General features: G+C 58.6%; 49 protein-coding genes and 2 pseudogenes (1 of these 51 running past the window's edge). 30 read left to right on the top strand and 21 right to left on the bottom strand.

Annotation, left to right across the window (positions count from 1 at the left end; all coding sequences use genetic code 11):
• Window positions 1-795: the 5' portion of a hypothetical protein gene (locus HNQ81_RS11945; protein ID WP_183351532.1), read on the bottom strand. 144 nt of this gene lie to the left of the window's left edge; 795 of the gene's 939 nt are visible here — the first part of the coding sequence; it begins with the start codon at window positions 793-795; its stop codon lies beyond the left edge, outside the window.
• A 712-nt stretch (window positions 796-1507) separates the two neighbouring features.
• On the opposite strand from HNQ81_RS11945, the gene HNQ81_RS11940 reads away from it, so the two are divergent.
• The 3 genes from HNQ81_RS11940 (at window position 1508) to lptG (ending at window position 4486) form a co-directional block, all read left to right on the top strand.
• Complete coding sequence (locus HNQ81_RS11940) at window positions 1508-2269, top strand: phosphocholine cytidylyltransferase family protein (RefSeq protein ID WP_183351531.1); 762 nt, start codon at window positions 1508-1510, stop codon at window positions 2267-2269.
• Between the two features lie 73 nt (window positions 2270-2342).
• On the top strand, window positions 2343-3419 hold the full coding sequence (lptF, locus tag HNQ81_RS11935; protein WP_183351530.1) for an LPS export ABC transporter permease LptF: 1077 nt from the start codon (window positions 2343-2345) through the stop codon (window positions 3417-3419).
• A complete protein-coding gene (gene lptG / locus HNQ81_RS11930) occupies window positions 3416-4486 on the top strand; it encodes an LPS export ABC transporter permease LptG (protein WP_183351529.1) in 1071 nt (356 codons plus the stop codon). Before lptF ends, lptG begins: the two co-directional genes overlap by 4 nt.
• Before the next feature lie 14 nt (window positions 4487-4500).
• Here the strand turns inward: lptG and HNQ81_RS11925 are convergent, their stop codons facing one another.
• Complete coding sequence (locus HNQ81_RS11925; protein WP_183351528.1) at window positions 4501-5421, bottom strand: metallophosphoesterase; 921 nt, start codon at window positions 5419-5421, stop codon at window positions 4501-4503.
• 230 nt (window positions 5422-5651) lie between these two features.
• On the opposite strand from HNQ81_RS11925, the gene HNQ81_RS11920 reads away from it, so the two are divergent.
• From HNQ81_RS11920 to lptB, 7 genes are all read left to right on the top strand, one after another.
• Window positions 5652-6863, top strand: a complete 1212-nt coding sequence (locus HNQ81_RS11920) for a CDP-alcohol phosphatidyltransferase family protein (RefSeq protein WP_183351527.1) — start codon at window positions 5652-5654, stop codon at window positions 6861-6863.
• A 9-nt stretch (window positions 6864-6872) separates the two neighbouring features.
• Complete coding sequence (locus HNQ81_RS11915; RefSeq protein ID WP_183351526.1) at window positions 6873-7883, top strand: diacylglycerol/lipid kinase family protein; 1011 nt, start codon at window positions 6873-6875, stop codon at window positions 7881-7883.
• Window positions 7883-8836 carry a hypothetical protein gene (locus HNQ81_RS11910; protein ID WP_183351525.1) on the top strand — a complete coding sequence of 318 codons (954 nt, stop codon included), beginning with the start codon at window positions 7883-7885 and terminating at the stop codon, window positions 8834-8836. The genes HNQ81_RS11915 and HNQ81_RS11910 overlap by 1 nt, the downstream gene beginning before the upstream one ends.
• 446 nt (window positions 8837-9282) lie before the next feature.
• On the top strand, window positions 9283-11022 hold the full coding sequence (locus HNQ81_RS11905) for a fatty acyl-AMP ligase (protein WP_183351524.1): 1740 nt from the start codon (window positions 9283-9285) through the stop codon (window positions 11020-11022).
• 49 nt (window positions 11023-11071) lie between these two features.
• Window positions 11072-12034, top strand: coding sequence for an NAD-dependent epimerase/dehydratase family protein (locus HNQ81_RS11900; RefSeq protein WP_205240206.1), 963 nt, complete (start codon window positions 11072-11074; stop codon window positions 12032-12034).
• Window positions 12035-12053: 19 nt separating this feature from the next.
• On the top strand, window positions 12054-12302 hold the full coding sequence (locus tag HNQ81_RS11895) for an acyl carrier protein (RefSeq protein WP_183351523.1): 249 nt from the start codon (window positions 12054-12056) through the stop codon (window positions 12300-12302).
• A gap of 158 nt (window positions 12303-12460) precedes the next feature.
• Window positions 12461-13186, top strand: a complete 726-nt coding sequence (gene lptB, locus HNQ81_RS11890) for an LPS export ABC transporter ATP-binding protein (protein WP_183351522.1) — start codon at window positions 12461-12463, stop codon at window positions 13184-13186.
• A gap of 72 nt (window positions 13187-13258) precedes the next feature.
• Here lptB and HNQ81_RS11885 read toward each other — a convergent pair whose 3' ends face one another.
• Window positions 13259-15016, bottom strand: coding sequence for an ABC transporter ATP-binding protein (locus tag HNQ81_RS11885; RefSeq protein ID WP_183351521.1), 1758 nt, complete (start codon window positions 15014-15016; stop codon window positions 13259-13261).
• A 108-nt stretch (window positions 15017-15124) separates the two neighbouring features.
• The gene (gene spt / locus HNQ81_RS11880; protein ID WP_183351560.1) at window positions 15125-16309 is read right to left on the bottom strand and encodes a serine palmitoyltransferase; all 1185 of its coding nucleotides are present in this window, start codon (window positions 16307-16309) and stop codon (window positions 15125-15127) included.
• 185 nt (window positions 16310-16494) lie between these two features.
• Here spt and HNQ81_RS11875 point away from each other — a divergent pair, with 185 nt between their 5' ends.
• A complete protein-coding gene (locus HNQ81_RS11875) occupies window positions 16495-16671 on the top strand; it encodes a hypothetical protein (RefSeq protein WP_183351520.1) in 177 nt (58 codons plus the stop codon).
• Window positions 16672-16710: 39 nt separating this feature from the next.
• Here HNQ81_RS11875 and HNQ81_RS11870 read toward each other — a convergent pair whose 3' ends face one another.
• A complete protein-coding gene (locus HNQ81_RS11870) occupies window positions 16711-18567 on the bottom strand; it encodes a GNAT family N-acetyltransferase (RefSeq protein ID WP_183351519.1) in 1857 nt (618 codons plus the stop codon).
• Between the two features lie 395 nt (window positions 18568-18962).
• Between HNQ81_RS11870 and HNQ81_RS11865 the strand changes: the two genes are divergently transcribed.
• Window positions 18963-19196 (top strand): hypothetical protein, encoded by a 234-nt coding sequence (locus HNQ81_RS11865; RefSeq protein ID WP_183351518.1) that lies wholly within the window; start codon window positions 18963-18965, stop codon window positions 19194-19196.
• Between the two features lie 153 nt (window positions 19197-19349).
• Here the strand turns inward: HNQ81_RS11865 and HNQ81_RS11860 are convergent, their stop codons facing one another.
• The 5 genes from HNQ81_RS11860 to HNQ81_RS11840 form a co-directional block, all read right to left on the bottom strand.
• Entirely contained in the window at window positions 19350-19970 is a 621-nt protein-coding gene (locus tag HNQ81_RS11860; protein ID WP_183351517.1) for an HD domain-containing protein, read from the bottom strand.
• Window positions 19967-20995, bottom strand: coding sequence for an XdhC family protein (locus tag HNQ81_RS11855; RefSeq protein WP_183351516.1), 1029 nt, complete (start codon window positions 20993-20995; stop codon window positions 19967-19969). Before HNQ81_RS11855 ends, HNQ81_RS11860 begins: the two co-directional genes overlap by 4 nt.
• Window positions 20996-21137: 142 nt before the next feature.
• Window positions 21138-22151, bottom strand: a complete 1014-nt coding sequence (locus HNQ81_RS11850) for an Lcl C-terminal domain-containing protein (RefSeq protein WP_183351515.1) — start codon at window positions 22149-22151, stop codon at window positions 21138-21140.
• A gap of 74 nt (window positions 22152-22225) precedes the next feature.
• Window positions 22226-22744 carry a universal stress protein gene (locus HNQ81_RS11845; protein ID WP_183351514.1) on the bottom strand — a complete coding sequence of 173 codons (519 nt, stop codon included), beginning with the start codon at window positions 22742-22744 and terminating at the stop codon, window positions 22226-22228.
• A gap of 434 nt (window positions 22745-23178) precedes the next feature.
• Window positions 23179-24252 carry a mechanosensitive ion channel family protein gene (locus HNQ81_RS11840; RefSeq protein ID WP_183351513.1) on the bottom strand — a complete coding sequence of 358 codons (1074 nt, stop codon included), beginning with the start codon at window positions 24250-24252 and terminating at the stop codon, window positions 23179-23181.
• A 417-nt stretch (window positions 24253-24669) separates the two neighbouring features.
• On the opposite strand from HNQ81_RS11840, the gene HNQ81_RS11835 reads away from it, so the two are divergent.
• Window positions 24670-25341: a flavodoxin family protein gene (locus HNQ81_RS11835; RefSeq protein WP_183351512.1), complete on the top strand. Its 672-nt coding sequence runs from the start codon at window positions 24670-24672 to the stop codon at window positions 25339-25341.
• A 129-nt stretch (window positions 25342-25470) separates the two neighbouring features.
• Here the strand turns inward: HNQ81_RS11835 and HNQ81_RS11830 are convergent, their stop codons facing one another.
• Together HNQ81_RS11830 and HNQ81_RS11825 are read right to left on the bottom strand one after the other, a co-directional pair.
• The gene (locus tag HNQ81_RS11830) at window positions 25471-27327 is read right to left on the bottom strand and encodes a monovalent cation:proton antiporter-2 (CPA2) family protein (RefSeq protein ID WP_183351511.1); all 1857 of its coding nucleotides are present in this window, start codon (window positions 27325-27327) and stop codon (window positions 25471-25473) included.
• A 2-nt stretch (window positions 27328-27329) separates the two neighbouring features.
• Window positions 27330-27938 (bottom strand): NAD(P)H-dependent oxidoreductase, encoded by a 609-nt coding sequence (locus HNQ81_RS11825; protein ID WP_183351510.1) that lies wholly within the window; start codon window positions 27936-27938, stop codon window positions 27330-27332.
• A gap of 345 nt (window positions 27939-28283) precedes the next feature.
• On the opposite strand from HNQ81_RS11825, the gene HNQ81_RS17860 reads away from it, so the two are divergent.
• Window positions 28284-28862 carry a ferredoxin-thioredoxin reductase catalytic domain-containing protein gene (locus HNQ81_RS17860; RefSeq protein WP_183351509.1) on the top strand — a complete coding sequence of 193 codons (579 nt, stop codon included), beginning with the start codon at window positions 28284-28286 and terminating at the stop codon, window positions 28860-28862.
• A 68-nt stretch (window positions 28863-28930) separates the two neighbouring features.
• Here the strand turns inward: HNQ81_RS17860 and HNQ81_RS11815 are convergent, their stop codons facing one another.
• Window positions 28931-29113, bottom strand: coding sequence for a hypothetical protein (locus tag HNQ81_RS11815; RefSeq protein WP_183351508.1), 183 nt, complete (start codon window positions 29111-29113; stop codon window positions 28931-28933).
• Window positions 29114-29321: 208 nt separating this feature from the next.
• Between HNQ81_RS11815 and HNQ81_RS11810 the strand changes: the two genes are divergently transcribed.
• The 8 genes from HNQ81_RS11810 (at window position 29322) to HNQ81_RS11775 (ending at window position 37663) form a co-directional block, all read left to right on the top strand.
• Complete coding sequence (locus tag HNQ81_RS11810) at window positions 29322-29783, top strand: pyridoxamine 5'-phosphate oxidase family protein (protein WP_183351507.1); 462 nt, start codon at window positions 29322-29324, stop codon at window positions 29781-29783.
• Window positions 29784-29975: 192 nt separating this feature from the next.
• A complete protein-coding gene (locus tag HNQ81_RS11805) occupies window positions 29976-30383 on the top strand; it encodes a DUF2177 family protein (protein WP_183351506.1) in 408 nt (135 codons plus the stop codon).
• A 12-nt stretch (window positions 30384-30395) separates the two neighbouring features.
• Window positions 30396-31208: a DUF1295 domain-containing protein gene (locus HNQ81_RS11800; protein ID WP_183351505.1), complete on the top strand. Its 813-nt coding sequence runs from the start codon at window positions 30396-30398 to the stop codon at window positions 31206-31208.
• Window positions 31209-31213: 5 nt separating this feature from the next.
• Entirely contained in the window at window positions 31214-32488 is a 1275-nt protein-coding gene (locus tag HNQ81_RS11795; RefSeq protein WP_183351504.1) for an NAD(P)/FAD-dependent oxidoreductase, read from the top strand.
• Complete coding sequence (locus HNQ81_RS11790; RefSeq protein ID WP_183351503.1) at window positions 32485-34470, top strand: DUF1365 family protein; 1986 nt, start codon at window positions 32485-32487, stop codon at window positions 34468-34470. Before HNQ81_RS11795 ends, HNQ81_RS11790 begins: the two co-directional genes overlap by 4 nt.
• A 166-nt stretch (window positions 34471-34636) precedes the next feature.
• Window positions 34637-35674: a TRAP transporter substrate-binding protein gene (locus HNQ81_RS11785; RefSeq protein WP_183351502.1), complete on the top strand. Its 1038-nt coding sequence runs from the start codon at window positions 34637-34639 to the stop codon at window positions 35672-35674.
• Between the two features lie 153 nt (window positions 35675-35827).
• Entirely contained in the window at window positions 35828-36373 is a 546-nt protein-coding gene (locus tag HNQ81_RS11780) for a TRAP transporter small permease (protein WP_183351501.1), read from the top strand.
• A gap of 3 nt (window positions 36374-36376) precedes the next feature.
• Entirely contained in the window at window positions 36377-37663 is a 1287-nt protein-coding gene (locus HNQ81_RS11775) for a TRAP transporter large permease (RefSeq protein ID WP_183351500.1), read from the top strand.
• A 3-nt stretch (window positions 37664-37666) separates the two neighbouring features.
• On the opposite strand, the gene HNQ81_RS11770 is transcribed toward HNQ81_RS11775, so the two are convergent.
• Window positions 37667-37843, bottom strand: coding sequence for a hypothetical protein (locus tag HNQ81_RS11770; protein WP_183351499.1), 177 nt, complete (start codon window positions 37841-37843; stop codon window positions 37667-37669).
• Between the two features lie 178 nt (window positions 37844-38021).
• Here HNQ81_RS11770 and HNQ81_RS11765 point away from each other — a divergent pair, with 178 nt between their 5' ends.
• Together HNQ81_RS11765 and HNQ81_RS11760 are read left to right on the top strand one after the other, a co-directional pair.
• Window positions 38022-39983, top strand: a complete 1962-nt coding sequence (locus tag HNQ81_RS11765) for an autotransporter assembly complex protein TamA (RefSeq protein WP_183351498.1) — start codon at window positions 38022-38024, stop codon at window positions 39981-39983.
• Entirely contained in the window at window positions 39983-44002 is a 4020-nt protein-coding gene (locus tag HNQ81_RS11760) for a translocation/assembly module TamB domain-containing protein (protein WP_183351497.1), read from the top strand. The genes HNQ81_RS11765 and HNQ81_RS11760 overlap by 1 nt, the downstream gene beginning before the upstream one ends.
• A 62-nt stretch (window positions 44003-44064) precedes the next feature.
• Here the strand turns inward: HNQ81_RS11760 and HNQ81_RS11755 are convergent, their stop codons facing one another.
• Complete coding sequence (locus tag HNQ81_RS11755; protein ID WP_183351496.1) at window positions 44065-45339, bottom strand: B12-binding domain-containing radical SAM protein; 1275 nt, start codon at window positions 45337-45339, stop codon at window positions 44065-44067.
• Between the two features lie 168 nt (window positions 45340-45507).
• On the opposite strand from HNQ81_RS11755, the gene HNQ81_RS11750 reads away from it, so the two are divergent.
• Entirely contained in the window at window positions 45508-45771 is a 264-nt protein-coding gene (locus HNQ81_RS11750) for a hypothetical protein (protein ID WP_183351495.1), read from the top strand.
• 171 nt (window positions 45772-45942) lie between these two features.
• On the top strand, window positions 45943-46314 hold the full coding sequence (locus HNQ81_RS11745; protein WP_183351494.1) for a pyridoxamine 5'-phosphate oxidase family protein: 372 nt from the start codon (window positions 45943-45945) through the stop codon (window positions 46312-46314).
• Window positions 46315-46342: 28 nt separating this feature from the next.
• On the opposite strand, the gene HNQ81_RS11740 is transcribed toward HNQ81_RS11745, so the two are convergent.
• On the bottom strand, window positions 46343-46630 hold the full coding sequence (locus HNQ81_RS11740; protein WP_183351493.1) for a hypothetical protein: 288 nt from the start codon (window positions 46628-46630) through the stop codon (window positions 46343-46345).
• 345 nt (window positions 46631-46975) lie between these two features.
• Here HNQ81_RS11740 and HNQ81_RS11735 point away from each other — a divergent pair, with 345 nt between their 5' ends.
• Window positions 46976-47731 carry a glycosyltransferase gene (locus tag HNQ81_RS11735; RefSeq protein WP_183351492.1) on the top strand — a complete coding sequence of 252 codons (756 nt, stop codon included), beginning with the start codon at window positions 46976-46978 and terminating at the stop codon, window positions 47729-47731.
• Here the strand turns inward: HNQ81_RS11735 and HNQ81_RS18160 are convergent.
• Window positions 47712-47837 (bottom strand): annotated as a pseudogene (locus HNQ81_RS18160) (VOC family protein); the annotation flags it as partial. The gene HNQ81_RS11735 and the pseudogene HNQ81_RS18160 overlap by 20 nt on opposite strands.
• 74 nt (window positions 47838-47911) lie before the next feature.
• Window positions 47912-48739: an SDR family NAD(P)-dependent oxidoreductase gene (locus tag HNQ81_RS11725; RefSeq protein WP_183351491.1), complete on the bottom strand. Its 828-nt coding sequence runs from the start codon at window positions 48737-48739 to the stop codon at window positions 47912-47914.
• Window positions 48740-49948: 1209 nt separating this feature from the next.
• Here HNQ81_RS11725 and HNQ81_RS11720 point away from each other — a divergent pair.
• Window positions 49949-51355 carry an SLC13 family permease gene (locus tag HNQ81_RS11720; RefSeq protein ID WP_183351490.1) on the top strand — a complete coding sequence of 469 codons (1407 nt, stop codon included), beginning with the start codon at window positions 49949-49951 and terminating at the stop codon, window positions 51353-51355.
• 688 nt (window positions 51356-52043) lie between these two features.
• Here HNQ81_RS11720 and HNQ81_RS11715 read toward each other — a convergent pair.
• Window positions 52044-52247, bottom strand: coding sequence for a hypothetical protein (locus HNQ81_RS11715; RefSeq protein WP_183351489.1), 204 nt, complete (start codon window positions 52245-52247; stop codon window positions 52044-52046).
• A 317-nt stretch (window positions 52248-52564) separates the two neighbouring features.
• Window positions 52565-52669: an ACP phosphodiesterase gene (locus tag HNQ81_RS18275; RefSeq protein WP_420842290.1), complete on the bottom strand. Its 105-nt coding sequence runs from the start codon at window positions 52667-52669 to the stop codon at window positions 52565-52567.
• 228 nt (window positions 52670-52897) lie between these two features.
• On the opposite strand from HNQ81_RS18275, the gene HNQ81_RS11710 reads away from it, so the two are divergent.
• Window positions 52898-54118, top strand: a complete 1221-nt coding sequence (locus HNQ81_RS11710) for an MFS transporter (RefSeq protein WP_183351488.1) — start codon at window positions 52898-52900, stop codon at window positions 54116-54118.
• A 452-nt stretch (window positions 54119-54570) separates the two neighbouring features.
• Window positions 54571-56943 carry an SLC13 family permease gene (locus HNQ81_RS11705; RefSeq protein ID WP_275888870.1) on the top strand — a complete coding sequence of 791 codons (2373 nt, stop codon included), beginning with the start codon at window positions 54571-54573 and terminating at the stop codon, window positions 56941-56943.
• 289 nt (window positions 56944-57232) lie between these two features.
• On the opposite strand, the pseudogene HNQ81_RS17640 reads toward HNQ81_RS11705, so the two are convergent.
• A pseudogene (locus tag HNQ81_RS17640) lies at window positions 57233-57531 on the bottom strand (IS1595 family transposase); the annotation flags it as partial.
• Window positions 57532-57671: the final 140 nt, after the last annotated feature.

Below are 57671 nucleotides of genomic sequence, written 5' to 3'. Positions count from 1 at the left end.
GGCCTGGTCGGCGGCGGCGATGTTTTCCGAGGTGACTGTATACACCAGGGGAACAATCCGGTCTTTCACGACGGTCTCCTCCCGGGTGGCGGAACGGACCGTGTACGCGACCTCTAACGACGAAGCTTCCTCTTGCTTGATAAAGAGACGATGCAGCTGTTTTTTGCCGAAGACACAGAGTTCGAGAGGCTTCTGACCGATGACGGGCGCCAGGCTCGATACCTTGTAGACGATGAGAGCCGGATCGGTTATCGCGCTGCAGCCATTGTCGTTGACGGGATACCGGTACAGGGACTCCGTGCGCTGCGACCAGAGGGTTTGGGATCGTTGTCCCTCTGCCGGGTCTCCCGGCTCGAACTTCCGCCGCCGAACACCCTGATCCTCCCAGCAGTAGCTTTTGATCCATAGTTCGTTGCCCCGGCTCAGGCGGTGACGCTCATAGGGCAGCCCATCCTGTGCGGTGAACCAGATCCGCTCTTCGTACCTGTCCTCTGCACCCAGGACCTGCGACGTGGCCTTAATGGTCAGCATCATGGTGCCGTCGCGGATGACATCCGGACATGTCCCCCAGCCCTCCTCCTCTGGAGAAACGAGGCTTGCCGAGGAACCATCCATCGACTCGAGCTGCATCCGGACGGTGATGGCGGCTGGAAACTTGGAACTGGTGAAGATCAAATCAGACCAGGCAACCTTATTGGCCGCGATGACGGTACCGCGAGAGTCTTCTCCGGCAGGACAGTATTGCGGCAGAACAATCAGCGCCGCCAGCAGGAACACAATCCCCCGAGGTTTCAAGATCGAAGGCCTCGTCCTCATCCCGCCATACAGTCCCAACCGTACTGCTAGATATCGCAAAATTGGCATAAATTATTTTCACCCGGAACGATGTGCCGAAGTCAGATGTTTGTTGCGAAATGCACGCCCCGTATCTCCGTTCACATCAAGAAAAGGTCGAGATATACAGTAAGGAATTTTTCCCGCGTGGCAAAGATTTCTTTATTCCTTTGCCAAATTGAGCTACAAGTGCGCTTGTCGCTTTCTGTTCATCCTGCTCGATCCTGCTCGGCTTGGTGGACCGGGAAATGTCGGTGCGGTTCAGCCGGCACACCGCAAGCTGTGGCAAGGCCACATTCACCTCGCCCGACGACTCGAAAAACAGGAGAGCGCGACTGACCGTCTTCCCGCTGGAACGGCCCGGAACCGTTGTTTCGTGTTTCGGGCGGCGGCAGGAGTTCCGCCCAACTACCGACCCCTGCCGACGGCAGACCGATCCGGAACCTGGACAACTTCTCGCACTACATCCTGCAGGTGATTCACAGGTCCGGCCGGCGGAAGCGACAGCGTTCTGTACGGGTAGCGGCAGACATCCCGGCTGATATTGCCCCCGACACACTGTGCCCTCCGCATCGGCCGCATCCGGCCGCAGTCGAGTTCAGTCCAGTGTTCGTATTATTTTTCCCGGCAGGTTTTCATACCCCTGCTTATACACCAGAAAGGAGCTCCTTGCATGAAAGTCATCATCCTCAGCGCCGGCCAGGGCAAACGGTTATTGCCCATGACAGCTGCCCTGCCCAAATGTCTTTTGACGGTACAGGGGAAAACAATTATCGAGTGGCAGATCGACGAACTGCATAAATGCGGCATTGAGGAAATCACCGTGGTAGTAGGCTACAATGCCGATAAAGTTAAAAGTCTTCTGCAACAACGGTACGGATCAAAAACGATCAGGACCTGCTGCAATCCGGATTACGCGACAACCGACAACCTGATCAGCTGTTGGATGGCACGTGAGGAAATGACGGAGGATTTTATCCTCCTCAATGGCGACACCCTGTTCGAGGCGCCGATAGTGGAGAGTCTGCTGAACGCGCCGGCCGCCCCGATAACGGTCACCATCAATCTCAAAGACTCCTATGACACCGACGACATGAAGGTCAGCCTGGATGGCAGCCGTCTTCTCCACGTCGGCAAGGATATCCCGCTGGATAGCGTTGACGGCGAATCCATCGGCATGATCCTGTTCCGCGGCTCCGGACCGCTGCTCTTCAGAAACGGCCTGGAAAAAGCCCGGGCCGACCAATCATGCTCCCGGAGATGGTTTCTGTCGGTCATCGACGAGATTGCCGGACAGGACACCGTATCGACCTGCTCCATCAAAGGACTGGCCTGGTGCGAAGTCGATTTTCCGGCAGACCTGGAACAGGCGCAACACATTGTCGCGGCGCATTTTCACCGGCAGGAGGAAATGGAAGCGCTTCCGGTTTCATGACAGCCAAGGGGTTTCCGCTCCGGCCGGCGTCCGCCGTCGGCCGTCCACACCGTGTTTCAGCGACGGACACAGCGTGATTATCGATCGTTATATCATGCGGGAAATAATCAAACCCACAATGATCATCTGCATTGTGCTGGTGTTGATATTCGGCTGTTACATCGCAACCCGCTTCTGGGAAGACGCTGTCCATGGGCTGTTGACCGGCGCCGCCGTTTTCCAGCTGATCCTGCTCAGGATCATCATCGCCCTCGAGGTGCTGCTGCCGACCACGTTCTACCTGTCCGTGGTGATCGCACTCGGCCGCCTCTACCACAACGGCGAGATCACCGCCATGTTTGCCGGCGGCATCAGCATGGCCAGAATCACCCTCGCCGTTTTCTCCCTGTCCCTGCTGGTTGCCGCGATCGTTGCCGTCCTCTCGCTGTACGTCCGGCCCTGGGCCTGGACCCAGTTCTTCCTGCTGAAGGCCCGGGCGGAGGCGCAGTTTGATCTGACCAGGATGCAAAGCGGCAATTTTTACGAGGTCAGCGACGGTGACCGGGTCATCTTCGCCGACAAGGTCACCCCTCGAGGGAGACAGGCGGAGGGCGTCTTCATTCTCAACAAAAAACGCACGTCGCTGCAGGTCATCCATGCCGACCGGGCGATCCAGCACAACGACGAGAAAGGCGACTTCCCTGTAATTTCATTCAAAAACGGGCGGCTGTACGAATTTTCCAACTCGGATCGCAAAGGCTTCATCATCGAGTTCGAAAACGCGGTCATGCCGCTGCGGCCCGACGACCCGATCCTTCCCGAACACAAGGTCAAAGCCGCAACGACCAGCGCTCTTGTCCCTCCTCGGAACCTGGAGGAGACGGCCGAATTGGAGTGGCGGATCATCACCCCGATGTCGAGCATCCTGCTGGCGTTGCTCGCCATCCCGCTCAGCTCCTCCTCGCCGCGTCAGGGACGACGCACCGGCACGCTGCTGGCCATCGTCATTTTCGCCGTCTATTACAATTTCAGCGCCATCACCAAGAAACTGGTGGCCCAGGGGGGGATCGCCGTACTGCCCGGAATCTTCTGGGGCCAGCTGCTGCTGCTCGCCTGTCTCGTCCTCCTTGTCTGGCGGCCCCCTTTTTTACGGCATTGGCGTCGGCGATGAGGATCCTGGACCTGTATATCGGCAGAACGTTTCTGACCTACTGCCTGCTGATCATGCTTGTCCTGGCAGTGCTGCTCAGTCTGTTTGAACTGATCGCCCAGTTCGACGATGTCGGCCAAGGCAGCTACCGAATGGCCGACGCCTTCCTCTTCGTCTTTCTGACCCTCCCCAAACGCATCCTTGACCTGCTGCCGATCACGACGCTGCTCGGCGGCATCGTCGCCATCGGGACCATGGCCGACCATGGGGAAATAGTCGGCATGGAGGCGGCGGGCATCTCCGTCCCGAGAATCTGCACGACGGTGTTCGTTACCAGCATGCTCCTGATGCTGGCCGCCGGGATACTGGCGGAAATGGTGGTGCCGGCAATGGAGCAGCAGGCCCGCAAATCTCACGCCCGGGCCATCTCCAGCGATGAGAACATCGACCTGAGCCGGCAAGGGTTCTGGGTGCGCCGCGGCAATTCGTATATCCATGTTGAAAAAATGCTCAGGGAAGGGGTGGCCGCCGGTCTCGACATTTTCCGGTTTGATGATCAGGGCCAGTTGCAGACCTATACCCATGCCCACAGTGCCGTGCTCCAGGACAACCGGCAGTGGGTGCTGCACAATGTCACCCAGAGGGTGATAGACGACGGAGAGATCAGCACCAGGCAATTGTCGACCCTGGCACTGGACGCCTTTCTCAGCTCGGACCAGGTCAGCGTCCTGGGCCTGCCGCCCTACAGTTTATCGACCCCCGACCTGATCCGGTATATTGAAGCCCTGGAGGAGAGCGGCCAGGATGCCGATCAGTACGCCATCGCCCTGTGGCGCAAAATCAGCGTCCCTCTGACGACCGGGATCATGGCGCTGCTTGCCCTCAGCTTCGTCTTCGGTTCAACACGGGGTATCAGCGCCGGCTATCGCATCACCATCGGCTCCCTGGTCGGGATTGCACTCTATTCTGTCGATCAGATGTCGATCCAGTGGGGATTGCTGCTCAATATGAGCCCCGTCGCCGTCGCGATGGTACCCGTCCTGCTGATTTCGGGAATAACGTTCGTGCGGCTGCGCCAGGTTTTCTGACCAGGGACAACCCGTCAGCGGGAAACAACAAGCTCCCGTCGCGGCCCGGCAATGAAGCGCCGGCAATCGGCGTCAAGGATCCGTTCTTCCATGCGGACGAGCCAGCGATCGGCGGAACGCACGATATGGAACAAGCAATAGCGGGCACGCCGTTCGGCGGAGCGCTCGAGGGATGATACCGACGGCATCCCGATGACCGGAATCGGTCCCGCCGGTCCGGGGAGGAACTCCCGGGCCGTCTTGTGGGCATGGCCGAAGAGGATCAGCTCAACCCCGTAGCGGGCAATCAACGCCTGCAGGAACGGGGCGTCGGTTAAACTGCGCCGCCGGCTGACGACGCCCGGTACCGGCGGGTGATGGATCAGAAGGATACGGAACAGCGGTTGGCCGTGCAATTGCCGCAGCATCGTTTCCAGCTTCGCCAGCTGTTCCTCCCCGATTGCCCCCGTCGCCAGATGCAGAGCGCTCGGCCGGGCCGAGCTGGTACCGATCACGGCAACATGGCGACGGATGCGCAATACCGGGAAGACCTCCCCCAAATCAGGCTCAGCCGCGGTGGGCTGCGGCACCGGCAGATCGCCCTGCATGTACGGCAGCCACCAGGCGAACGATTGCCGCCATGCCGTCCTGACATACTGGTCATGATTGCCGGGAACGACGGTGACCTGGTCGGGGGGGCCCATGGTCTGCAGCCGATCCCGGGCGGCTGCGAACTCCGCCGGCAGGCTGAGATGGGTCAGGTCGCCGGTTATGACAATGTGGTCCGGTCGTGTCCGTTGCAGATCTTCACAAAGAGTGGTAAGAAGCCCATCGTGCTGATCGTGCCGCCGCTGCAGCTGCCACCGCAGGCCGCCGAGCAGCCGCTTGTTGAGAAAATCACCGATGCCGCTCTGTCCGACCCGGGTGATGTGCAGGTCGGAGCAGTGGGCAACCACGAACCCTGCCGTGGGGCACCGGTCGTCCGCCGAGCGAACAAACGTCCCGCCGGAGTTGATAAGAGCTGGAGAGGTCGCTGACATAATGGCCAAAGCTATACAGGAAGAAGATTTTTTTTGCAAAGCTTGACTATTTGCTCTGCTTCAACCAGTTGCGATCGGACGGGATCGAAGCTCCCGGGTCGAACATCCGCCGTACTTGTGATCGCTGAACGATAAAGAGCATTGTAATGAGTGTATATATCCATTTTTGCCACCCCAGTCCGATACGGATCTGGGGCATGACCTCGCAGCAGCGGGTAGAGCGCATTCTCGGGGAAACCGTCCGCAGCTGTACCGCCGATGCCCTGCAAGGGCTGGCCGAGCATGACACCGTCCTGATCCTCCGCGGCGACTATCTGTTCGATGACCGGTTGATCGAGAACCTGGCCGGAACCCCCAACATCCTCCTGCAACTGCAGGAGCACCAGCCGCCGACGACCGTTGCCGCCCATGTCCCGGCCGGTCTGGCCGGACAGGCCCTGGATCTCCTCACCGGCAGGACGGCGGGCGAAACCCTGCCCGGCATCGACCTCCTGACGCCGGCGACCGTTCCCCTCTCCTTTCACAAGAAACTGCGCAAGAAAGAACCGCCTTTTATCCTCCCGATCACCGCCGAGCGACGAAGGGATCTGGAGCGGCGTCTCTTCAACTGGTCCTACAAAGGCGTTACCGATCTGGTCACCAAATGGGCGTGGCCGGGTTTGGCCCGACAGGTGGTGAGACTGTGCGTCCCTCTGCATATCAGGCCCAACCATGTCACCCTGACCGGCCTGGTGCTGGTAATCATCGCCGGCATCGCTTTTGCCACCGGCCACTACGGCCCGGGACTGCTGGCGGGATGGCTGATGACCTTTCTCGACACCGTCGATGGGAAACTGGCCCGGGTGACCCTGACCTCCAGCAGATTCGGCCACTACTTCGATCATGTCATCGATCTTGTCCACCCCCCGCTGTGGTATATCGTGTGGGCCCTGGGTTTGCCTGCCGCCCAGATCGACAGTCTGGGGTTACCATTGAGCACCTTTTTCTGGCTGATCCTGGTCGGGTATATCGGCGGCCGTCTGGTCGAAGGCTCGTTCCAGCTGCTGCTGGGCAAGTTCAGTATTTTCTGCTGGCAGCCGGTAGACTCCTATTTCCGACTGATCACGGCCAGGCGGAATCCCAACCTGATCCTGCTGACCCTCAGCTATCTCGCGGGGCGGCCGGACCTGGGACTGGTGGCGGTGACGTTATGGACGCTGATCAGCACCGTCTTCCTGCTGGTCCGGCTGGCGACCGCCGGATACGAGCGTATCAGGCAGGGCCGACCGCTCGATTCATGGTTGTCGGAGGCGGATACGCCCCGGTACGAGCACTCGCTGGCGGCCCGGATTTTTACCGGCCGGCAGGCCCGTCGATGAGGAACACGGTTGCATCCTGATACCACCGCCACGACTGTGGCAATATCGGCAATCGAGGAGACCGTTCGGATCGGAATTCTGTACAACCCGCTGAGCGGCAGAAACCGTCGGGCCCCCGATGCCTTGCCGCGCTTCATCAGCGGCCAGGCCCAAATCCTGATGACAGAGGTTCGAACCCCCCGTGAGGTCCACGACGCCCTGACCGAATTCGCCCGTCAAAACGTAGGCATGGTCGTGATCAGCGGTGGCGACGGAACTGTTCAGGCCACCCTGACGGAGCTGTTCACCCGGTCGCCTTTTGCCACCTGTCCGCAGCTGGTGGTGCTCGCAGCGGGAACGACCAACATGATCGCCGGCGATGTCGGTCTGCGCGGCGATCAGCACCGCGCCCTGCTCCGGCTGTTCGACTGGGCCCGGACCGGCAGGGGCCGGATCGTCCGGGTTGAACGGCCGCTTCTTCGTCTGCAGGTCCCAGGCCACGAGGTGAAATTCGGCATGTTTTTCGGCGCCGCCATCATCAGCCAGGGCATAGACTACTACCAGCAGAACCTCCATAACCAGGGTCTGCACGGTGTTGTGGGGATAGGGCTGACGCTGTGCCGTTATCTGTGGGCCGCTGTCCGGCACAGCAACCGCCGGATGACCACCACTCCCATGACGGTCGGGATCGACGGTCAACCACCGCGGCGTGAAAATTTTCTGCTGTTCCTCGTCACGACACTGGACCGGCTGTTTTTCGGCATGCGGCCATTCTGGGGAGGTGGACAGGGGCCGTTGCGCTATACGGCAGTCAGAACCCAGTCGCCGTATCTGCTGCAGGTCCTGCCGATGCTGGCCAGAGGGCGAAAGTGCCTCCGAGGAACACCGGAAAACGGCTATTTCTCAGGAAATGTCAATGAAATACGGTTGTTTACAGACAGCTCCGTCGCCCTTGACGGGGAATTGTACACACCGGATACCATGCAGGAACCAACCGTCTTGCAATGCGGCGGCAGAGCCACCTTTTTGCGGATAGATTGATGACCGCACCAACCGAACTGGTTCGCGCAATCCAGCGCCATGCTCCCAGGGATATCCCGCCGGCAGTCAATCTCCTCGCGGAGGAGATTTTTTCCCGTTATGGGACGGCGGTGCAGGGAATTCTGTTCTATGGGTCCTGCCTGCACGCGGGCAAGGATCCGGACGGACTGTTCGATCTCTACGTCCTGGTCGACGGGTATCTTTCCGCCAACCGCAACCTCCTGCAGGCCTTGCTCAACAAAATGCTGCCCCCCAATGTCTTCTATCTGGAATCTCTTCTCGAGGGCAAACGGATCCGCGCCAAATATGCCCTCCTGTCCCTCGATGATTTACACAAGGGAACATCGACACGCTGGTTCCACTCCTATCTGTGGGGCCGATTCTGCCAACCGGCAGCGATTGTCTATGCTCGCGACGACAAAGTCGCAACCAGGATCCACACCGCCTTCGCCCAGGCGGTCATGACCTTTATCGCCAGGGTCCTGCCGCTGCTGCCGCAGCAATGGACCATCCGCGATCTGTGGCTCGCCGGGCTCGGAATGACGTACCGGGCCGAGTTTCGACCGGAACGTCCGGACCGGCAGGCACGCCTGTACGAAGCGGCGGCGGAGTACTTTGAGGAGGTGGCCCGAGCAGCCCTTGAGAGTATCTCGTTCCGGCTGACATGCACGAATCGCCAAGGCGTCACGCTGTATTCCGCCGACGTTGATAACTCAGCGCGCTTCCTGGCCCGTATCGCCTGGACCATTCGCATTCTTCAGGGCAAGATCCTGTCGGTGCTGAGACTGGTGAAGGGGGCGCTGACCTTTGAGGGGGGCGTGGAGTACATCGCCTGGAAGATTGAACGGCACTCCGGCGTCAAGATCGAAGTAAGCCCTTTTCTGCAGAGGCATCCCATCCTGGCCCTGTGTGTCCTGTCGTTCAGGTTGTTCCGGCGGGGCGGCGTTCGATAAATCTGCACCCCAGGTCGCATCTCGTCAAACCGTCCATGCGACACAGAACATCTTCGCCGCAGTTTTATGCGCCATCACGAACTGAACGTTTTTTTCACAGAAAATTAAAAGTAGTAAAAAATACCCTCTTGAGGTAAAAAAGCTAGCAACGAAACCGATCTGCACATTCTGCGGCGGAATTGTCCGGTCAGGTATTTGTTCTGGATTTACATCGACTACTGCGGTGCAACCCCTGGTGGCTGCCAGGTATGACTTCCCCGGAACCGGACCTGCGTTCAGGCGTCGGAACAGACGCCGGGCCGAAGTATGAACTACTCATGTTGCGCATGGAGAGGTGAGCAAGACGACCTCGACGACTATTTTTTCAAGATCGACGCACACGCAATTCTCTCATCGGACAGTGCGTTATCTTCACCCAACAGTATCCCCGGAGCAATTTCGCTTTGATGAAAGCAACGCCCACGACACATGATTTACCGTTACTTTTTAAAGGATTTTCAACCCTTGCCGATGCGTTGGACTACGCCGCCCAAGGGGACACCGGTTACAACTTTTATTCCGGTCAGGGAAAACTCTACGCCACCCTTCCCTACGCGAAACTGCGCGGCGATGCCCTGACCCTGGCAAAAAAATTACTTTCTCTCGATCTGCCTCGCGGCACCCGGGTAGCTATCGTTGCCGATACCCATCCAGATTTTGTGCGCTTCTTTTTCGCCTGTCAGTATGCCGGATTCACCCCGGTACCGCTGCCGGCCACGATCCAATTGAGTGGCCAGCAGGAATACACGAACCAGTTGCAACGCCTGCTGTCCATATGCCAGGCGGAAATCGCGATTGCCAATGATGATTTCCTGCCCTTCCTGATCGAGGCCGCCGCGCGACAGAATATCCGCTTCGCAGGAAATTCACAGACCTTCGAAAATCTGCCGGAATCATCAGCCCCATTGCAGCCCCTGCGGGCTGATGAACTGGCGTATCTTCAGTATACCTCAGGCAGTACCCGCTTCCCACGCGGGGTTATGATCTCCCAGGAAGCCGTTCTCAGCAACACACGGTTGATCATACAGCATGGTGTTCAGGTCCGAGACGGGGATCGCGCCATGTCCTGGCTCCCCTTTTATCATGATATGGGGCTTGTCGGGCTGCTCCTCACCCCTCTGGTCTGCCAGATATCCGTCGACTATCTGAATACCCGGCATTTCGCCATGCGCCCGCGTCTGTGGCTGAAGATCATGTCGGAAAATCGAGCGACCATCTCCTTCAGCCCGCCGTTCGGCTACGATCTCGCCGCCCGGCGTCTGCGGGACGACGATCTGGCCGGCTACGACCTGCGGCACTGGCGGGTGGCCGGTGTCGGTGCGGAGATGATCCATACCGAAGCTCTTGCCTTTTTTGCCGACCGCTTGCAGCCCAGCGGCTTTGATGCCCATGCGTTCCTGCCCTGTTACGGCATGGCTGAATGTGCTCTCGCCGTATGCTTCGGCCAGCTTGGAGCGGGAGTACAGGTGGATCGCGTCGATGCCGAACAGCTTGCTTCCCACCAGAAGGCCCTCGCAATCGATCCTGAGGTCGAAAATTGCGCCCCCAGGGCCAAAGTATTTACCAATTGCGGAAGCCTGCTTCCCGGTTATGTCTTGGAAATCAGAGATGAACAGGGCCGAATCCTCCCCGAAAGACAATGCGGGACGCTGTTTGTGCGAGGACCAAGCGTGATGTCGGGGTATTTCGGCAATCCTGAGGCCACCCGGGAAGTTCTGTCTCCGGACGGCTGGCTCAATACCGGCGACATCGCCTACCTGGCCGGTGCCAATGTCGTCATCATAGGCCGCTCCAAAGACGTCATCATCATCAACGGCCGCAACATCCTGCCGCAGGATATCGAGTATCTGGCGGAATCGCAGCCTGAGATACGGACCGGCGACGCCACGGCCTTCCCTGTCCCGAACCCGCAGATGTCCGATCAGGCGGTCCTGCTGGTCGAATGTCGGGAAAATGACGAGCAGAAACGTCAGGATCTGATCAAAAAAATAAACCAGCTCGTCCGCGCCGAATTGGGGATTGACTGCATCATCGAACTGGTAGCCCGCAACACCCTGATTCGAACAACCTCCGGAAAGCCATCCCGTCACTCCACCAGAAACGATTACCTGCAGAATATGCTTCAACTCAATCCTGCAACCTCCTGAACCGCGGTCAAAAATCGGGCATCCCCCCGCTTCCTGCCGCAGAGATGACATGGCGCCGTCAACATACACCGGACCGTCGGAGATATCTGGAACCATCGCGATAACCGGAGCTACCGGGTTTATCGGCCGCCTGGTCGCCCAACGGCTGGCCTCCTCCGGCTGGAAAGTACGGGCGCTGGTGCGTCCCGCTTCGCTCCGCAAACGCCCCGATACCGCTGGGGTCGAATGGATCACCGGCGACATGGCGGATGCAGACAGCCTGGAACGGCTGACCGCCGGGGTCGACGCGATTATCCACTGCGCCGGTGCGGTCCGCGGCGCCACCGCCAAGGATTTTGACGACGTCAATGTCGATGGCGTGGCACGATTGGCCACAATAGCGGCGGCACACAGCCCTCAGCCGCGGTTCCTGCTGGTCTCTTCACTTGCAGCCCGTGAACCCCGTCTTTCATTTTATGCCGCAAGTAAACACAAAGGCGAAAAGGCGCTGGCCTCACTTGCGGGAACCATGTTCTGGGGCGTGTTCCGACCCGCGGCGGTATACGGTCCCGGAGACCGTGAGATGCTGCCCCTGTTTCAATGGATGTTCAGAGGCGTTGCCCCGGTCATCGGGTCCGCCGACAACCGTGTTTCCCTGCTGTACGTCGACGACCTGGTCGAAGCCATGCACACCTGGCTGCAGCACAACAGCACCCAGCCGCGACGGTGTTACGAACTGCACGATGGGCGGACAAACGGCTACTCATGGCAGGATATTATCACCGTTGCCGAGCGCTTGCGGGGAAAAGCCATAATCCGGGCGCATATACCGGTATGGGGCGTACGGATGGTCGCTCAAATCAACCTCATGGCGGCCCGTGTTCTGGGCGCTTCGCCCATGCTGACGCCCGGAAAGGTACGGGAACTGGTCCATGCGGACTGGGTCGCCGACAACAGCCGGTTATACCGTGACACAGCGTGGATTCCCCGGGTATTGCTGGAGGAGGGGATGCGGCAGACAATGTTCAAATAGAGACAAGGATCTTCACTTCATGGCTACAAACGAACAAATTTTGCAACAGATCCAGGGCATGCTGCACGAGATTGTCCCGCAGGACGCCCTGCAAGTGACGATGGATCTGGATCTGATGAACGATCTGAATCTTGATTCACTCAAGGTCATGGAACTTCTGGAGAAGCTGGAAGACGCCCATGACATTTCGATACCGATCAACATCCTGGGCGGGATCAAAACCGTCGGCGATCTCGTTGCGGAACTGCAGAAACTGACAGCACCATAACGGAACGTTCGTCCCTCTCCTCAATGATTCCCTGGAGATTCCCGGTCTGCCGTCGTTTGTTCGGCCCGAAAATGCCTGCTTCACTGCCATCCTCTTGCGAGTTGTGGCGTTGCCTCGTGGAACCGAACCCGGCGACCACCGTTGACATACACTGACTTATGGAGAGAAAGCTTGCAGCACGAGGACTCGAGAAGTCCTACAAAGGCCGGAAGGTCGTGCGCGGGGTCGACCTGGAGGTCACATCAGGTCAGGTCATCGGTCTGCTGGGACCCAACGGTGCCGGAAAAACGACGACCTTTTACATGGTGGTCGGCCTGATTCAACCTGACAAGGGCCAGGTTCTGCTCGACGACCGGGACGTAACCAACCTGCCCATATACACCAGGGCCAAGGCCGGAATCTCCTACCTGCCGCAGGAGATGTCCGTTTTTCGCAAACTCACCGTCGAGGACAATCTCCTGGCCATCCTCGAGACCCTGGGGATCAGCCACAGCGAACAACAGGAACGCAAGGACCGGTTGCTGGAGGATTTCCGTTTGTCGTATCTGGCCAAAAATCCAAGCTATACACTCTCCGGGGGCGAACAGCGACGTCTCGAGATCGCCAGGGCCCTGGTGATCGAACCGTCATTCATCCTGATGGATGAACCCTTTGCCGGGGTCGACCCCATCGCCGTCATCAATATTCAAAACATTATCCGCCAGTTGAAAGCACGAGGGATCGGCGTACTGATCTCGGACCACAACGTCCGGGAAACGCTGTTTGTCTGCGACAAGGCCTATATTCTCGACCATGGGGAAATCCTGGAATACGGCGACCCGGATTTTATCGCCGCCAGTCCCAAGGCGCGAGAGACCTACCTGGGAGAAAAGTTCAGGCTGTAGATGCCGCCCCCTCCCCTGCCCGGCTGCTGTCCGCCTCCGGCATCAAAAACATTGACTCATCGCCCCGAGCTGTTACGCCGGGGCGCCGAAGCCCTCCCCCTCTCCCCTGGCAAAATCGTTTTTTTCAATAAAATGGGCGTATCCGCCTTCGAGCCGGTAGGCCCGATCGGCTGCCTCCAAAATCGCTGTCTGATGCGAAATCGCCAGGATCGTCAGTGTTCCCCGTAGTTGTCTCAGCGTCGCGCAGATGGCCGCCTCGCTGGCCGGATCGAGGGCGCTGGTGGCTTCATCGAGAATCAGCAGTCTGGGCTTGTGGACCAGGGCGCGGGCGATGGTGATGCGCTGGCGCTGGCCGCCCGAAAGCCGGCTGCCCCGTTCCCCGACCACCGTATCGATGCCGTCCGGCATTTCCGAGACAAAACCCCAGGCCCCGGCCGCCCGCAGGGCATCTTCCACCTCCAGGGCGGAATATTTCGCGTCGCCGAGGGTCACATTCATCAGCACGGTATCATGGAGCAGCAAGGTCTCCTGCGGCACATAGCCGATCATGCGACGCCAGGCCCTCAGGTCGACCGCGGCCAGATCGAGATCGTCGATCCACACCTGTCCCGACTGGGGCGAGAGCAGGCCGGTGATCAGGTCGACAATGGTCGTCTTCCCGGCCCCGGAGGGGCCAATGATCGCCGAAAATGTCCCTCTGGGGAATTCAAGCGACATATCCCGCAATATCTGCTTGACGCCATAGGAAAAACTGACCTTGTCCAGACGGATGGCCCGGTCGAAGCACGGGACGACCGTGCCGCCGATGGCCTCGTGGGCCCCTTCGTTCTCCCGGATCTTGGACACCAGGGACCAGTAGGCGCTTTCGGCGATGACCATGGTCTGATGTTCCTTCTGGGCACTCTGCAGGGTCTTGATGATCTTCACCAGCATGAAGGCCATGGTTATGACCGTCGCCAGCGGGATCTGCCACCAGATCATCGCCACGTACAGACCGAAGGCGAAAAAGATCGTTATCAGTGGTTCCTGCAGGGCTTTCAGGGCCTCCTTGCTGAACACCTGCTTCTGCAGGACCCGGTTCAGCTTGTTGGTCTCCTTCTGCAGCACCAGGTCGGCCATGTCTTCGCGGGCCATGGCCTTCAGCGGCTTGATCGACTGCAGGGTGTCGGTTAAGAGGGCGAGCAGCCCATTGAGCAGGTTGGTCTGACGCTGTCCGGCCTTTTTGGCCTTGGTGACCAGACGGCGGAGGATATAGAGGATGAAGAAGCCGGCGCCCAGGGCAATAAGGGTCTCCTTCCATGCCATCAGCAGGGCGACAACGGCGTACACCGTCGTCCGCAGCAGCAGGGCGATGACCCGGATGCCATACAGATAGGCATCTGCCGACCGGTTGGCCTCGGTGGCATAGGCGTTCGTATACATCCCGATCGGCTGATGGACATAGTATTCCCAACGGGTGGCGAAGAGGGCGCGGATCAGGGCCAGACGCAGATCAGTCGCCACCTGGGCGACCATGTAGCCGACCTTCTTGTTCGCCAGCAGCGACAGCAGGGCGGTCAGGACAATGCCGCCCACAAAAAATGTCAGCAGGACGCCAATGGTCGGAGATAATCCGACCGTATCGAAAAAACCGGCGACATAGCGTTCCAGATTCGATTGCGTAGACCCGCCAGGGCCTTCGCCCCCACTCGTGGTGTTGATGACGACGCCAAGGAGCGGCAGCAGCATCGACAGGCCAAAGCCTTCGGCCAGACCGGCAAGCAGCATGGCGCCAAGCGTGATGATGCTCTGGGTCGGGTAGGCCTTGAAAAAGGTGAAGATCAATCGCATGGCAGAAGGTGGTGCTGCAGATAGTGTCCCGCCCGGTACCATTGGGTCGGCGATCCAGTCCGGAGGGGCATGGGCCGGGCGTACCCCATCGTCTTCGGCCGTGACATATCAGCTGTGCACGCCGATCAGGGCGGCAAAGGCCTCGCCAATCCTCTCGATCTGATCCCTGGAGTGGGCGGCACTGAGACTGCAGCGGAGGAGCGCCCCACCGCCGGGAGTCGCCGGCGGCAGGACCATGTTGACATAGATGCCGCGTTGCAGCAGTCCATTCCACATCGCAAAGGCCTCTTCGACGTTGCGATAATGGACGGCAATGATCGGACTCGGAACCGGTCCGACCGCGTAACCAAGCCCTTTGATCCTTGCGTGCAGCACGTTGGCGTTGGCCCACAGCTGCTGCCGCAATTGCGGTTGTGTACGAATGATTCCAAGGGCGGTCCGGGTGGAGGCGACCGTCGATGGCGACAGCGAGGCGGTGAAGATATAGGGCCGGCTGGCATAGCGGATAAGCTCCAGACCCGGGTGATTGCTCGTGCAGAAACCGCCGATGGCCCCCAGGCTTTTACTGAATGTGCCGACGATAAAATCTACCTGATCCTCAACTCCCGCCTCCTCCGTCAGGCCGCGGCCGGTTTCCCCCAGGACGCCGAGGGAATGCGCTTCATCCACGACCAGATAAGCACCATGTTTCCGCTTGACCGCGACTATATCCGCCAGCGGCGCCTTGTCGCCCATCATGCTGTAGATGCCTTCAACGACAACCAACACATTGGTATCCCTTTTGGCAAGCCGTTGCAGGCGTTTCTCCAGATCGAGGACATCGTTATGCCGGAAACGAATGACTTCCGCCCCGCCCAGGCGGCATCCGTCATAGATGCTGGCATGGCAGTCGGCATCGAGGAGAATCACCTCGCCCGGCCCGACGGCGGTCGACAGTATGGCAAGGTTGGCGAGATAGCCGGTGGAAAAGACGATGGTATGGGTGCGGCCGTAAAAATCCGACAGTTCCCGCTCCAGCGCGATATGGCCGGCAAATGTCCCATTGGCCATGCGTGATCCGGTGGTGCCCGTCCCCTCCTTTTCCGCGGCCAGACAGGAGGCCCGGATGCACTCGCTGTTGCAGGTGAGTCCCAGATAATTGTTGGTACCGGCCAGGATCGTCGGGCGGCCGTTCACGACCGCCTCGGTGGGTGACGATATGTCTTCCAGCACGATGTTGAAGAACTCGGGGCAGTTCTTCTCCATCGATCTCCTTGCCTCTGCCAGTTGCCCAAACTTATCAAAGATAGTCATTTTACTCATTTTCGATCGGTCTCATATACACAACTCAATGATCGTCCGGATGTACCTCGGCCCGAAGTACGCAAAAATGTACCGAGCACTCTCCTGACTCTGACCGCAAGGGGGATAACATGGGACGGCGGATTCGACGAGAGGCCCATTTCTCCGGAGGACGACCGGGATGAAGATGGAGAAGGGTGAAAACAGTAGCTTGTAATGGTTATGAATGCAAATGGAATCTGGAAATCATGCGCCGTAAATATAATCAGGTGGTTACGCTGGAGTTCCCTGTCGATACAGGCTGTATTGTGAATACTGGGAATGATCGCCTCCTGAAAAACCAGCGACCGCCACCACTGCCGGTTTGGGAATGACGGTCGGATGGATGGCGCGGTCGGCCGCTGCAACTGCGCCTAGTTGAAATCCATGATGATGGTGTTGTCGAGAGCGCTGCTCGTATCGACCTTGGCGTTGGGATATCTTTTCTTGAAGATCCGCATCATTGCTCTATTTTCCTTCAGCACGGTGGCCACAAAGCCTTGAAAATTGTTTTCCTTGGCGATGACCTCAAGCAACGGCAGCATGTGGGAAGTGACACCCAGGCCCTGGAAATCTTCACGCACCACGAAGGCCACCTCCGCCCGGCCGGTGCCCTCGTCGGCGTAGGTGCCGATGGCGACGATCTCCTGGAAGCCGCGGCTCTGAACCAGGCCGATGATGGACATATTCTTGCGGTAGTCGACGCTGGCCCACTGCTGCTGGGCATGCTCATGGGAGAACAGCTTCCTTTTGTAAAAGAAGCGCATGAAGATGGTTTCCTCTTTCAGCGAGTAGAAGAAATTGCGATAGGCAAACTCATCCGAAGGCAGCAAGGGGCGGAACTCGATGGCCTTGCCGTTGCGCAGCGTGACACTCGTCTTATACCCTTCCAGGAAGATCAGGTCATCCTGGGCCGGCGGCATCTGGTCGGCAAAAATGTAGTGGTGCTTCTTGGCGACATCGATCAGCTCTTCCCTGAACTTCGGATGGGCGATCTGCGCCAGTTCCATCACCCGCTGGTAAATGCTCTTGCCTTTGAGCTCGGCGATGCCGTATTCGGTGACGACGAAATTGACGTCACCGCGGGTGGTGGCCACCCCGGCGCCTTCGCTCAGACTCGGGACGATGCGCGACACCTTCCCCCCCTGGGCCGTGGACGGCAGGGCGATGATGGTAAAGCCACCCTTGGACATGGCGCTGCCGCGCAAGAAATCAACCTGGTCGCCGATGCCGCTGTAGAACAGATAGCCCATGGAGTCGCTGCACACCTGGCCGGTGAGATCGACCTCCAGGGCCGAGGAGATCGAAACCATGTTGTCGTTACGGGCGATGACCACCGGGTCGCTGACGAAATCCGAGGCCCGGAAATAGAACTGGGGGTTGTCGTGAACGTAGTTGTAGAGCTTTTCCGAACCCATGCACAGCGAGGCCACCACCCGGCCGTCCAGCAACGTCTTCTTCTTGTTGGTGATGACGTTTTTTTCCAGCAAGGGCAGGAACGAATCGGTAATGACCTGGGTGTGGATCCCCAGATCCTTTTTATCCATCAAATGCGGCAGAATCGCGTTGGCCAGGTGGCCGAATCCGACCTGAACCGTGGCCCCATCTTCCACCAGTTGACTGACGTAGTACCCGATGCGGGTGATCACTTCCTGGTTTTTGGCCTTCGGTATCGCTTCCACCAGGGGTTCTTCGAAAGGGACGAGGTAATCGATGTCGTCGACGTGAACGATGCAGTCGCCCCAGGTACGGGGCATCCGGGGATTGACCTGGACGATCTTCAGGCGCGCGGCATCCAGGCCGGCCTTGGTGATATCGACCGATACGCCCAGACTGCAGTAGCCGAAGCGGTCGGGGGGACTGACCTGCACCAGGGCCACATCCAGGCCGATGCGACGGCTGGCGAACATGTTGGGAATCTGGGAGAGGTAGGCCGGCAGATAGTCGATTCTACCCTCGAAGGCCGCCTTGCGCATGCTGGCGCTGATAAAGAACAACTTCAGGGCGAAGCGTCGGAAGAAGTTGGGATCGTCGACATACTTGGACAGGGTGATCGAAAGCATCTGGTAAATCACCGCGTCCTGGAGGAACGAGCTGGCGACCAGGCTGTGAATCAAATGCTGGGGTTCGCCGCAAGCGGTGCCGATGAAGATGCGACTGCCGTTTTTTATCTTCGAAAGCGCCTCGTCGGCGGTGACCACTTTTTCCGGGCAATATGCCTGAAGATCCATCCGTACCTCCCTTAAGAACCCGTTGTATTGAACCACTAGACCGCATATTTGCCACAGATATAAAAAAATACCAAGAATACAATTGTCTCGAAAACAGATCAACAGTTTCGGCATCCTGATGGTGACCGGGAATTGATCGCAATCTCAGCCCCATACAGTAACACATGAAGGCTCCATGCACCCCGTCGCCACCATGTTGCAACCGATGAAAAAACCGGCACTCGGCCGCCTCGACACCGGACAGGCGGCATTGGCCCGCCGCCGCCTGAACGCCCGGGCGAAGCTACGGCAACAGCATCCCCCCGATATACCACGAGGTAGATTTTCTCTCGACCGAATCGCCAGGACCGGGTATCCATGTTATATCAAACAACCTTTCAAAATGGAGACAGACTATGAAAATCAGATCTTTTGACATTTTCGATCGGGAACACGTGGAACTGACGTGCAACATCACCAGTGATCATCCGGCATCACAATTTGGACAGCCGGTGCTCTCGGTAAAGGAATGGAATGGCGCCGCCATGGACATGCATCACTGGCTGCTGTCCAGATGCGAGATCATCGAGATCGACGACGCCGAAAAGCCGCTGCTCGAGGGATGGATCAAGCAGTTCTCGAGGATGTGAACGGGCCCGGGACCAGATCATCACAATCCCGCAGCGCCATGAAGGAAAGCGGACCATATAATCGACAGTAGCAGCGGAACTGGCGATTTTCCTTTGAGTTCCTTGCCGCCGAAGATGCGTCCCGCCGGTGGCAACGCCAAACTCAGCAGACGTTCATTTTGCAGGAGGCTCCGGGGGGCATACCTTCGCCGCCGTCAGGATCGTGTCCAGATCGCGGCCAGCCGCCTGCTCGACCATGGCCTTCAAGGCCAGGGCGCGAGCCCTCCAGCCGAATATCACCCGGCGGGCCGCATCATTATCGCCGGCGGCTGCCAGCTTTTCGGCATACCTTGTCTCGATCCGGACCCGACGCGGGCCGCTGAACAGCTTGTCGGCGAGGCAGACAATATCCTTTTCCCCTAACCGGTCGGTGACGGCAAGGGCCGGATCCGCCGCACTCCCAGCATCGTTGTGCACCGCGGCAATCGCGGCAATCTCCTCAAGACCGAGCGCGGACAGCATCTCCGCCCCCCGGCGTTCATGATGGGGCTGCCCCTTGGCCACATCATGGAGAAGCCCCGCGCCATAGACCAGATCGATATTCAGCCCATAACCCCTGGCGTTGAGAGCCAGGGCCAGGGCGACGGCCGCCCGACCGACCAGCCGGCCATGGTCAAGACCCGGCTCCGACAGCATCATTGCCGCCAGGACCTCGGCCTCCGACCTGGTCGGAATGGCGACAGGGACCTGTCGTCGCTCCGGCGCCGCCGCCGGAATCAGGGTTGCAATCTTCATGCCGCCCGACCGTATTTCTTCTGCTGGATCTCGGCCATGATGCCAAGGGCAATCTCTGCCGGACTCTCACCACCGATAGGCAGTCCGATCGGGCAGTGAACCCGGCCCAGGTCCCGCTCGGAAACGCCCTCCCGCCGAAGGGCGGCGTAGATGGCGTCCCGCTTCCTGCGACTGCCGAGCATGCCGATATACCCGGCGGCAGTGCCCAGGGACTGGGCCAGGGCCTCCTTGTCGAACGCATGGCTCCTGGTCGCGATTACCACATGATCACCGGCCTGCACCCCTTCAAGACCCTGGTCATAGGCGGCGACGACCCGCACCTCGCAGGCCTCGGGAAACCGTGCGCGACTGGCAAACTCCGGCCGGTCATCGACAACGATGACTTCCAACCCAAGGAAGTGGGCCAGTCGGGCGGTGGCCAGGGCGACGTGGCCGGCCCCTGCCAGGTACAGCCGTGCCGGGCTGATCAGAGGTTCGGCATGAAGTTTCGTCGCACCATCGGCAACGATGAAGGGCCGATCGGCCGCCTCTGCCCGCCGGGCCAACGTCTCGACAAGCCGGGGAGCGAGATCGATAACCGACCGCTCTCCGGGGACATAGGTCAGGAAACGGGGCGGGCAACCTGGTTGAAACAGGGTCAGCAGGATCGGGTTCTTTCTCCCGGCAAAATCCGCCGCCAGGGATTGAAAAAATTGCACTGTCTCGTGGGTCGGCGCCAAACGCTGGAGCAGCACCTGGACCGTTCCGCCGCAGATCATCCCGGCATCGGCGCCCTGGCCCGCGGTCACAGCAAAGTGCAGGAGGGCATGATCCGGTCCTCCCTCCAGCATATCCCCGGCCTTGGCGAGACAGGTTCCCTCCATCTCACCGCCGCCGATGGTTCCGACCTGGGTTCCATCCCGGTCGAGCAGCATCCTGGCCCCGGAGCAGCGCGGCGCCGACCCGGAGCTTTCGACAAGAGTACCGATCACAACCTGCTGAGCAAGTGCCAGATACCGGCACAGAGAGGGTAAAATCGTTCGCATCGATTATTCCTTGAAAGGTGTCTGGAAAACTCTTCACCGAACCTGTGTATGCCTGCCGGACCAAGGCCGGCGAACCGTGTCTGCGATTGCGGACAGGCCGGCCCCCCAAACGCTGAAGATGTCCTCCGGCCCAATGTCAACCTTACAACCCCGGGCCTCGTTGCCGGCCCACCACCGGCCACAGATAAAATTCTTCGTTCATTTTGAAACCCACCCCCACCGCCCCTTTGTCGAAATAAAGGACATAGGCCCAGTCAGGCTCGAAGTAGCTGGTGGTGGCGGACCAGTACGCTGGCTGCACCGCCGCAAACGGGTGCTGTCGGGGAAGGGCCGGGGCATGGGCCGAGGCATCGACCAGGCTCTCCAACTCGTTGATGGTCGGCAGGCGCCACGGGATCTCGGTTTTTGAAGCAAGAGTTTTAACCGCCGCAAGGACCTGCTCCCAGGCGGCAGGACGGCCGGGCAGATCGCCGCGGTCGTACCAGAGAAGCCCCGTCAACCGGTCCTCGATGCCGTGTTCCCTCCGGACAAAGCGCTCCGACGGCCAGTCGACTCCGAGCTGCAACTCCCCGTCCTGGCCGCTGTGGTCGCAGAACACCTCATTGCCGCGCATGTCGAAACATGTCGCCTGACCGGTTGCCGGCAATACACCGCTGTCCCCGCTTACCGGCCATACCAGATACTGGCTGTCCTTTTTGCCGTAAAACATCCTTCCCCCTTCCAGGTGGACATACCAGGCATATCCGGGCGCAACGGCGGAGGTGGTCGAGGTCCAGTACCAGCCGAGAAAGACATTGCGAAACGGGTGATCGTGGGGCAACGCCGGTTTTTTCGCCTGGTGACTTACAAGGCTACGTAATTCACGCCGGTTCGGCAGTCGCCAGTCGTCACGGCCGAAGGCCCTTTCCCGCCGCATCTGGCGAGCAACATCAAGCCCGTCCTGCCAACTCATCGGAAAGGAAAAGAGATTGGCGTCGGCACTCCACAGCAGTCCGGTCGCCCGGTCTTCGACGATATCGCCGCCGATGAACCTGAAGCGGGGATCGGGCCAGGGCCGGCCCGGCCTGATCTCACCGTCCTGGCCGCTCCCGGGACACGGGATCTCTCGACCGCGACTGTCATAGCAACCGGTCTGGCCGGTCCACAGGATATGCATCACAGGTCTCGCTTCAGAAAGTTGCCACATGATGGCTGTCCCAGCCGCAGCGGTCGGTGAAATCGGCCCGGCTTCTATTCGTGGCTTACCGGCACGACCAATACCGGAATTTTCGAATTCTTCAATACCGATTTGATATTGCCGCCAACCGAAGAACTGGACAGCAACCCCTCACTTGCCCCCATGACAATCAGATCACATTTTTTTTCCGCCGCCTGTTCGAGGATAACCTCGACAACGCCCCCTTCCTTGACCACGATCTGACTTGGAGGAACGACGTAATTTTCTTCACCCGTTTCATTTTCCTTTGAGAATTCGCTCAGGGCGGTCCGCGCCATCTGCTTCGGCGTGACCTTGCCGACCAGGGCGTGCTTGGCTTCTTCCGTATTGTTTTTCAATACCTGCTGCAGCCGTTCCTGGCCGAAGAGGCCGATCATGTAGCTTTCATAATTGCTGGGCGATCGCTCCATGACGTGGAGCAGTATGAGTTTGGCATCAAATTGGTTCGCCAGAAGAAGTGCATGCCTGAAAGCGGTGCGACTGGCCGCGGAAAGATTCGATGTAAACAGGATCGTTTTGTATTCAATCGACATAATACACTGGTTCTCCATGAAATAATGAGTTATGGGGCTTCGTTACAGGGTTTGCCGGCTCCGTCCGTCGGTCGTTCAGTTGAATGGCACAACCGATCAGAAACTATTATAACCGGAAATCCTCATCTCACCAGAGGCTCTTGCAAAATGAGCTTGCCGCATTGCCAATACCTTGTTCTCTTTTTGCCGAGCCGGTTCATGGAACGCATCTTCAGATTTTTCCGAAATTTCTCGTAGAGCATCGTGCGAAGGCATTTCCCTATCCACACAACATGGTGCTCGCATTACCAATTCGTGTGGCATAAACATCGTATGCCGTTGATGAAGCCTCCTCTCTCGTGACGTTCAGCGGGCCACGTCATTGGCATCAAGGCGAACACTCCCACACCTGCGCAGAACCGTCAGGTTCATCGCCAGCCCCCGCAACACGTTCTTCAGCAGGGAAAACTTTGGGTCGCTCCTGATTTCCGCTCAACGATCACGGTCTGGGTCGGATAAGCGAATTCAATTTCCGCCTCGACGAATTGCCTGTAAATATCGAGATTTATGGCCTGGTGGATATCCATGTAGCTGTTGTAGTCGGGATTGGCAATCCAGTAGACAGTTTCAAACTTGAGAGCAGACTCGCCATACTCATTGAAGTGTGCCCGTTCGAAGCGCGCCTGGGGATGCTTTTCGACGGCATTGCGTATTATATCGGGTACTTGACTCAATTTCTCCGGTGGCGTCCGGTAGACCAACCCAAGCGAAAAAACGACCCGTCGTTCATACATCCGCTTGTAGTTGCGAATACGGCTCTTCAACAGATCGGCATTGGAGAAGATCAGCTGCTCACCCGAAAGACTGCGAACACGCGTGGTTTTCAGGCCGATATGCTCTACCGTCCCCATACAATCGTCGATGACGATGAAATCTCCGATGACGAAGGGCTTGTCGAGGACAATCGAGAAGGAGGCGAAAAGGTCGCCGAGGATATTCTGCATCGCCATGGCCACGGCGATACCGGTGATCCCGAGACCGGCGACCAGGGCAGTGATATCCACCCCCAGATTATCGAGAACGATCAGGATCAGGAGGATCCAGATCAACATCCGCAAGGCGAAACCGACCGAAGTGAGCGTGGTAACGGTACCGGCATCGCTCGCGATCTTCTGCCGGCGGATGTGGGCGACCCAGAAGCTCACGGTATGGGTGCTCAGCACCGCCAGCTGAATCAAGACGATGACGGCGACGGCATGACTGAAGATCGTTCCGGTGGGCTCGGGAATAAAGAGCTTCATCGATCCGAGGTAACCGGCTACAGCGAGGAAAAAGAAACCGTACAGTCGACCGACGAGTTCGACCAGCAGGTCGTCCCAGGCGGTGACGGTTTTGTCGGCCAGGATAGCGAGCTTCTGCCGGCTGACCCGTCTGGCCAAAAGAGCGGCAGCAAAAATGATGAGAGCAATACCGACGGCCGACAGCCAGTCAGCCAGCGAATTATGAAGGAAAATGGTTTTGGAAAGCATAGGGTGCAGTTGTTGATCTTTTTATCTTTCTCGACACCCTACACGTCATATATCGAGTTGTCAAATCGGCCTCCTGCTTGAAGAGACGAGGTCGAATCGCTCGACAAAAGCGAATTAAGTATTTGTTTTATTTATTTTATTAATTTTCATACCGGGCAACTGTTAAAGGCTATGATATCAAGTTCATATCAATTACATCAATCCGCATCTATCCTTTTTCGCTAATCAAAAAAACCGGACGTTTGTTCTTCGATAATTGCAGACATATCGTTCTGTATAACTTACAGGTAATCGAATATTTTTATCTTACCAATATTTTCAGGGAATTTTTTCTATAATTTGGTATATTACAAACGATTACAATGCTGTGAGAAAACAAACCGAGCATATCATAAGATACATTACAGGAGGTTGTTCATGAAGATCATGGCATTTAACGGCAGTCCACGGAAAAAGAAATGGAATACAGTCTCGCTGCTGAATAACGCCCTTGAAGGTGCAGGATCAGCAGGGGCCCAGACCGAGCTGATCCAACTGTATGATCTGAATTTTTCCGGCTGTATAAGCTGTTTCTCCTGCAAGAAAATAAGCCGCAAAAAGGACGGTGTTTGCGCCGTACAGGACGATTTGACTGCGGTTCTCGATCGTGTCCGCAAGGCGGACGCCCTGATCATCGGCAGTCCTGTGTATTATGGCTGCGAATCTGCCGCCACCCGGGCATTTCTCGAACGTCTTTGTTTTCCTTACCTGCAATACGCCAAAGACGTGCGCTCGCTTTTTCCAAGGAAGATCAATACAGCTATGATCTACACGATGAATGTTCCCGAACAGACGGTCAAACTGATGGGCTATGATCAGCTTTTTGAGCGAACGAAAAAGATGCTGGAGATGCACTTCGGCCCCTGCGAATTGCTCCTGTCGACAGATACCCTACAGTACAGCGATTACGACAAGTTTGAGGCGGAACTGTTTGACAAGGAGGCAAAATACAAGCGCCATGCCGAGGTCTTTCCGGAGGACTGCAAACGCGCCTTTGAGTTGGGGGTGCGCCTGGCGTCGGGGAAGGTTCCGGAGCGGGTGCAGATGTAGTGGCTTGTTGTTGACAGGGGCCGACCCGCGGACCACAGATCGTCAAATCACGATTGTCGTTCGCGGTGTTTCACATCTATTACCCCTGCCTTACCCGTTACAGCCGCGTCAATTCGTGCAGGCCCGATTTTATCCCTCCAGCTTGCCGACACTCCAGGCCTTATCGAGTTCTTCCTCCATATCGGCATCGAGGTCCATTTTCATCAACTCTTCCAGATCGGCATTGTGCTGCTGGTACATGGATATGTACTTTTCTTCGTCATCGCGATGTATTTTGTATAATTCCGGCATACTGTCTTCGTCTTTTTTCCTGAAAATCCGCATCAGCTTGTACGCCTCGTACGGGTGCATGCCAAGCAACTTCAAAACATCCTGGCCCAGCGACAATGCACTTCCGAAGGTCTCCCGGCGGATGATGGCAACCCCCTCATCCATCAACTCATAGGCGGCAGGGCGGTCCGAGGCATTGGCGGCAATCTTGAGGTGAGGGTAGTGTTTCTGGACCAGGTGGACCAGCTCCCGGGCTTTTTCGACATCACCGATCGTTATGACGATCAGTTCCGCCTCTGCGGCCCCGGCGGCTGCAAGCAGGTCCAGACGGGTGATATCACCATAGTAGACCTCAAATCCGAACCGACGGAGGATATCGACGTTGGCCGCGTCATGGTCGAGAATGACCGGCCTGATCCCGGAGGCGATGAGGAATCTGCCGAGATCGGTGCCCAACCGGCCAAAGCCTGCGAGAATCACCCTGTTTCCCTGATGTCTGATGGTGTCGGCGGCCCTGTCCTGCCTATCGCCGTCATGTCCCGCCGTCAGCCTCGCATGCAGCAGAAAAAGCAGCGGCGTCAGGAACATGGATATCGCCACGGCTGAAATGAGCGGCTCGACGACGTCATTCGGCAATATTCCATTGACCTTTGCATACTGGAAAAGGACAAAGGCAAATTCACCGCCCTGGGCCAGAGCAATGGCGAAAAGCCCCCGCTCACTTCGAGGCATCTTGAAGAGAGTGCCGGTGATCATCAGCACGAGCCACTTGATACCGAGAAGACCCAGGACAACAGCGGCGATCAACGGGGCATGGTCGCCGATCAGGGTGAAATTGAGGCTTGCCCCGATGGAGATGAAAAATATTCCCAGCAGCAGCCCCTTGAACGGCTGGATATCGCTTTCCAGTTCATGCCGGTATTCACTTTCCGCCAGGACCACGCCGGCCAGGAAGGTGCCCAGGGCAGGCGACAGTCCAACCGCCATCATCAGAAGAGATATGCCGACAACCAGGGCCAGGGCGGCGGCCACGAATATTTCATGGACCCGGGTCGAGGCGATGGTGCGAAAAATCGGCCGGCTGGCAAATTTGCCGATGAAAAAGATGAAGCTCACCGCCAGCAACGTCACCAGAATACGCAGGTAACCGGGCAGGGAGGACGTGTCAAAAAGAGCGGAACCGTGAGTGCCGCTGTCAATCACCGCTACTGTCGCCAGAAGCGGCAGGATTGCCAGGATGGGGATTACCGCCAGATCCTGGAACAGGAGGACCGAAAAAATCGACCTGCCCGGAGAGGTGTTCATGATCCCCCTTTCCCGAAGAGTCTGAAGAACAATGGCGGTGGAAGAAAGCGATAAGATGAGACCGACGGCGACAGCCTGCTGCCACGGCAGACCGCTCAGGGATACTGCACCGATGGCTGCACTTGACAGCACCACCTGGGTGCCGCCCATGCCCAATATGGGGATGCGCAGCTGCCAAAGCAGGGAAGGCTTGAGCTCGAGTCCGACGAGAAACAGCATCATCACCACGCCGAATTCGGTAAAATGCATGACCTCTTCGATGTCGCCGATAAGGGACAGGCCGAAGGGACCGATAACAATACCGGCCAGAAGATAACCAAGGATGGACCCGAGACCGCATTTTTTTGCCAGCGGCACGGCAATGGCGGCGGCGGCCAGAAAGATGAAGAGTTGGAGGAGAAAATGTTCCATATCTATACCTTCCTGATGGTGAGATCGAGGTTGCTGTTCAAGTATTCGTTTTGTTTCGCTTTCTGCATATCGAATGTGCCGTCCCGGAGGGCCGTCACCACACGTCGGTACTCTTCGGCGTGTCTATTGATTTCCTCGTCGGACATTCCGCGGTGCATGCCGAGGACGGTGAAGGGCGGAAGCCATTCCATTCGGCAGGTGTTCGCCGTGGCCCGATACGGTGCCGTCAACTCGCCGATGGTAAAGGTGTTGAGGCCATTTTTGCGATAGGAATCGGTATCGCCTCCGGCGGTCAATGCCTGGAAGAAATATTTCCCTTCCAGGGCCCGCCCCTTGACACCATAGGCCCAGCCGTACTGCAGCACCAGATCGAGCCACTCCTTCAATATCGCCGGAGTCGAATACCAGTAGAGCGGATGCTGAAAGATGATGACGTCATGGGCCTGGCACAGCTTCTGCTCATCGGCGACGTCGATCAAAAAATCGGGATAGATGGCATACAGGTCATGGAATGTGACCCCACCAAGGTCTTCGACCGCTCCCCGCATTGCGGCATTGATTTTGGAACGGGCAATTGCCGGGTGAGCAAAAATGATCAATATCTTCTTCATCTTCATCTTGAGTGAAATGATAACCAAGAGATTTCTCGACAGTATACGCCGGGGCTGTTTTCTTCATCGCAACTATACCGGCTATCGGTCATGATCGCCACCGCCGAGAACGGCACATGTGCGCCAAGGGGGAGAGCTCTTACGCCCCTCCCGTCACACCCCCTCTTTCCCCTGACCGACAGCTGGTTCGCAGCCGTCTTGCACCCTGGGCGCAGTACCATGCGCATCAAATGAGCCTACGTATCGTTTCGGTACGCGCTGCTTATTGGTATAATGAACCCCGATTTCTTTATGAGAGTTTATCGCGGTACGCCATCATAAAAAAGAGCGACGATGAGGATCTCTATGCAAACAAAAAGGATAAAGCTGTACAGCATCACGACCTGCGCCTTCTGCCAGGCGATAAAAAAAATGCTGACCGATCTCAATGTGGCCCATGAATCCGTCGACGCCGATCTGCTCTTCGGCGAAGAAAGGGAGGCGCTTGTCAGTGAATTGCGCCGGATCAACCCGAGTTGTTCCTTCCCGACGATCGACATCGACGGAAGGATCATCACCGGGATGAAGGTGCAGGAAATCAAAGAAACCATCGGCATACGCACCAAGGTCGACGATCTCTACGACGGGCTGAAAAAATCCCAGGAAGCGAAGGGCTATTTTTTCAATCAGGACAAGGAAAGGACGTTTGAACTGCTGCGAGGCCTGCTGACCAACAAGGACCGCTATGGCTACATGTCCTGTCCCTGCAGGCTGGCGGCAGGACAGCGGGAGATGGATCGGGACATCATCTGCCCCTGTGTGTATAGAGAACCCGATGTCGACGAATTCGGGTCATGCTACTGCCAGCTCTACGTCTCGCGCGACTGGAACGACAGAAAGATCCCGCACGTGATCGTACCGGAGAGAAGACCGCCGCAGAACTGATCCACAAAAAAAGGGCCTGCTCACCTGAGGGGAGCAGGCCCTTCACAACGTACTGCAACTCTTCGATCTTACCAGTTACCAATAACCGTGCTCACATCAACACATTTCGCCTTCTCTGCTTCGGTCAGTTTTTCTTTGGGTTTCAGGGCTTTTATGTCTTTGAGATAGCAGGCATACTCCTTGCCTTCTCTGTCAGTCACCCATACCATTGAACCATAATCACCTCCAGCTACATTTTTGTCGTCGGCCATGGTGGTCTCCTCGGTAGAATTTTGGTGGTTTGGTACTTTGTAAATGCCTTTTACAGGGGGATGCCTGTTCTGCCAAAACCCCTGTTTACATCTGCCTCCATTCTATGTATTCAGGTTTTAATATGCAAGGCACCGGAGTTGCTTTTTTTGGCGTAAAACCGGCAGAAAAAAACAGAGCCCAATACCGATGAGAAGAGAGGGGTAGCAGATGGCACCGGACAAGATAACGACAGTGCTGAAGGACCTTTTCCAGCACCAGAAACTGGGAGTGCTGGCCACGGTAAGCGACACATCCGAACCGTATGTCAGCCTGGTGGCCTTTGCCGCTGTCGACGATCTTGACCGCGTGCTTTTCCTCACCAGCCGTTCCACCTTGAAGTTCCGCAACATGCTGTCTAGCAGTCGGGTTTCGATGCTCATCGACAATCGGACCAATGAGGCCGCTGATTTTGACAATGCCGTGGCCGCAACCGTCATCGGTCGTGTGGCTGAGCAACAGGGACCGGAAAAAACCGACCTTCTCCGAGTTTTTCTATACAAACATCCCGAACTCACAACCTTTGCCCTTGAGCCATCCTCCGCCCTGATGACAATAGTCGTCGAGCGCTACCTCCTCGTCAGCCGATTCCAGGAAGTCCGGCAACTCGAGATGCCGGCAGGCAGGGAGTGATTCACGAGGTGATACGGTGTCTTGCCTTGATGCCCGACAGGACTCTGCGAACACGCTATCTTGCTTTTCCCTTTTTTCGGATATTAAAATAAGCTTATGAGCAATCGTTAAGGATTTTCTGCCCTGCAAAAGACGGCCGAACCGGCAATAACCGCGCCGCCGTTAATTTTTTTTAGCACTGGAGACACGCTGATGAATACTGCATTCTGGCTGAAGCTCTATCTGCTGACCGTTCCGGTGTTTTTCCTGATCGACATGATCTGGCTTGGTCTCGTGGCCAGAAATTTTTACAGGGAGCAACTGCACTCACTTTTGAGCCCCCAGGTCAACTGGACGGCCGCCTTGCTCTTCTACTTCATCTACATCGCCGGCATCCTGTTCTTTGCCGTGCGGCCGGGGCTCGAGGCGGGCTCACTTGGCCGGGCCTGTCTGTCCGGCGCCCTTTTCGGTTTTTTCACCTACGCCACCTATGACCTCACCAACCTGGCCACCCTTCGGGACTGGCCGGTGCTGGTCAGCGTCGTCGATATCGGCTGGGGCACCCTGCTCTGCACCCTGGTGTCCGGCGCCGCCTACCTGATCGGTGCCCGGCTGGGGTAAAGAGAGTGCTCCATGACTGAAATTTTCGGCGATGCCGCCTTTGTTCTTCTTCTCTACATGGTCTGTATGTACCTGATCGGTCTCAAGGCCAGGGACAACAGTCTCATCGATATCGCCTACGGTCCGGCTTTCATCGCCGCCTGCTGGGGCGCCTGGCTCCTGGGTCCGGAGACCAGCCGCCATCCCCGGGCGCTGCTGCTCCTGGTCCTGGTCGGTCTCTGGGGGCTGCGTCTCGGTCTGCACATCGGCCTGCGCCACCGGGGCCGGGGCGAGGACTTCCGCTATCGCAAATTTCGTGAGGACTGGGGCGCCACCATTGTCTGGCGCAGTTTTCTGCAGATATATATGCTGCAGGGGGCGGTGGTGTGGCTGGTTTCGCTGCCGGTCCTGCTGGTGCTCGACAATCCCGGCGAGATGCTCGGCTGGAGAGATCTGCTCGGATTCCTGCTTTTTTCCGTGGGCTTTTTTTTCGAGGCGGTCAGTGACTGGCAACTGGTACGTTTCAAGCGCGATCCGGGCAACCGCGGCAAGATCATCACCCACGGACTGTGGCGCCTCAGCCGCCATCCCAATTATTTCGGCGAGGCAACCCTCTGGTGGGGCATCTTCCTCATCGGATTGGGCGCGCCTGCCGGGATCTTCGGCCTGATCAGCCCCCTGACCATCAACTTCCTCCTCCTCAAGGTTTCAGGCATCCCGATGCTGGAGGAGAAATACCGGGGCAATCCCGAGTTCGAGGCCTACAGGGCCGGAACCAATGCCTTTTTTCCCTGGTTTCCACGCCGGAGCCAGCACCACACCGATAGAGATTCGGAGAGGAATTGACAGACATGACGGAGGAATACAGGAAGCATGCAGCAGTCATCGGCGGGGGCGTGGCCGGCATAGTCGCCGCCCATCTCCTCCAGAAGACCCGCCGGGTCAGCCTGTTCGAGGCGGGCGAATACCTCGGCGGCCACACCCATACCATCGCCATCCCCGATGGCCCGGACGCCGGCACCCCGGTCGACACCGGCTTCATCGTCTTCAACGAGGCCACCTACCCGCATTTCATCCGTTTTCTAGCCGAGCTGGAGGTGCCATCGCGGCTGTCCGAGATGTCCTTCGGCTTCCACTGCCGGCAGACCGGCTTCGCCTACGCCGGCAACGACCTCAACGGCCTGTTCGCCCAGCGCACCAATCTCTTCAGTCCGCGATTCTACCGTTTCCTCCTCGAGATCGCCCGTTTTTCCAAACAGGGTCTGGCCGACCTGCAACGGGAAGAACAACTCGGCAGTCTGCGGGAATACGTCCGCCGCCACCAGTACATGCCCTTCATGGTGGACAATTATCTCAAACCGATGGCCGCCGCCATCTGGTCGGCTCCCACCGGCCAGATCCTGGACTTCCCGGCCCGTTCCTTTCTGCTGTTTTTCAAAAATCACGGCTTGTTATCCCTTCGCAACAGGCCGGCCTGGAGGACGGTTGCCGGCGGCAGCAGCAGTTACGTCAAGGCCTTTACCAACCGGTTCACCGGCTCACTCCATCTTCGCTCGCCGATCCGCAAGATTACCCGCACCCCGGACGGCGTCCGTCTCGAATTGGCCGACCGCTCCATCGAGCATTTCGACGAGGTGGTCATCGCCGTCCATGCCGATCAGGCTTTCAGTCTGCTCGCAGACCCGACGCCGGATGAAAAACGGCTTCTGGCCCCCTGGAGGTATGAGGCGAACAGCACCGTCCTCCACACCGACATCTCGGTGCTGCCGCCGATGCGGCGGGCCTGGGCCTGCTGGAATTTCAAGCGCGACGGCAACGCCGGACCGGAGCAGCCGGCCTTTGTCACCTATTCGATGAACCTGCTTCAGGGCCTGACAACCCAGCACCAGTATCTCGTGACCCTCAACCGTCCGAGCGCATACGACGAGCGGCAGGTTATCGCCCGGATGATCTATCATCATCCCGTCTACACCGAGCGTTCGATGGCCACCCAGGCTGCCCTGCCATCGTTGAACGGGGTCAACAATACCTGCTTCTGCGGCAGTTATTTCGGCTACGGCTTCCATGAAGACGCCGTTCGCTCGAGTTACCAGGCCGTGGCCCGACTCGGGAGGGGCTGGGAATGAATTCACGGATCTATACCGGGCAGTTGCGTCACGTTCGAACGCACATCGCCAATCACCACTTCGTCTACAGCCTGCACCTCTACCTCCTCGATCTCGATGAACTGCCGATGCTGCAGCGGGATTCGAACTGGTTCGGCCACAACCGGCTGCGGCCTGTGTCCCTGTATGATCGGGATTACCTGTATCCCGGTGAAGGGGGACTCCGGCCCAAGGTTCAGAGGGCGCTGCACGACAACGGCATTGCCCGGCCTGCCGCCCGGATCATGCTGCTCACCGCCTTGCGCCAGTTCGGCTATGTCTTCAATCCCGCAAGCTTCTTTTATTGTCTGGATGATAGCGGCAAGGTTTTCTGCGTGCTGGCCCAAGTCAACAACACCTTCGGCGAGACCCATCTCTACGTGCTCAAAAACGAAGGAGAAGACCAGACCTTCCATACTGAGAAAATGTTCCATGTCTCGCCCTTTTTCCCGCGCACCGGCCGCTATCACTTTGACCTGACCCTGCCGGAAGACAAACTTTCTCTAAAAATCAATTACTTTCTTGAAGACCACGTGGCGCTCGAGGCCTCCTTTACCGGCACCAGCCGGCCCCTTGACAGCCGGACCCTGGCCCGCACCGTCCTTCTCCATCCGCTGCGGGCCGTCATGACCTTCCCCCGCATCCTTCGGCAGGCCGCACGTCTGTATCTGCAGAAGGGCCTCAAGGTCTACACGAAACCGGAGCCCTGCTCGGCGCTGACCATCCGCGAGGCCCCGCCGCCGCTGCTGGAGCGGCTGGGGATGAAGGTCGTGACCGGATTCCTGAGAAAACTCGATCACGGCCAGCTCACCATGACCCTGCCCAAGGGCGAACCGCTGCATTTCGGCAGTCCCGGCAGCCTGCCGCAGGTCGCCATGACGGTGCACAGGCCGCGATTCTTCCAACGGGTCATGCTGGCGGCCGACGTCGGCTTTGGCGAGTCCTTTGTGGAGAACGACTGGAGCACCCCCGATCTGGTGGGACTGCTCTCGCTGCTCTCTCACCGGGAAGAGGTCATAAACGACAGGAAGCTGTTGGCGGCCGTACCGGGGAGGATCGCCAATTTCATCGCCCACCTGCTCCGCACCAATACTCCCGCCGGCAGCCGCCGCAATATCCGGGAGCACTACGATCTCAGCAACGACCTGTATCGCCTCTTCCTCGATCCGACCATGTCGTATTCCAGCGGGATTTTTCTCAGCGACGACGACAGCCTCGAGCAGTCGCAGCACAACAAGTTCCGGAGGATGATCGCACTGGCCGGCATCGGTCCGGAGGATCATGTGCTGGAAATCGGCTGCGGTTGGGGTGGGTTCGCCCTGGAGGCGGTGAGGCAGACCGGCTGCCGGCTGCTCGGCATCACCATTTCCCAGCAACAGTACGACTGGACGACCCGCCGGGTCAAAGAGGAAGGACTGGAAGACAAGATCGAGGTCCAGCTCACCGACTACCGCCACGTCCAGGGCCGGTTTTCAAAGATTGTCTCGATCGAGATGCTCGAGGCCGTGGGCCATCGCCATCTGCCGCTGTACTTCCGGACTCTCGACCGCCTCCTTCTCCCGCACGGCAGAATCGCCCTGCAGGTCATCAGCATGCCTGACCAGAAATACCTGCAGTACCGCCTGGGGGCCGACTGGATACGCAAACACATATTCCCCGGCGGCCATCTCCCCTCCTTCGGGGCAATCGTTGCCGCCATGACCAGAAGTACCGGCCTCAATGTCTGCGAGATGGAAGATATCGGCCGGCACTACGTCCGGACTCTGACGCTCTGGCGCCAGGCCCTGCTGAATCAGAGCGAGCAGGTCATGGCCCTGGGTTTTGACGCCGCCTTTCTCCGCAAATGGGAATACTACTTCAGTTATTGCGAGGCAGGCTTCCGCAATCGCCTGATCCGCAACTACATGCTGGCGCTCGACAGGATGGGCGAGGCGGAACAGGACAGAGGAGGCGAAGAGGCATAGTGGCTATACGAATAATATCTTGTAAGATAGACTTAAAAAAGATACACCTTCAAGCGTAGATAGAGCGGCTTCGATCAGGAGCCGGTTTTTCAGAGCTGTCTTGGAAAGCGATGTCTTATCACCTCACCTCACCACAACAGAGCAAACCACTCAAGGAGGCGTTACCATGAAAAGACTTTTACTCGCCCTGATCCTGCTCGCATTCTGCCTGCCGACGACGGCCATGACAGAAGATACGAAGAATCCGCTTGAGGCATGGCAACCGAAATTTGACCCGAGCGGGGCGGAATACACCTATATCCTTTCCGCCATCTCCCATCCGGCAATGGACGGCATCGGCGTCGGTTACCGAATGCGCGACAAGGTCTGGGAAAAATCCGGCGGTCGCCTGTATATCGATTTCCGGCCGCTGGCGATACTCGGCGGTGAAAAAGACGTCATCAGCAAGCTGAAAATGGGCGCCGTCCAGGGCATGCTCAGCTCCTCTGTGGCCGCCGCCAACGTCGCCGATATTCTCGGCATCGTCAATCTCCCCTATGTCGTCGACACCTTCGACAAACTCGACGCCTTCCGTAACACCCCGGAGCTGTGGGAGCCCTTTGCCAAAAGCACCGAAAGCCAGGGTCTGAAGGTGGTCGATGTCACCGGTTACGGCCCCTACGGCTGGGCGACGACAACCCCGGTGAGGACCATCGCCGATGCCAAGACGATAAATTTCCGTATTGCCGAGGCACCCGTAAACACCGATACCTACAAGGCGTGGGGATTGAAATTCACCGTCATGCCCTGGCCGGATGTGCCGCAGGCCCTGCAGACCGGGGTCATTACCGGCCTCGACCATAGCGCCATTGTCTGCAACATCACCAAAAAATTCACCATCGCCAAATACTTCACCGAACTCAATTATGCCCAGGGGTTGTTTGTCCACATGATCAATAAGCGCTGGCTGGACAAACTGCCGCAAGATCTTCAGGAAATCCTCCTGACGGTAATCGCCGAGGAAAGCGCCAATTCCCGTGACCTTACCCGTAAACAACACGCCGAGCAAATCGCCCAGGCCAAAGAAGCCGGGGTCGAATTCATTCAACTCTCCGACGCCGATATCAAGCAGTTGAAAGAAATGTCCGAACCCCTCCTGAGCGAATGGGGCAAAAAGATAGGCCCGGAATATCAAGCCAAGGTGCGGGCGACGCTCGACAAATAATCTGTCTGCACAGGAACCGGCAAAGGCGCATTCCCCCTTTGCCGGTCATGCCCTTGCTTGATATCGTTGGCCCATGACGCGTTCAGCCTCGTTGCCGACACGACAAGGAACCGGACATTTCCGCATCGCTTCTCCTCACCTTTCCCATTGCCTATGATATCGACCACTTTTTCAAAAATTGACCGCATCTGCAAAGAGATAGAAGAATGGAGCATCGTCGTTACGGTCACCGTTGCCCTGGTCACCGCCATGGCCAACGTCATCCTCCGCAAAACCACCAGCGAGGTCAGTCTGTACTGGTCGGATGAAGTGGTCCGTAAAGGCATCTTTATCCTCACCTATATCGGGGCGGTGGCCGCCGTCCGCACCCGTTCGACCATCCGCATCGATGCCTTGCCGCAGATTTTCCCCTCCCTGAAAAGACCGCTGATGCTTTTCTCCCATCTGGCGGTCCTCGGCTTCTCGGCGATCATGGTCTATCTTGGCACGCAGATGACCATCATGATGTACAAAGACGAATTTGCCCGCACCGCCACCCTGCAGATACCCGAGTACCTTTTCTATGCAGTGCTGCCGCTGATGGGCATCATGATGTTTTTTCGAACGCTTCTCGCCATGGGCAATGACTGGACCGTAAAACAGGGGCCAATGCTCCGGGAGAAAATCGCTGACGACACCGACAGTGCGGGAGGAAACTAGGGCATGGACAACAGCTACCTCCTGATTTTAGCCATCCTCGTCGGCTGTCTGGTGTCGATGGTCCCGGTATATCTGTCTCTCTTCCTGGCCGGCACCGTCGGCCTGGTCTTTATGGTGGGGATCGATCCGCAGATCGTCATCGAGGTGCTGTACCGGAGCATGGATAAATTTGCCCTGGTGGTGGTGATGTTTTTTATCCTCTGCGGCAATATCATGACCACCGGCTCGATTGTCGCAAAACTCATCAAAACCGCCAATGTCCTGGTCGGTTTTCTTCCCGGCGGCCTGTCCATGGCCGGGGTTCTTGCCTGCGGTTTTTTCGGGGCCATTTCCGGCTCAACCGTGGCGACCATGGTCGCCATAGGCGGCTTCATGATCCCGGCCCTCATCAAACACGGCTACGATGAAAAATTCTCAATCGGTATCATGACGACCGCCCCCGTCCTCGGTATCGTCATTCCACCGTCGATTTCGATGATCCTCTATTCCATGGTCACCAACGACCAGCTCGAGGCCCTTTTTCTCACCGGCTTTATTCCCGGCGTTCTCATTATGGTCGCGATGTGCCTTTACGCCTACGTCGTCTGCAGAAAAATGGGCATGGAGCGCCACAATAAACCAACACTGGCAGAGGTCCTCGCAGTCTTCAGGGAAAGTTTCTGGGCGTTGATGCTGCCGGTTCTGATCTTCGGCGGCATTTATTCAGGCCTGTTCACCGCCAACGAAGCCGCCGTAGTTGCCTGTTTCTATGCCTTTTTCGTGGAAATCGTCATCCATAAGGACATGAAACTGAAGGATATCAAAGGAGTAATGCTGTCTTCGGCGATCACCTCGGCGTCGCTTCTCATCATCGTCGCCGGGGCTTCGGTGTTCGGCGAGTACCTGACCTTCGAACAAATACCCGGCAAGATAGCCGCAGTGGTTGTCGAGAACATCGGCTCCCCCTGGGTCTTTCTCCTCGCCGTGAACATCCTGCTGTTAATAATCGGCATGTTCATGGACATCATCTCGGCAACCTTGATCCTGACTCCGATCTTTCTTCCCCTGCTCGGCAAATTCGGAATAGATACCATGCATTTCGGACTCATTATGACAATCAATCTCGGCATCGGCTACTGCACGCCGCCACTGGGGGTGAGTCTTTATATTTCCGGCGCAGTCGTCAACCGGGATATCATCTACGTGACCCGGGCGGTCATGCCGTTCATCATCGTGCAAATCCTTATACTTCTGATTCTCACCTTCTGGGCGGATCTGGTGCTGTTTCTGCCGCGGCTGGTATACGGCTGATTTTTACAGAGCAATCCCACCCCCTTCCCGCGCATCCTCCGGCAGACCACGATTCTTCCACAGGGTCATGCCGGCGGCCGACATCGGATTTGGCGAGTCCGTTGTCGAACAGAACTGGAGTGCCCGCGATCCGGCGGCAATGCTCTCGCTGCTCTCACCCAGGAAAAATCTCATAGGCACGGCCTTCATCCAGCGCTCAAGCCCTGTCAACCGCGGCCTATAGGCACGACATGCCTTTTTCTTGCAAATCGACAGGAAATGGATAGCATAACCAGGAAGAAAGCTGCTGCCAGGAAGAAGATAATCGAATCGGGCCGGGTGACGGCTCGGAAACAATCACGCCGGAGAATACAGGCCGATGACCGGACAACCGGGCCATAACGCGATCGTGCGGAGTAAACGGCTGCCCCTGTTGCTGCTGCTGGTCTGCGCTGCGGCGCTTGCCGGCTGTTCATCGCGTGGAATCGACCTGCGTCTGGGCCTCGGCGACGAGAAGGAGCGAGCGGTTGCCGGCGATTCCGTGCCCACCATTCCCTACCAGGTAAAATTAACGGGCGTCGACCCGCAGGAAAAGGATCTTCTCGCCGCCCTGGAGGAGACCAGCACGTCCTTGCGGCTGCGGGACCGGCCGCCGCCGACCCTGGCCGGGCTGAACCGGCGGGCCGAGGACGATATCGAGCGGTTCGCGGCGGTTCTGCGCTCGTTCGGTTTTTATGACGGCAGGGTAGCCTCGGCGCTCCGCAACACACCCGCCGGCAACGGCGAAACCGGCTGGGCTGAAGCGGCGACGACGCCTTCCGACAAAGGCCGCGACACGATGCCGCAACCGGTGACCCTCGAATTCCTGATCGAAACCGGCCCCCCTTATCGGCTCGCCAGAGCGGATCTACTTCTCACCGGTCCCGACGGGACAACCGCCAGCCATCCGCTCGACAACAAGGAATTGCAGAAGGTCGGACTTTCCAGCGGTATGCGGGCCGAGGCGGACCCGATCATCCAGGCCGGACGACGGCTGGTCGACCGCTTCCATCATGACGACTATCCGCTGGCGAAAGCCGGCAACCGCACAGTTATCGCCGATTCCGCAGCAAAGACCCTGAGCGTCACCTATGGCGTCGTCACCGGCAGAGAAGCCAGATTCGGAGCGGTAACGGTGAGCGGCGCGGAAAAAGTCGATGCCGACTTCATCGCCGGCTATCGCACCTGGCCCGAAGGCGGGCAATTTTCGCCGGCAGAGATCGCCGCCACCCGGCGCGAACTGGCGAAATCGAAACTCTTCGATGCCGCCAGCGTCGATCTCGGCGGACCGGTCAATGACCAGGGCGAAATTCCGATTACCATGCAGGTCAGCGAAAGCGCCCACCGCACCGTTGGCGGCGGGATCGAGTATTCTACCGCCGACGGCATCGGCGGCAACGGTTTCTGGGAGCATCGCAACCTGTTCGGCAGCGCCGAAAGGCTGCGGCTGCGCCTGGCGGCATCACAGCTGCAGCAGGGGGCCGAGGCCGGTTTCAGCAAGCCGAGGTTTTTTCAGCGCCGTCAGTCGCTTGTGGTCGACGGTCAGGGCAAACAGTACAATACCGCCGCCTATGAGGGGCAACTGGCCGACAGTTTCGTCGGGGTCGAACGGCGATTCGCTCAATACTGGACGGCAACCGCCGGGCTGACGGCCGAGTATTCTTCCCTGACCGGCGCCGACTCGCCGAACGAAGACTTCTATCTCGGCGGCATGCGCGCTTCAATCCGCCGCGACAGCACCAGTAATCCCCTCGATCCGACCTCCGGCAGCCGGCTGGAGATGACGGTCTCGCCGCTCACCAGCCTCGGCGGCGCCAGCACCCGCTTCATCTCGGCAGGAGTGAACGGCTCGTCCTATCTGCCGTTCGACCGGGCCGGTCATTACGTGGTGGCCGGGCGAGCCCGGCTCGCCGGAGTCTGGGGCGAGGAACGGTCAGCACTGCCGGCGCACAAACGCTACTATTCCGGGGGCGGCGGTTCGGTCCGCGGCTATGAATACCAGAAGATCGGGCCCCTCGATGAAAATCATGACCCGATAGGCGGCCGTTCGGTGGTCGAGACCGGCCTGGAACTGCGGGCCCGGGTGTCCGAGCATATCGGAGTGGTGCCGTTTGTCGAGGGCGGCAATGTCTTCGACGATTCGCAGCCGTCCTCGCTCGACCTGCGGTGGGCGGCGGGACTCGGCCTGCGCTACTACACGGCGATCGGTCCCCTGCGCCTTGACTTCGCACTGCCGTTGGACAAACGGGAGGGGAGCGATGACGACTTCCAGATCTACCTCAGCATCGGGCAGGCCTTCTGATGGATACTCAGCCAGGCAATGATAGTTTCGACCAGCCCCCGGGCAGTCCGGCCACAAGCGGGACAAAACCGGCCGGCCGGCGGTGGCTGCGGCGCCTGCTGTATGGCCTTGTTGCCCTCTTCGTCCTGGCTGGACTGGTGCTGGTGCTGGCCGGCACCGGGCCGGTTCTCCGTTTCGCCGCGCCGACGATCAATCGCACGGTAGGAGCGGCGATCGACGGCCGATTCGAGACGGAAGGAATTCGCGGCAGCCTGTGGACCGGTCTCAGCCTCGACCACCTGGCCCTGGAGATGGAAGCAACCGGCCTCGAGGTCGAAATACGGCGGTTGGAGCTGTTGTGGTCGCCGCGGGCGCTCCTCGGCGGTACCATCCAGATCGATCGTCTTGCCGCCGCCAGCCTGGCGGTCGTTCTCCCCCATAGCGGCACCGCCGCCCAGGACCAGAAAGAACCCCCAGGCGACAGCGGGCCGCTGGACCTGCCGCTGGCGCTTCGCCTGGGGCAACTCGCCCTGCCGGATATCCGTCTTACCGATCCGGCCAGCGGCAGCGTGTTCACCTATGCTCTCGAAGCCTCGGCGGCGGCGGCACAGGATCTGACGACCGATTTTTCCCTTGCCCTGACCCCGCTTGCCGGCAGTGGCGACCGACTTCGTGCTAGACTAGCCTTCAAGGCCGACAGCAGGGAGCTGGAGGCAGAGGTCGACGGTCGCATCGGGCGAGCCGGAATGGTCATGACCCTGGCCGGGGTACGGCCGGAGGAAGCTGCCGATATCACCGTTTCCCTGCAAGGCGAGGGTCCTGCCGACACGTGGCAGGGCGACCTGGCCTTGGCCGCCGCCGATATGGCCGAACTCTCCGGTCAGATCGGAATAGAACTGGGCGACAAGGAGATAAGCTTTTCCTATGCCGGCGCGGTGACCACCCTGGGAAAACTGGCGGAGCAGGTGCCGGCGCCGCTGCGGGGGGCATTCGGGGTCGATCTGGCCGGCCGGTTCGATACGGCGGCCAAGCGGCTGGCGCTCACCCGGTTCGATCTTGCCAGGCCGGATCTGCTGGCCGTGTCGGTCAAGGCCGACGTCGACCTGGCGGCCAGCCGTATCGGGGCCAGCCTGGAGGCGGAAATCGCCGATCTGTCGGTTGTCACAGCCCTCACCGGTTTGGAGCTGAGCGGCGCTGGCCATGTCGCCGTCACCGATGTCGACTGGAGCGCCGCCGGCGGCGGCCAGGCCGATATCGCCATTACCGGCCGCGGTCTTGCCTTCGGGAATGCGGATCTCGATCGACTGGTCGGGCCCGAACCGGCAATTGCCGCTCGGCTCAAGATGTCGCCGCAGTTGGACATGGGGATAACCATCGATCGCCTCGATCTGGCGACGGTAACAGGTACGGCCACCATCGATGTGATGGAGGACTTCAAGGAGATGAAAGTCGCCGCTGAGGTTGCGGTCCAGCCCGGCGCCCTCCCCCCGGCCGCCGGGGTGACCCTGCCCGCGGATGCCCGGCTGAAGGTTGCGCTTGAAGGTCCGGTGACCGCCCCGGCCGGCACCATCCGGCTGACGGCAGCGGCGCTCGAGACCGCCGGCAGACGGTTCGACAACATCGAGCTGGCCTCGACCCTGACCTGGTCGGAGAAGCAGGTGCTGGCACTGCAGAACCGACTCGAGGTTCTGGTGCTCGACAATCCCTACCGGCTGGATGTCGATGCCGTTCTCCCACCCGAGGGCGTGCAGCTGGCCATGACCCTGAACGGCGAGGGGCTGGATCTCGCCGGCCGCTTCGAGCTGCCCGGCAACGATCTGCCGGTGCGCGGGGCAGTCAAGCTGGCGCGGCTCGACGCTGGACTGCTGGGCGATCTGGGAGTGCCGCTCGCCGCCGGCAGGCTCGAGGCGAACATCGATTTTCTGCCGGTCGAGGGCCGACAGCGGATCGATCTCGACGCGGCGGGCAACGGCCTGCGCCTGGCGGCCGGCGACGGTGGCAACCCGCCAGCCATCGACCGGCTGGCCTTACATGGTCGGGTTGACGACGCCCTCGGTGAGCCGGTGATGACTCTGCAGCTTGACGGTACGGGGATGACGGCCGGACAGACGGTGGTCGAGCGGCTGGAGGCGGCGCTGCAGGGCACGCCCGGGAAGATGCGCCTGAGCGTCGAGACCGCCGGCCGGATCGAGGACCGATTGCCGCTGACGCTTGCTGCCTCCGCCGATCTTGACCTGGAGGGTGATGTCCGCGTGTCGGTCGACCGATTCGACGCCGATATCGCTCACCAGATGGTTTCTGTGCCCCGGCCGCTGCAGGTGACCAGATCGACCACAGGAACGCTCGATGCGACGGCCACGCTCGCGCTCGAGGATGGTCTGATCGACGCCACGCTCCACCTGGTACCGGAAAGGGAGTTCGACCTCCGTGCCGATCTCCGCGATCTTGCCCTTGGCCCCTGGGCGGCCGTCTTCGGCCAGCAGGATCTGGCGGGCACCCTGTCGCTCACCGCCAGGGTGAACGAACGGGCAGGAAAGGCGCCGCAGGCGGAACTCTCCGGGACGATGAAGGATATCCGGATCGCCGGCAACCCGCAGGCGCCGCCGTTCAGCCTCCATCTCGCCGGCACTGTGCGCGAGAGGCAAGCGGAGGCGCAGCTGTCGCTGGGGCATGAGGACCGCCGGGATATCGAGGCCCGGGCGCTGGTGCCGATCAACCTGTCGCTCCTCAAGGGGCAGGGGGGAATCGATGCCGATGCGCCGCTTTCGGTCCACGCCGACCTGGACAGCGAGATTGCCCGGTTCTGGCCCTATGTTCCCCTCCCCGACCACTTGCTGTCCGGCCGGATCAAGCTGGTCGCCGACCTGTCCGGCAGCCTCAGCGATCCCTCCTGGGAAGGGGTGCTGACCCTGGAGGACGGCAGCTACGAGAATCTGCAGTTCGGCACCCTGCTGCGCCATATCCGCCTCGACGGCCGGTTCGACCGGGGCGGCATGCGGATTACCGAACTTTCAGCCGATGACGGCGGCAAAGGCACATTGACCGGCCACGCCGAGGTTGTCCTGGGCGATGCCGCAGCCGTGACCTATCGCGGGGAAATCACCATGCGCGACGCTGCAGTCGTCCGCATGGATGAGCTGCAGCTCTGGACCGACATAAATCTGAGCGTGGCCGGCGATAGCAATGCCGCCACAATCGACAGCGAGATCACGGTATCCCATGGCGAGGTTGACCTGGCGGTTGCCCTGCCCGCGTCGGTGCCGCAGCTCGATGTCGTCTACCTGGACCAACCCGGCCGGGAAGCGACGGCAGAGAAGCAGGACGCGACCGCCCCGTTCACCGCCATCCTCGATGCCACGGTGAAGATTCCGGGGCGGCTGTTCCTGCGCGGCAAGGGACTCGATTCCGAATGGGGCGGACGTCTCGATATCAGCGGGGCGGCGGACTCTCCGAAAATCGTCGGCGAGCTGCGGGCGCGGCGCGGCCGGCTCGACGTCCTCGGCAAGACCTTTTCCATCCGCGAGTCGCAGATCTCCTTTCTCGGCGGGCAGCCGCCCGATCCGCTCCTCGACATCGTCGGGGTCTACACGGTCGAAGACCTGCTGGTGACGGCAGCCCTGACCGGGCCGGCCAGCGACGTCAAACTGGCGCTGACCTCCGTTCCCGATATGCCGCAGGATGAAATCCTGTCGCGGGTCCTGTTCGGCAAGGCCCAGGGCAGTCTGAGCACGTTCGAGGCACTGCAGCTCGCCGCTGCCGCGGCCGAGCTGGCGGGCAAGGGCGGCGGGCTGAACGTGGTGGGATCTCTCCGCAAGTCACTCGGTGCCGATGTGATGCGGGTCGAAGGCGGCGAGGGCGGGCCCAACGTCGAGGTCGGCAAATATCTGACCGAAGGGGTGTATGTCGGCACCAAGCGGGGAACAGCGCCCGGTTCGACCGGGGTCGAGGTGGAAATCGAACTGACGCCGCATATCAAGGCGACCAGCGAAAGTACCGAGATCGATAACAAAGCCGGTCTGCAGTTCAAATGGGATTACTGATCAGCGGAGCATCGGCTGCCGCCTGCCTGCGCCGCCCTGTGGCGCCCCTTGTTTCCTCCGGCTCACATAATGACGGAGGGGCGGGACTTCCCCCATTCCTTCAGCCTTTCAGGAAGCCACTCTTCCAAAGCGGGCGCCAGGTAAAAATGTGGGAACAGCAGATTGCTTGTCGAGGTAATAACCCCCTGGTCCCTGGCAATCCCCTCCAGCTGGGTGCCGGGATAGATGCGTATGCCGACCGTCACCTTCAACGCCTCGAGTTCCAGAGAATCGGCAAAGGCAAGACTTTCCTCCACCGATTCCCGGGTTTCACCAGGGCCACCCAACAGGAGAAAACCCATGCGTTCGATGCCGTGCCTGGCAAACAGCGATGAAGTCGCCCGTATATCTTCCAGGTTGTAGTGCTTGTTCAGATTTTTGAGTATCGGCTCGGAACCGCTCTCGAACCCCAGGCTGATCTGCCGGCAGCCGGCGGCGGACATGAGCCGAACCAGTTCATCGTCGACATTTTTCGGGTAAACGATGCACCGCCAGCGCATAGCCAGGTTCTTCTCTACTATCCGGCAGCAAAGCGATTTGGCATAGGCCGGAGGGAGATTGAAGGTGTTGTCGACGAAGAAAAAATGTGCATATCCAGCCGTCACCCACCGCTCGAGCCAGTCGGCGACAATGCCCGGGGAGCGTTGGCGCAGGATGGAGCCCTCAATGGTGGCAGTTGAACAATAACTGCATTTGAGGGCGCAGCCGCGCCTGGTCTGCACCGGAATCCAGGGATCATGGCTCTGGGAGGCGGAAGCCGAAAGGATGTTCGTTCCCGGCAATGGGAACTGGTCGAGATTGTCGCTGCAGATTCTGCCCTGATGCAATCCATGCTCTCGAGAATACAGCCCCGGTATCCGGGAAAGATCGCCGTGGTTCTCCAATTGGGTCAGCAGCGCCGGGAAGGCTGTTTCCCCTTCCCCCTCGATGCCGAAATCCGCACCGAGATAGGCCAACGCGCTCTCCGGATACATGCTGTACCCGGCGCCGCCCAGGACAATCGGGACAGCGGTCAGCTGCCGGCAGACGGCGACGACTTCCTTCACTTTATCGAGGAGAAAATTCCTGGTCCCGATATTTTGATCATCGATGTTCCGCACGGAAATACCGATACACTCCGGACGGACTTCCATAATGACGGTCTGCAGTGCCGTATGGACATCGATTTGAAACATCAGATCAAGCATGGTAACGTGGTGGCCGGCATTTCGCGTTGCCTCGACGACACACGCAAGACCGAGCGGCATTGCCGGCATGTTGAACTGTTCCGTATTGGCCGAAATAAGCAGAATCTTCATAAGCGCATAACCTGTGCAGAGCACCGCGGGGCGATCGGCGATGTCGACAAAGCCGGTTTCGCCTGCAAATCGGGAGAGAACCGGGACACCGGTTCTGTCATCACCCCTTGATCCACACCCATTATCCCGATGCAATGGGTCGGAAAAAACTCAATATGATGCGATACTATGACAGAAAATGAGTTCCAGCACAACCTGGGCGCGGCACAGACGCTATCAGCGATCAGTGAGTACTACGCATTCGTCTCCGGCTATATTCTCGGACTGTATCGTCATTTCCATGGCAGTTCGTTCGGTGCCGAGGCCGAGCATCAACAGTATCTTGCCCTCGATGGCGACGATGATCAGCGCGAGTTCGCCAGGGGATACCGGGCAGGGTTCGCCGGCGAGAGTGCCGAGGCAATCGCGCAGAAACTGATGATGGGGTCATGAGATATCCATGTATCTGTGCAGTCCCTGATCAGAGAACGTATCCGTCGAAGGCCGCCGATTCGTTGTTATGTTGATATTTTTTGATTTTTTTATGGTATTGTCCAACGCTGAACGCCCATCAATCAATAAGGGACAATAACTGCAACTCTCAACTCCAGACCAGGGAAAATCATGAAAGAATTACAGGAATACTTCGAAAACTCAAAAGGATTCGGCGTGTTGGCCACAGCCGACAGCAACGGCAAGGTCAATGCGGCGATATATTCGCGTCCGCATTTTTTAGAAAAGGAAACCGTGACCTTTATCATGCGCGACCGCCTCACCCATCACAACCTGCAATCCAACCCATCGGCGACCTTCCTGTTTGTGGAAGAGGGAGCAGGGTTTCAAGGGAAAAGGCTGTATTTAAAAAAGACCCGTGAGGAAAATAATCCGGAACTGGTGAAAAAAATCAAACGCCGCAAGTTGAACGACGACAACGAGGAGCCAACGTTTCTCGTATACTTCACCGTTGAAAAGGAGCTTCCGCTTATCGGTGCTTAGACACGCGGCGTGGGGGGTGGGTCAAGAACTATATCTGCTGGCGGAAGACCTGATTGACACAAACAGTAGAGTGCTTTTTTCTCTGAGCAACAGCCTTGCGAGAAGACGGGACCGACACCAAAGCCATACGTGTAAATGGGTACATCGGTGAATACATGCCGAGCCGGCAGATCGATCGGACGGCAGCAGGCGACAGTCGAAGCCGGGGCGTCTGAGGACCGATGCTGAGCAAGGGCCATTCGATGAAGGCATCCATCCAGGAAATAAACAGAGGCCTGGCTGAGATCAGAAAGCTGAGACGGATATTTGTCTCCATCCTTTTTTCCTTTGTTCCAGTTCTGGCGTTGACAATGGCATGTATAGAGCGATACAAAACCTGGGTCCCTCTCATTCTTCCAGCCTTCTTGTTCTTGTTCGGCATGTTTGTTCAGAACAGATTGCAGAGAGTGAAATGTCCTCGATGCAATTCCTGCTTCTTTGTTCAGACGGTTACCAAAGACAACTATACACCCCTCAGCAGTATCAGCTTCCCCCCGCAAAAAAAGTGTCAAAACTGTGGGCTTGTTTTGTACAGATAAGAAACGTATGCAGCCCATCCTGTGGCCGCTCTGCCCATGATCAACGTTCCCGCCGCTTCATCCCTTCACCGCACGGGGGATATATGCCAGTAGCATCGCCCGTCTATGCGATCATTATTCCCGCCTACAACGAGGCGGAGGAACTGCCCGTCACCCTGGCTGCGGTACGCCTGGCCATGGCGGCGCAGGATCTCCCCGGCGAGTGCATCGTGGTGGACAATCATTCCAGCGATGATACCGCCGCGATGGCCAAGGCCGGCGGGGCCGACCGGGTGGTGTTCGAACCGGTCAATCAGATCGCCCGGGCCCGCAATGCCGGGGCCGCTGCCACGGCGGCGGAGTATCTGGTCTTTGTCGATGCCGATACCCGGATCGAGGCGGCGCTGCTGACCAAGGCACTGCACCTGCTTGGCGACGGACGCTGCGTCGGCGGCGGCGCCGTGGTCCGTTTCGAAGGCAAGACCACTGCGGTCGGCCGCCTCGCCCTCGGTCTGTGGAAGCGGATTTCCCTGGTTACCCGCACCGCGGCCGGCAGTTTTTTGTTCTGCCGCCGCGAGGCCTTCCAGGCGGTCGGCGGTTTCGATCTCAGGCTCTATGCCGCCGAAGAAGTGCTGCTGTCACGGCAACTGAGAAAATGGGGCCGCGGCCGAGGGCAGAGGTTTACCATCATCACCGACCCGCCGGTCTTCACGTCGGCCCGGAAATTGCGCTGGTATTCGGATCTGCAGATTATCGGCTGGATCCTCTTCATGGTGTTGATGCCGTTTGCCATCCGTTCGCCCCGGCTCTGCGGCTTCTGGTACAAGCGCCCCGATCAGAAAAAGAAGCAGGGGCGGTAACCGTGGCGACGGACGAACCGGGAAAGGTTTCGGCGTAAAACCGCGCCGCTTCCTCGGCGTCGCCATCGTACCACAGACAAATCGTATTCTTTGCTTGCTTGACCATGTCGCTTCTCCTTCACGAGGACCCTGACGCTGCCAGAAGGTAACACCCTATGGGGGGATCTCGAGATACCACCATTATAACGAGAATCCGCCACCGCAGATCAGCGTCTGGCCACTGACGTAGTTCGACTCGGGACAGCACATCAGATACACAGCTCCTGCGGCCTCATCAACAGTTCCGCCGCGCCCCATCGGGATCATGCGTTTGAAGCCTTCAATGACCCTGGGAGGCAAGCCGACAGCAGCTTCCTTCCCCCCGTCCACCTTGATGCTCACCTTCTCCTCGGTGGCCTGGGTGAGACGGGTCTCGATATAACCGAAGGCAACGCAGTTGACGTTAACCTTGTAACGGCCCCACTCCTTGGCGAGGGCTTTGGTGAGGCCGAGAACACCCGCCTTCATCGACGAATAGTTGGCCTGGCCGACGTTGCCGCCGGTTCCGGCAACCGAAGAGATATTGACCACCTTGCGAAAGACTTCCCTGCCCTCTTCCGCTTCCTGCCTGGCGGCGCTGACGATGAAACCGGATGCGGCCCGCAGGATCTGAAACGGGGCCTTGAGGTGGACGTTGTACATGGCGTCGAAGGCCTCGTCGGTCATCTTGCCGATCAGCGCGTCCATGGTGTAACCGGCATTGTTGACGATCACATCGATACCGCCAAAGCTGTCCAGGGCGGTCTTGACGAAACGATCGGCAAACCCGGCTTCGGTGACATTGCCGATACAGGCAACTGCCTCGCCGCCGGCGGCCTTGATTTCGGCGACGACTTCATCAGCCGGGCCTTCGTCGAGGTCGTTGACGACAATCCTGGCCCCTTCAGAGGCGAGCTTGTGCGCGACAGCGCGACCGATACCACGGCCGGAACCGGTGATCAGGGCGACTTTGTTATCCATCTTCCCCATTTGAGTTTTATCCTTTTTTGCATTCAGCGGTTTGATCATCAGAGAGCCTGTTATCAAAAGAGAAACAGGCTCTCCCTGAAAATCTTTCTCCGGTATAGAACAATAGCCGTCAATATTACAATTCAAATTCAGGTAGATACATAAAGGCACGCGTCAACCCGATGCACCTGTATTGGGTAATGTAACGTGAATGTCTGACAAGTCAAATTGAAGTCAAATTGATATGATTCCTGATCAATTTTGATTTGGTCTGTGGTTTACACAGATCGGGGCAACCAGGTCAACACGGATGAGTTTGTCCGCAGACAAGGCATGCACAGGGATGTGAACGACAAATTATTGCAGGAACGAGCTGAAAGGCTTACGATAACCGGCGTAAACGCAGCGGCTTCGAGTCAAAATCGGTGCGTTTTTTTTATATCATCTCACTTGGCTGTGGCAAAGCACTGTATGCCGCAGACTATTCCCGGTTCTTGGTCTCCAGGTCCTCTTCCAGCACCGGCAGTTGTCCCAACTCCAGCCAACCGATATCTGGCTGGAATACCTGTTGCGCCAAGAAGAGTATGGCCACTGATCGCCCCCTCCCCTTGCAGCTGTGCCGACAGTCTAACTGGTGCAAAGACCCTTCACTACGCTGGACTCCGACAGGCCGGGGCGGAGCGCTCTGTTCCCGGCTTTTTTCCCCGAGCGTCCAGCGGTGACCACCTGCACGCCCCCACAACGCAGGATCGGCACTGACAACCTACACGCGGAATATGCCGAGACAACCCGCAGGATGGCACATATTCAAATGTTTTCCGTCCACATTATTTTAGGGGTAAGCGTATATCGTACGACTTACTGGCCGCCCGCACCCTGCACCACTGCCGCGTCCGCTGTTCCGCGCCGGACCTCCGGACGGCACCATCGGCCTTTTCCCTTGCCAGAGCGCTGTTTCGGACCGGCAGCACGAACCGTTCAGCACGAACCGGGCGCGGCGGCAGCCAAAAAACGGCCGTTTATGCTTGCAACCACCTGACAATTCTCTATATTGTATCCCCGGATGCCAGCTGCAGAGCAAACCTGGGCTGTTCGCCTGTTCCCGCGCCCGCGCTGCCCCCGTCATTCGTCCCGTTGTCCCATATCCTGCCGCCGCTCCCCCGCCCCGTGGGTTCGACCCCGCTTTGGCTTGCGTGCGACGGTCGTTTTTTCTGCAACCAGGAGTCCGCCATGTCCAGTCCTGAAACCGAACTCGTCGCCACCCACGTCAGCCCCCGCAAACCCGAACCCGCCCCCCACTTGCCCTGGCGCGGCCTGGGCATCGCCGCCGTCGCCGGTCTGGTCGCCTGGCTGGCCTACCTGTTTCTGCCCTATGCCGATGAACCGCGCAAGGGCCTGGCCCTGCTCATCTTTGTCGGTATCCTCTGGCTGACCGAGGCCTTTCACGTGAGCATCACCGCGCTCCTGGTGCCGGTGGTGAGCGTGCTGCTCGGTTTCGAGGACTTCGGTACCACCAAGGCCCTGGCCGCCTTTGCCGACCCGGTGATCTTCCTCTTTTTCGGCGGCTTCGCCCTGGCCACGGCCCTGCACGCCCAGGGGCTGGATCACAAGATCGCGCTTGGCCTGCTGGCCGCGGCCGGCGGCCGCATGGGTATCGCCGCCCTCTACCTGTTCCTGGCCACCGCCGGCCTGAGCATGTGGATCAGCAACACCGCCACCGCGGCGATGATGCTGCCGCTGGCCCTGGGGCTGCTGGCCGAGTTGAAGAACGACGACCGCAACACCAAGGTCTTCCTGCTGCTCGGCATCGCCTACTCGGCCAGCCTGGGCGGCCTGGGCACCCTGGTCGGCTCGCCGCCCAACGCCATTGCCGCCCGCGCCCTGAACATGGACTTCGCCGGCTGGATGCGCCTCGGCCTGCCGCTCATGTGTTTCATCCTGCCGGTGATGCTGGTCGTGCTCTACACCATCTTCCGACCCAGGTTCGGTGACCGGATCAGCATCGCCGAGGTCCACATCCCCTGGACGACCCCGCGCATCATGGCGCTGGTGCTGTTCGCCTGCACCGCGCTCGCCTGGATTTTCAGCAGCCGCCTGGCCAAGTGGCTGCACATCGCCAGCGCGGACACGGTCATCGCCCTTATGGCCGCCATTCTCGTGGTCGCCCTAGGGCTGGCCAACTGGCGGCAGATCTCCGAGAACACCGACTGGGGCGTGCTCTACCTGTTCGGCGGCGGCCTGACGCTCAGCGCCGTGCTGCGCGCCTCCGGCGCCTCGGCCGTGCTCGGCCAGCAGGTCGCGGCCCTGATCGGCGGGGTGTCGCCGTTTGTCATGTACCTGACCGTGGCCATCTTCATCGTCTTCCTCACCGAGTTCACCAGCAACACCGCCTCCGCGGCCCTGCTCGTGCCGGTGTTCGCGGCCATCGCCGGGCAGATGGGGTTGCCGCCGAAGATCCTCGTGCTCATGATCGGTCTCGGCGCCTCGCTGGCCTTCATGATGCCGGTGGCCACGCCACCCAACGCCATCGTGTTCGCCACCGGCCAGATCCGCCAGCGCGACATGCTCCGGGCCGGATTTGTGCTCAACCTGATCTGCTCGCTGCTGCTCGCCACCTGGGGCTGGCTGTTCTTCTAGACCGGGCGGCCCGCCGCCCTCCACGCTACCCCGGGCCGGGGTTGCCAACCTGCTCCGGCCCGGGTCCCGCCCTGCCCCGCCACCAGCCCCAGCCCGCATAAAAACGCCGGACGCCGAGCGCGATTCGGCGCAGATCCGCCACCGACATCGTTCCTGCCGCGATCGTTCGCCTGGCGGGCGAACGACCGCGATTACCGGCTGCACTGGTCCGGGGAGGCTGCACCGCATTGCCGGTGCGAGAGAACGGGAGAGTTGTCGCCAAGGAGGGGCGGGAGGTGGTCCTAGACACGCACGGACGGTCGCACAGGACAGCAGGACTGAAGAAGATGGGAGGTTGGCCCGCTTGCGGGCGGAGTCGGGTGCAGGGGGCGGAAGCCGGCCACCGCCCTCAGGCGCTGCGGGTGGCCGGGGTTCTGCTCCGGTCGGTCGGCTTACTCGCCGAACACCAGGTCGTGACGGGTCCAGCCGACCGGGATGCCGGTCTTGTAGCAGCCGAGTTGGACCCGGTCGCCTTTTTGATGTGCCCTTCTTGCTTAACCTCCCCCCATGATCTGGCGAAGCTGCAGGTTATGAAAGTAGAGGAGTGTCTGATTGCCGGCAGCCAAAAATGCTTGCAAACGAAAAAGAGGACCTGATTTTGAGAAACGAGCTGTCGAATCCTCAAAACTCATAAAGTTACACGATCATTTTACGATTCTGTCCTGTTCTGGGCCGCAGTGTTTTTGTCAGTTACACAGCCATCGTGCTCTTTGCCACAGTCACTGCAATGAACGGGCACTTTATCCTTGATGTCGCCATATTTTTCCCGGAATTCATCAGGTGTCATATTTTTTATAAGGCCACATCCGCATTCAGGGCATTCCGATTTGATCTCGTATCTTTCTTTTGCCATGTTGTATCTCCTTCGCATTGTTTTTTCTATTGTTCCTGCCACTGGGCCATTTCTTGAAGGTTTTGAAACGTATTCAGCCGTTCTCCGGCACAACGAAGCGTCCGCACTCCCTGCAAATCATCCCGCATTCATCCGGCGCACGTGATCTCCGCTTCTTTAACTTTGCGCAACATTCCGGGCCGCTGAGTTCAATAGGTGAGCGGATGAGTCGGTGCTTTTTAGAAAGCCCCCAAAAGCTGATTCCTGCTCGCAGCCGCCGCATTTACTGGCATCAGGTTATCCTTTTCAGGCAGATCTCACAAGATTTTCTTCCCTCTCTATAATCCCAAGTCAGCGGCTCCTTTGATGAAGTCGGCTATGCAGTTGCCGAACATGACCGCTTCGGAATCACCGGAAAGATGAAAATGGGCCAAAAAATTCATATGCTGAGGGTGGGACCGGCAGGTGAAATGACCTTGCCCCACAGAAGAACATCGCTATGATTGAATAAAAGTTGCAGCAGGCACGGACGATTCGATGAATACAAGGGACCAGACCATCGCCACGCCTGCCAGGAGATGAAAGGGAGTCATGCGACCGGTGTCCCTGATCATGCCCATTTCCTCATCAAATCCAGCACCAATCCTTTTGCGCGTTTGCGGGAAACCTTCATGAAAGTCGACACCAGACCGTTGCAGGGCAATATCGGCAAGCTCTATGCCTTTTCGGCCCTCAAGATGACACTGTTCCCCATGGCGATCATCACCCTGTTCTGGAAGGATCAGATAGGCCTGAGCCTGACGGAAATCCTGGTGCTGCAGGCAATCTTTTCGGTGGCCTGCCTTGTCATGGAATACCCTTCGGGGTATCTCAGCGATCGGATCGGCTATCGCAGCGCCCTCATCCTGGCTTCTGTACTCGCCATCGCCGGCTGGAGCCTCTATGCCATCGCCGGATCCTTTGCAGGGGTGCTGCTGGCGGAAATTGTTCTCGGTGCCTCCTGGGCGTTCATCAGTGGTTCCGACGCGGCCCTGCTGTTTGAGACGCTTCAGGCCCGTGGCCGGGAGGAAAACTACGCCCGTTTCGACGGACGGATGAACGGCGCTGGCCAGACCGGAGAGGCTGCCGGGGCGCTGTTTGCCGGGGCGATGTACGCCTACTGGCCGCTCTTGCCCTTCATCCTCCAGATCGTTATCTGGACCATCTGCCTGATGCTGTGCATTTCCATGGTCGAACCGCCGCAGGAAGGCGAGAGGACCATCCACTCTCATCTCGCCGATGCCCTCGGCACCTTTCGTTACGCGTTGCTCGATAGTCGTCACATTCGGGCAACCATCCTGTTCTCCACGCTTCTCGGCCTCGCTTCCTTCTACACCGTCTGGCTGATCCAGCCCTACATGCAGCAAACGGGTGTTCCCTTGGCCTGGTTCGGACCGGTCTGGGCCGGAGCCAACCTGACCGTGGCCCTTTTTTCCCTGATCAGCCACCGTCTGCACTTCGAAATCGGACATTCCCGGATGGCCGCCCTCTTCATCATCCTGATCGTTGCGGCATATGCAGGCCTGGGCCTGACGGCTGCAACGGGAAGCTTTCTCTTCTACTACCTGTTGACCGCCATGCGCGGCCTGCAGGGACCGATCATGCGCAGCCACCTGCAGCAGGCCGGACGACGCAGCAACCGTGCCAGCATCCTGTCCCTGCACAGTTTGTGCTTCCGCGCCTTGTTTGTCGCCACCGGCCCGCTGGTCGGCATGGCCGCCGATCACCTCGACCTGCGACCGACCTTCGTTTTACTGGCAGTGGCATTCACCGTTCTGCTGCTGCCCGCTTCCCGGCTGTTTCTTCGGACTGTGCCGGCAAAATCGGACGGGGCGACGGGAGAAAGCCTTTGACCTCGTTTCCTCACCAGTCGAAACAGCTGTCTTGGAATAGTGTAGAGACAGGCCTCAATCTTGAACCGTTTCTTCATGATAGCCACGAGCAGATAGACTGAAACGGCGATCCAGATTTGGGATATAAAACAAGGTTTCCGGTGTACAGAGTTCGGCCCTCCTCGCCTTATCCGGGAGAGCTGAGCTTTTTCCGGAAAAATCTTCAAGTCGCTAAATGGCATTTAGTCTGTTTTTTAATTTAAATTACATAATGTTGTGCGTCGATAAACTGCGGACGTTGGGACTCAAGGTGACGGCCGGTTCAAATTTTCAAGGCCACTTTTTCTTCCGATCACGGCATGCTATGGTGAGTAGAAGAGACCTGTTTCCCGGTTCTTCGTCTATGGCAGGGAGAAAACGGATGACGCCATGGCGAGTGGTTTGGGCCGTCATCCACATCGAGGGGGGACGAATTGATAACACCGGAAATCACCATGGTTCTCAGCGTCCTGGCGGTGGTCGTTGTTCTCCTGATCACCGAGTGGATGCCGCTCGAGGTTATGGCCCTCCTCGTGCTGGGAGTACTGGCGCTGACAGGCCTGGTGAGTCCCATTGAGGCGCTGGCCGGATTCAGCAATCCGGCCGTGGTGACCATTTGGGCCGTTTTTATTCTCAGCGGCGGGCTGACCCGGACCGGGATCGCCAACATCCTCGGCAGGTACCTGCTGAAGATCGCCGGCAACAGGCCAACCCGGTTGGTGATCGTCATCATGGTAATCGCCGGGGCTCTCTCGTCCTTTATGAACAACATTGCCGTGGCGGCCCTGATGTTGCCGGTGGTGATGGATGTTGCCCGCAAGACCCGGCATTCCCCGTCGCTGTTGCTGATGCCCCTGGCCTATGGCACGTTGCTGGGCGGGTTGACCACCATGATCGGGACGCCGCCGAATATCCTGGTGAGTGAGGCCTTGCGGACCAACGGTCTCGAGCCGTTCCGGATCTTCGATTTCTCGCCGATCGGATTGCCGGTCATGATCATCGGCACCCTGTTTGTCGCCCTGGTCGGAACACGCCTGCTTCCCCGGGGCGGCAACGCCGTCAGCCCGGACAATATCGCCAACAACCGGATCCTGACGCAGTACAGGCTGCAGGACCGGCTGTTCCGCATCAAGATTCCCGAGCACTCCGCTCTGATCGGCAAATCCCTGGCGGACAGCCACCTCGGCTCCAGCCTGGGACTGAATGTCATAGGCATCAGTCGTGGCCGGATAACGAATCTGGCGCCGGAGATGACGACAATCATCATGGCGGGAGATGAGCTCATTGTCGAAGGTCGATTTGACCGGATCCAGGAAATGAACAACTGGGGGCAACTCCTGAGCGAGACCCGGGTAGCCGAAAAATCAAGCCTGCTCGATTATGACATGCAGGTGGCGGAAGTCCGGCTTGACCCGGATGGCGAATGCATTGGCAAGACCATTGCTGAACTTGGTTTCCGCAACCGCTATGGCCTCAATGTCCTTTCCATCAAGCGACAGAACAGGGAAATCATCGCCAATGTCAAAACCGTCGCGCTGCAGGACGAGGATATCCTGGTGGTATGCGGGCCGATAGGCCGTATCCACGAATTGAGCGAGGCCGCCGGAGTCCCGCCGCCCGCCGTGCTGCAGGAAGCGGAAATCCGGAGCCGCTTCGCCCTGGGCAGGAAAATGCGCCTGTTCAGTGTTCCGTACGGCTCCAAGCTCCTGGGGCAGACGGTCAGTGAAAGCTGCCTCGGCGATGCCTTGGATGTCCAGATCGTCAGTATCGTCCGGGAGGACGGAACGGCAATGATACCTTCTTCCGATATGCATTTCGAACCCGGCGACACGATGATCATCTCGGGCCTCTCGGATATGATCGCCGTCCTCCTCATGCGTGGGCTGGAGGGGGTCTTTGTCAAAGATGAGGAGAGCTGGGAGGATGTCGCCATCCTCGACAATGAGAAGGTGGGGCTGATGGAGGTCGTGCTGTCCCCGTACTCGATCCATCTTGGCCAGACGTTGCAGGATCTCAGGTTCCGGGAAAAATATGGCCTGACGGTGCTGGCCGTCTGGCGCAAGGGGAAGGCGACGCGATCAGGGCTGCGCGACCTGCGGCTGCAGTTGGGTGACGCCCTGCTGCTGTTTGGCAACTGGAAACGACTGGCACTGCTTGGCCAGGAACCGGATTTCCTGGTACTGACGCAAAATATGCAGGAAGCGGCCCGGGAAGATAAAGCGAAAATCGCCCTGGCAATCATGGCGGCGGTGCTGTTGCCGGTGATTCTGGGATTGGTGCCGATCTATATTGCCGTCGTGATCGGGGCGGCGATGATGGTGCTGAGCAAATGCCTGACCATGGATGAAGCCTATCGGTATATTGAATGGAAGGCGGTGTTTCTCATCGCCGGTATGCTTCCCCTGGGACAGGCCCTTGAAAAATCAGGCGCTGCAACCCTGATGGCCGAAGCTGTGATCACTACCCTCGGTCCATACGGGCCTCACGCCGTGCTGTGCGGAATGATCGTCATAACCTTTGTCGCCACCAGCATCATTCCCACCGCCGCCCTGGTCGTGCTGATGACGCCCATTGCCCTGAAGACCTCTGCCGGTCTGGGTATCTCGCCCTACCCGTTGATGATGGGTATCGCGATGGCGGCATCCTCCAGTTTCACCTCGCCCATTTCCCATCCAGCCAATGTCCTGGTCATGGGACCGGGCGGCTATCGTTTCATCGATTACGTCAAGGTAGGGGGTCCGTTGACCCTGCTGATTCTGGTGGTATTGATGGTGATCATCCCGACAATCTGGCCGCTGTCCCCCTGACCCTGATGTTTGTGACTTCAATCGAGACGACAGGATGCATTCCCTGAATATCCAGTAATTACTTAAGAAGACAAACTATATTGAGACAGAAGGAGAAATCCGGAAACTGACGATGAATAAAAAGACCGACACCTTGTCAACAAGGCGCCTTGTGAGAACCATCACCTTTTCTTCCAGCGCAAATGATCGTCGTTTTTGTTTCATCCAGGTTTCCTCCGTTCGAGTGGCTTAACCCAAACAACTGGAAACTCCAATTCACGCTGAACCAGTACCCCTCCGGCGCCACGGCCTCTTCACCGGTCCGTTTTTCACCGACACAGGCATCATCAGGTTCAATGAGTTTCTCAAGTCGATAAATGCTGTCGCGATGAGCCATAACAGTTCGGATCTTTTTCAGCATGCTTCTGGCGGGTATCCAAGAGATTTCGATATATTTGGAAAGCCGCAAGGCGGAAATTCCTCCTTTGTCGTAAGCAGTGAGATAAATTGCCCGGAACCATTTAACCAAAGGCACTTTCATGCTATGAAACAGAGTGTCGGCTGTAGCCGGGGCAATGGGTGTCTGCATGCAGAGCATTGGTAGAAGTGGTATGGTTGACAGGGTTGCCCCGTACCGGACCAGCTGTGTTGCCGGGCACTGGCGGTAAAGGACTGCAGCGGCGCGCCTGCCGCCTTGCAGATCCGGCAATGGGTGGTCCGCAGCATCGAGGTGACATGAAATCCGGCAG

Source organism: Desulfoprunum benzoelyticum (assembly GCF_014201505.1).
Classification (GTDB): Bacteria; Desulfobacterota; Desulfobulbia; order Desulfobulbales; family Desulfocapsaceae; genus Desulfoprunum; species Desulfoprunum benzoelyticum.
The sequence above is the reverse complement of the archived record's forward strand: the minus strand, read 5'-3'. Positions and strand labels throughout refer to the sequence as shown.

Excerpts from the sequence above, each read along its gene's own strand:
- HNQ81_RS11735 (WP_183351492.1), top strand. The coding sequence starts at position 46,976 with ATGCCAGTAGCATCGCCCGTCTATGCGATCATTATTCCCGCCTACAAC.
- lptB (WP_183351522.1), top strand. The coding sequence starts at position 12,461 with ATGGAGAGAAAGCTTGCAGCACGAGGACTCGAGAAGTCCTACAAAGGC.
- HNQ81_RS11845 (WP_183351514.1), bottom strand. The coding sequence starts at position 22,744 with ATGTCGATTGAATACAAAACGATCCTGTTTACATCGAATCTTTCCGCG.
- HNQ81_RS11830 (WP_183351511.1), bottom strand. The coding sequence starts at position 27,327 with ATGGAACATTTTCTCCTCCAACTCTTCATCTTTCTGGCCGCCGCCGCC.
- HNQ81_RS11750 (WP_183351495.1), top strand. The coding sequence starts at position 45,508 with ATGACAGAAAATGAGTTCCAGCACAACCTGGGCGCGGCACAGACGCTA.
- HNQ81_RS11855 (WP_183351516.1), bottom strand. The coding sequence starts at position 20,995 with ATGCGAACGATTTTACCCTCTCTGTGCCGGTATCTGGCACTTGCTCAG.
- HNQ81_RS11720 (WP_183351490.1), top strand. The coding sequence starts at position 49,949 with ATGTCCAGTCCTGAAACCGAACTCGTCGCCACCCACGTCAGCCCCCGC.
- HNQ81_RS11905 (WP_183351524.1), top strand. The coding sequence starts at position 9,283 with ATGAAAGCAACGCCCACGACACATGATTTACCGTTACTTTTTAAAGGA.
- HNQ81_RS11710 (WP_183351488.1), top strand. The coding sequence starts at position 52,898 with ATGAAAGTCGACACCAGACCGTTGCAGGGCAATATCGGCAAGCTCTAT.
- HNQ81_RS11795 (WP_183351504.1), top strand. The coding sequence starts at position 31,214 with ATGACGGAGGAATACAGGAAGCATGCAGCAGTCATCGGCGGGGGCGTG.
- HNQ81_RS11850 (WP_183351515.1), bottom strand. The coding sequence starts at position 22,151 with ATGCATATCCTGTGGACCGGCCAGACCGGTTGCTATGACAGTCGCGGT.
- lptG (WP_183351529.1), top strand. The coding sequence starts at position 3,416 with ATGAGGATCCTGGACCTGTATATCGGCAGAACGTTTCTGACCTACTGC.
- HNQ81_RS11885 (WP_183351521.1), bottom strand. The coding sequence starts at position 15,016 with ATGCGATTGATCTTCACCTTTTTCAAGGCCTACCCGACCCAGAGCATC.
- HNQ81_RS11715 (WP_183351489.1), bottom strand. The coding sequence starts at position 52,247 with ATGGCAAAAGAAAGATACGAGATCAAATCGGAATGCCCTGAATGCGGA.
- HNQ81_RS11895 (WP_183351523.1), top strand. The coding sequence starts at position 12,054 with ATGGCTACAAACGAACAAATTTTGCAACAGATCCAGGGCATGCTGCAC.
- HNQ81_RS11740 (WP_183351493.1), bottom strand. The coding sequence starts at position 46,630 with ATGGAGACAAATATCCGTCTCAGCTTTCTGATCTCAGCCAGGCCTCTG.
- HNQ81_RS11825 (WP_183351510.1), bottom strand. The coding sequence starts at position 27,938 with ATGAAGAAGATATTGATCATTTTTGCTCACCCGGCAATTGCCCGTTCC.
- HNQ81_RS11765 (WP_183351498.1), top strand. The coding sequence starts at position 38,022 with ATGACCGGACAACCGGGCCATAACGCGATCGTGCGGAGTAAACGGCTG.
- HNQ81_RS11755 (WP_183351496.1), bottom strand. The coding sequence starts at position 45,339 with ATGAAGATTCTGCTTATTTCGGCCAATACGGAACAGTTCAACATGCCG.
- HNQ81_RS11865 (WP_183351518.1), top strand. The coding sequence starts at position 18,963 with ATGAAAATCAGATCTTTTGACATTTTCGATCGGGAACACGTGGAACTG.
- HNQ81_RS11870 (WP_183351519.1), bottom strand. The coding sequence starts at position 18,567 with ATGGATCTTCAGGCATATTGCCCGGAAAAAGTGGTCACCGCCGACGAG.
- HNQ81_RS11940 (WP_183351531.1), top strand. The coding sequence starts at position 1,508 with ATGAAAGTCATCATCCTCAGCGCCGGCCAGGGCAAACGGTTATTGCCC.
- HNQ81_RS11910 (WP_183351525.1), top strand. The coding sequence starts at position 7,883 with ATGACCGCACCAACCGAACTGGTTCGCGCAATCCAGCGCCATGCTCCC.
- HNQ81_RS11815 (WP_183351508.1), bottom strand. The coding sequence starts at position 29,113 with ATGGCCGACGACAAAAATGTAGCTGGAGGTGATTATGGTTCAATGGTA.
- HNQ81_RS11835 (WP_183351512.1), top strand. The coding sequence starts at position 24,670 with ATGAAGATCATGGCATTTAACGGCAGTCCACGGAAAAAGAAATGGAAT.
- HNQ81_RS11810 (WP_183351507.1), top strand. The coding sequence starts at position 29,322 with ATGGCACCGGACAAGATAACGACAGTGCTGAAGGACCTTTTCCAGCAC.
- HNQ81_RS11785 (WP_183351502.1), top strand. The coding sequence starts at position 34,637 with ATGAAAAGACTTTTACTCGCCCTGATCCTGCTCGCATTCTGCCTGCCG.
- HNQ81_RS18275 (WP_420842290.1), bottom strand. The coding sequence starts at position 52,669 with ATGAATTTTTTGGCCCATTTTCATCTTTCCGGTGATTCCGAAGCGGTC.
- spt (WP_183351560.1), bottom strand. The coding sequence starts at position 16,309 with ATGACTATCTTTGATAAGTTTGGGCAACTGGCAGAGGCAAGGAGATCG.
- HNQ81_RS11920 (WP_183351527.1), top strand. The coding sequence starts at position 5,652 with ATGAGTGTATATATCCATTTTTGCCACCCCAGTCCGATACGGATCTGG.
- HNQ81_RS17860 (WP_183351509.1), top strand. The coding sequence starts at position 28,284 with ATGCAAACAAAAAGGATAAAGCTGTACAGCATCACGACCTGCGCCTTC.
- HNQ81_RS11860 (WP_183351517.1), bottom strand. The coding sequence starts at position 19,970 with ATGAAGATTGCAACCCTGATTCCGGCGGCGGCGCCGGAGCGACGACAG.
- HNQ81_RS11775 (WP_183351500.1), top strand. The coding sequence starts at position 36,377 with ATGGACAACAGCTACCTCCTGATTTTAGCCATCCTCGTCGGCTGTCTG.
- HNQ81_RS11840 (WP_183351513.1), bottom strand. The coding sequence starts at position 24,252 with ATGCTTTCCAAAACCATTTTCCTTCATAATTCGCTGGCTGACTGGCTG.
- HNQ81_RS11725 (WP_183351491.1), bottom strand. The coding sequence starts at position 48,739 with ATGGGGAAGATGGATAACAAAGTCGCCCTGATCACCGGTTCCGGCCGT.
- HNQ81_RS11790 (WP_183351503.1), top strand. The coding sequence starts at position 32,485 with ATGAATTCACGGATCTATACCGGGCAGTTGCGTCACGTTCGAACGCAC.
- HNQ81_RS11760 (WP_183351497.1), top strand. The coding sequence starts at position 39,983 with ATGGATACTCAGCCAGGCAATGATAGTTTCGACCAGCCCCCGGGCAGT.
- HNQ81_RS11800 (WP_183351505.1), top strand. The coding sequence starts at position 30,396 with ATGACTGAAATTTTCGGCGATGCCGCCTTTGTTCTTCTTCTCTACATG.
- HNQ81_RS11780 (WP_183351501.1), top strand. The coding sequence starts at position 35,828 with ATGATATCGACCACTTTTTCAAAAATTGACCGCATCTGCAAAGAGATA.
- HNQ81_RS11805 (WP_183351506.1), top strand. The coding sequence starts at position 29,976 with ATGAATACTGCATTCTGGCTGAAGCTCTATCTGCTGACCGTTCCGGTG.
- HNQ81_RS11900 (WP_205240206.1), top strand. The coding sequence starts at position 11,072 with ATGGCGCCGTCAACATACACCGGACCGTCGGAGATATCTGGAACCATC.
- HNQ81_RS11745 (WP_183351494.1), top strand. The coding sequence starts at position 45,943 with ATGAAAGAATTACAGGAATACTTCGAAAACTCAAAAGGATTCGGCGTG.